At 44.3% G+C, this 57,671-nt stretch carries 46 protein-coding genes and 1 pseudogene (1 of these 47 running past the window's edge); 35 read left to right on the forward strand and 12 right to left on the reverse strand.

The window, feature by feature from the left end:
- Window positions 1–493 precede the first annotated feature (493 nt).
- From HNP82_RS15715 to HNP82_RS15740, 6 genes are all read left to right on the forward strand, one after another.
- Window positions 494–2,191 (forward strand): ABC transporter substrate-binding protein, encoded by a 1,698-nt coding sequence (locus tag HNP82_RS15715; protein ID WP_183776257.1) that lies wholly within the window; start codon window positions 494–496, stop codon window positions 2,189–2,191.
- Between the two features lie 123 nt (window positions 2,192–2,314).
- Window positions 2,315–3,295 (forward strand): ABC transporter permease, encoded by a 981-nt coding sequence (locus HNP82_RS15720; protein ID WP_183776259.1) that lies wholly within the window; start codon window positions 2,315–2,317, stop codon window positions 3,293–3,295.
- Window positions 3,295–4,185 (forward strand): ABC transporter permease, encoded by an 891-nt coding sequence (locus tag HNP82_RS15725; RefSeq protein WP_183776261.1) that lies wholly within the window; start codon window positions 3,295–3,297, stop codon window positions 4,183–4,185. Before HNP82_RS15720 ends, HNP82_RS15725 begins: the two co-directional genes overlap by 1 nt.
- Window positions 4,186–4,200: 15 nt before the next feature.
- A complete protein-coding gene (locus tag HNP82_RS15730; RefSeq protein ID WP_183776263.1) occupies window positions 4,201–5,181 on the forward strand; it encodes an ABC transporter ATP-binding protein in 981 nt (326 codons plus the stop codon).
- Between the two features lie 2 nt (window positions 5,182–5,183).
- On the forward strand, window positions 5,184–6,167 hold the full coding sequence (locus tag HNP82_RS15735; protein WP_207720653.1) for an ABC transporter ATP-binding protein: 984 nt from the start codon (window positions 5,184–5,186) through the stop codon (window positions 6,165–6,167).
- Complete coding sequence (locus HNP82_RS15740) at window positions 6,164–7,042, forward strand: ThuA domain-containing protein (protein ID WP_183776265.1); 879 nt, start codon at window positions 6,164–6,166, stop codon at window positions 7,040–7,042. The genes HNP82_RS15735 and HNP82_RS15740 overlap by 4 nt, the downstream gene beginning before the upstream one ends.
- Before the next feature lie 106 nt (window positions 7,043–7,148).
- On the opposite strand, the gene HNP82_RS15745 is transcribed toward HNP82_RS15740, so the two are convergent.
- From HNP82_RS15745 to HNP82_RS15755, 3 genes are all read right to left on the reverse strand, one after another.
- A complete protein-coding gene (locus tag HNP82_RS15745; protein WP_183776266.1) occupies window positions 7,149–8,255 on the reverse strand; it encodes an ROK family transcriptional regulator in 1,107 nt (368 codons plus the stop codon).
- A 427-nt stretch (window positions 8,256–8,682) separates the two neighbouring features.
- Complete coding sequence (locus tag HNP82_RS15750; RefSeq protein ID WP_183776267.1) at window positions 8,683–9,606, reverse strand: sugar phosphate isomerase/epimerase family protein; 924 nt, start codon at window positions 9,604–9,606, stop codon at window positions 8,683–8,685.
- 18 nt (window positions 9,607–9,624) lie between these two features.
- Window positions 9,625–10,602 (reverse strand): sugar phosphate isomerase/epimerase family protein, encoded by a 978-nt coding sequence (locus HNP82_RS15755; RefSeq protein WP_183776268.1) that lies wholly within the window; start codon window positions 10,600–10,602, stop codon window positions 9,625–9,627.
- A 252-nt stretch (window positions 10,603–10,854) separates the two neighbouring features.
- Between HNP82_RS15755 and HNP82_RS15760 the strand changes: the two genes are divergently transcribed.
- The 15 genes and pseudogenes from HNP82_RS15760 to HNP82_RS15830 all read left to right on the forward strand — a co-directional run bounded on the left by HNP82_RS15760 (window position 10,855) and on the right by HNP82_RS15830 (window position 28,892).
- Complete coding sequence (locus tag HNP82_RS15760; RefSeq protein WP_183776269.1) at window positions 10,855–12,036, forward strand: Gfo/Idh/MocA family protein; 1,182 nt, start codon at window positions 10,855–10,857, stop codon at window positions 12,034–12,036.
- A 229-nt stretch (window positions 12,037–12,265) separates the two neighbouring features.
- Window positions 12,266–13,375 (forward strand): ROK family transcriptional regulator, encoded by a 1,110-nt coding sequence (locus tag HNP82_RS15765; RefSeq protein WP_183776270.1) that lies wholly within the window; start codon window positions 12,266–12,268, stop codon window positions 13,373–13,375.
- A gap of 16 nt (window positions 13,376–13,391) precedes the next feature.
- Entirely contained in the window at window positions 13,392–14,390 is a 999-nt protein-coding gene (locus HNP82_RS15770) for a sugar phosphate isomerase/epimerase family protein (protein ID WP_183775576.1), read from the forward strand.
- 22 nt (window positions 14,391–14,412) lie between these two features.
- Window positions 14,413–15,561: a Gfo/Idh/MocA family protein gene (locus HNP82_RS15775; RefSeq protein ID WP_183775578.1), complete on the forward strand. Its 1,149-nt coding sequence runs from the start codon at window positions 14,413–14,415 to the stop codon at window positions 15,559–15,561.
- Between the two features lie 415 nt (window positions 15,562–15,976).
- Window positions 15,977–16,678, forward strand: coding sequence for an ABC transporter substrate-binding protein (locus HNP82_RS15780; protein WP_183776274.1), 702 nt, complete (start codon window positions 15,977–15,979; stop codon window positions 16,676–16,678).
- Window positions 16,679–16,834: 156 nt separating this feature from the next.
- Window positions 16,835–18,319 carry a hypothetical protein gene (locus HNP82_RS15785; protein ID WP_183776275.1) on the forward strand — a complete coding sequence of 495 codons (1,485 nt, stop codon included), beginning with the start codon at window positions 16,835–16,837 and terminating at the stop codon, window positions 18,317–18,319.
- Between the two features lie 140 nt (window positions 18,320–18,459).
- Window positions 18,460–18,762 (forward strand): chromate transporter, encoded by a 303-nt coding sequence (locus HNP82_RS15790; protein WP_330599671.1) that lies wholly within the window; start codon window positions 18,460–18,462, stop codon window positions 18,760–18,762.
- Complete coding sequence (locus HNP82_RS15795; protein WP_183776276.1) at window positions 18,759–19,331, forward strand: chromate transporter; 573 nt, start codon at window positions 18,759–18,761, stop codon at window positions 19,329–19,331. The genes HNP82_RS15790 and HNP82_RS15795 overlap by 4 nt, the downstream gene beginning before the upstream one ends.
- Complete coding sequence (locus HNP82_RS15800) at window positions 19,328–19,816, forward strand: hypothetical protein (protein ID WP_183776277.1); 489 nt, start codon at window positions 19,328–19,330, stop codon at window positions 19,814–19,816. The genes HNP82_RS15795 and HNP82_RS15800 overlap by 4 nt, the downstream gene beginning before the upstream one ends.
- 159 nt (window positions 19,817–19,975) lie before the next feature.
- On the forward strand, window positions 19,976–21,685 hold the full coding sequence (locus HNP82_RS15805) for a sensor histidine kinase (RefSeq protein ID WP_183776278.1): 1,710 nt from the start codon (window positions 19,976–19,978) through the stop codon (window positions 21,683–21,685).
- A gap of 14 nt (window positions 21,686–21,699) precedes the next feature.
- Window positions 21,700–23,232 (forward strand): response regulator transcription factor, encoded by a 1,533-nt coding sequence (locus HNP82_RS15810; protein WP_183776280.1) that lies wholly within the window; start codon window positions 21,700–21,702, stop codon window positions 23,230–23,232.
- A 221-nt stretch (window positions 23,233–23,453) separates the two neighbouring features.
- Window positions 23,454–24,377, forward strand: coding sequence for an ABC transporter permease (locus tag HNP82_RS15815; RefSeq protein ID WP_183776281.1), 924 nt, complete (start codon window positions 23,454–23,456; stop codon window positions 24,375–24,377).
- 15 nt (window positions 24,378–24,392) lie between these two features.
- Window positions 24,393–25,274: a carbohydrate ABC transporter permease gene (locus HNP82_RS15820; protein ID WP_183776282.1), complete on the forward strand. Its 882-nt coding sequence runs from the start codon at window positions 24,393–24,395 to the stop codon at window positions 25,272–25,274.
- 281 nt (window positions 25,275–25,555) lie between these two features.
- Entirely contained in the window at window positions 25,556–26,917 is a 1,362-nt protein-coding gene (locus HNP82_RS15825; RefSeq protein ID WP_183776283.1) for an ABC transporter substrate-binding protein, read from the forward strand.
- A gap of 225 nt (window positions 26,918–27,142) precedes the next feature.
- Window positions 27,143–28,892, forward strand: a pseudogene (locus HNP82_RS15830) (IS1182 family transposase).
- 187 nt (window positions 28,893–29,079) lie between these two features.
- On the opposite strand, the gene HNP82_RS15835 reads toward HNP82_RS15830, so the two are convergent.
- The gene (locus tag HNP82_RS15835) at window positions 29,080–31,086 is read right to left on the reverse strand and encodes a TIM-barrel domain-containing protein (RefSeq protein WP_183776284.1); all 2,007 of its coding nucleotides are present in this window, start codon (window positions 31,084–31,086) and stop codon (window positions 29,080–29,082) included.
- A 100-nt stretch (window positions 31,087–31,186) separates the two neighbouring features.
- Between HNP82_RS15835 and HNP82_RS15840 the strand changes: the two genes are divergently transcribed.
- The 12 genes from HNP82_RS15840 (at window position 31,187) to HNP82_RS15895 (ending at window position 50,654) form a co-directional block, all read left to right on the forward strand.
- Window positions 31,187–33,700 carry a GH39 family glycosyl hydrolase gene (locus HNP82_RS15840; protein WP_183776285.1) on the forward strand — a complete coding sequence of 838 codons (2,514 nt, stop codon included), beginning with the start codon at window positions 31,187–31,189 and terminating at the stop codon, window positions 33,698–33,700.
- 176 nt (window positions 33,701–33,876) lie between these two features.
- The gene (locus HNP82_RS15845; RefSeq protein ID WP_183776287.1) at window positions 33,877–35,514 is read left to right on the forward strand and encodes an ABC transporter substrate-binding protein; all 1,638 of its coding nucleotides are present in this window, start codon (window positions 33,877–33,879) and stop codon (window positions 35,512–35,514) included.
- Window positions 35,511–37,109, forward strand: coding sequence for a glycoside hydrolase family 43 protein (locus HNP82_RS15850; RefSeq protein WP_183776289.1), 1,599 nt, complete (start codon window positions 35,511–35,513; stop codon window positions 37,107–37,109). The genes HNP82_RS15845 and HNP82_RS15850 overlap by 4 nt, the downstream gene beginning before the upstream one ends.
- An 18-nt stretch (window positions 37,110–37,127) precedes the next feature.
- On the forward strand, window positions 37,128–37,919 hold the full coding sequence (locus HNP82_RS15855) for an alpha/beta hydrolase (RefSeq protein ID WP_183776291.1): 792 nt from the start codon (window positions 37,128–37,130) through the stop codon (window positions 37,917–37,919).
- 66 nt (window positions 37,920–37,985) lie between these two features.
- Entirely contained in the window at window positions 37,986–38,126 is a 141-nt protein-coding gene (locus HNP82_RS15860) for a hypothetical protein (RefSeq protein WP_183776293.1), read from the forward strand.
- Window positions 38,123–39,454, forward strand: coding sequence for a glycoside hydrolase family 30 protein (locus HNP82_RS15865; RefSeq protein WP_183776295.1), 1,332 nt, complete (start codon window positions 38,123–38,125; stop codon window positions 39,452–39,454). Before HNP82_RS15860 ends, HNP82_RS15865 begins: the two co-directional genes overlap by 4 nt.
- A gap of 135 nt (window positions 39,455–39,589) precedes the next feature.
- Window positions 39,590–41,932, forward strand: a complete 2,343-nt coding sequence (locus tag HNP82_RS15870; RefSeq protein WP_183776297.1) for a GH39 family glycosyl hydrolase — start codon at window positions 39,590–39,592, stop codon at window positions 41,930–41,932.
- A 170-nt stretch (window positions 41,933–42,102) separates the two neighbouring features.
- Window positions 42,103–44,760, forward strand: coding sequence for a hypothetical protein (locus HNP82_RS15875; protein ID WP_183776299.1), 2,658 nt, complete (start codon window positions 42,103–42,105; stop codon window positions 44,758–44,760).
- Between the two features lie 5 nt (window positions 44,761–44,765).
- Window positions 44,766–46,394: an ABC transporter substrate-binding protein gene (locus tag HNP82_RS15880; RefSeq protein ID WP_183776301.1), complete on the forward strand. Its 1,629-nt coding sequence runs from the start codon at window positions 44,766–44,768 to the stop codon at window positions 46,392–46,394.
- 198 nt (window positions 46,395–46,592) lie between these two features.
- Window positions 46,593–47,606 (forward strand): alpha/beta hydrolase, encoded by a 1,014-nt coding sequence (locus HNP82_RS15885; protein ID WP_183776303.1) that lies wholly within the window; start codon window positions 46,593–46,595, stop codon window positions 47,604–47,606.
- Window positions 47,607–47,690: 84 nt separating this feature from the next.
- Window positions 47,691–49,199, forward strand: coding sequence for an arabinosylfuranosidase ArfA (gene arfA / locus HNP82_RS18525; protein ID WP_183776305.1), 1,509 nt, complete (start codon window positions 47,691–47,693; stop codon window positions 49,197–49,199).
- 162 nt (window positions 49,200–49,361) lie between these two features.
- A complete protein-coding gene (locus HNP82_RS15895) occupies window positions 49,362–50,654 on the forward strand; it encodes an ATP-binding protein (protein ID WP_183776307.1) in 1,293 nt (430 codons plus the stop codon).
- A gap of 94 nt (window positions 50,655–50,748) precedes the next feature.
- Here HNP82_RS15895 and HNP82_RS18530 read toward each other — a convergent pair whose 3' ends face one another.
- Window positions 50,749–51,012 (reverse strand): DUF3502 domain-containing protein, encoded by a 264-nt coding sequence (locus HNP82_RS18530; RefSeq protein WP_330599669.1) that lies wholly within the window; start codon window positions 51,010–51,012, stop codon window positions 50,749–50,751.
- A 94-nt stretch (window positions 51,013–51,106) separates the two neighbouring features.
- Window positions 51,107–51,433: an extracellular solute-binding protein gene (locus HNP82_RS15905; protein WP_183776310.1), complete on the reverse strand. Its 327-nt coding sequence runs from the start codon at window positions 51,431–51,433 to the stop codon at window positions 51,107–51,109.
- Window position 51,434: 1 nt separating this feature from the next.
- On the opposite strand from HNP82_RS15905, the gene HNP82_RS15910 reads away from it, so the two are divergent.
- Window positions 51,435–51,608, forward strand: coding sequence for a hypothetical protein (locus tag HNP82_RS15910; RefSeq protein WP_183776311.1), 174 nt, complete (start codon window positions 51,435–51,437; stop codon window positions 51,606–51,608).
- A gap of 95 nt (window positions 51,609–51,703) precedes the next feature.
- On the opposite strand, the gene HNP82_RS15915 is transcribed toward HNP82_RS15910, so the two are convergent.
- The 6 genes from HNP82_RS15915 to HNP82_RS15940 all read right to left on the reverse strand — a co-directional run bounded on the left by HNP82_RS15915 (window position 51,704) and on the right by HNP82_RS15940 (window position 57,231).
- Entirely contained in the window at window positions 51,704–53,380 is a 1,677-nt protein-coding gene (locus HNP82_RS15915) for a CocE/NonD family hydrolase (protein WP_183776312.1), read from the reverse strand.
- 4 nt (window positions 53,381–53,384) lie between these two features.
- Window positions 53,385–53,684, reverse strand: coding sequence for an AtuA-related protein (locus HNP82_RS15920; protein ID WP_183776313.1), 300 nt, complete (start codon window positions 53,682–53,684; stop codon window positions 53,385–53,387).
- 5 nt (window positions 53,685–53,689) lie between these two features.
- Complete coding sequence (locus HNP82_RS15925; RefSeq protein ID WP_183776314.1) at window positions 53,690–55,039, reverse strand: acyclic terpene utilization AtuA family protein; 1,350 nt, start codon at window positions 55,037–55,039, stop codon at window positions 53,690–53,692.
- Window positions 55,040–55,594: 555 nt separating this feature from the next.
- The gene (locus tag HNP82_RS15930) at window positions 55,595–56,221 is read right to left on the reverse strand and encodes a TlpA family protein disulfide reductase (RefSeq protein WP_243164820.1); all 627 of its coding nucleotides are present in this window, start codon (window positions 56,219–56,221) and stop codon (window positions 55,595–55,597) included.
- Window positions 56,211–57,098 (reverse strand): 4Fe-4S binding protein, encoded by an 888-nt coding sequence (locus tag HNP82_RS15935; RefSeq protein WP_183776318.1) that lies wholly within the window; start codon window positions 57,096–57,098, stop codon window positions 56,211–56,213. The genes HNP82_RS15930 and HNP82_RS15935 overlap by 11 nt, the downstream gene beginning before the upstream one ends.
- Window positions 57,091–57,231 carry a CD1871A family CXXC motif-containing protein gene (locus HNP82_RS15940; RefSeq protein WP_183776320.1) on the reverse strand — a complete coding sequence of 47 codons (141 nt, stop codon included), beginning with the start codon at window positions 57,229–57,231 and terminating at the stop codon, window positions 57,091–57,093. Before HNP82_RS15940 ends, HNP82_RS15935 begins: the two co-directional genes overlap by 8 nt.
- Window positions 57,232–57,379: 148 nt before the next feature.
- Between HNP82_RS15940 and HNP82_RS15945 the strand changes: the two genes are divergently transcribed.
- Window positions 57,380–57,671, forward strand: partial view of a CatA-like O-acetyltransferase gene (locus HNP82_RS15945; protein WP_183776322.1) — the 5' portion only. 398 nt of this gene lie beyond the right edge of the window; the window shows 292 of its 690 coding nt (coding positions 1–292); its start codon is at window positions 57,380–57,382; its stop codon lies beyond the right edge, outside the window.

The raw sequence follows: 57,671 nt of genomic DNA on the forward strand, positions 1-57,671 counted from the left end.
TATTATACAGCAAGAGAAGCATTTCGGCTTGTATTTACTACAAAATATATGAACTTTTCAAGGTGCTATAGACAGGCTTTTGACCCCAATATCATAACGATAAATTTATAATACTTTTTGCCCCTATAGAAATTTGCACACTCTCACATGTTTTGTCTGATTTTTAAAAAAACATGTGAGAGTGTGCATTGTTTTTGTGCATTTTTTTGCGTTTTGTACAATTTTGAGAAGGCCAAAAACTTGACTTTGAGTTTTTTTGGGCATAAAATGTCAAATTCCACAATAAAATCTGTTCTTGATATCATTTCTTAAAGCAAAAATTCCATTTAATTAACAGATTATCAAAAAATAATTATTAAAAGTGTTGCAAAAAGTATTGACAAAAGTCGATGACGAAGGTATTATGTTACTAACAATCAATGTGAGTGGAGGAACTGATGAAAAAGTTCTGCCGCTTAGTTAGGATTCCAAAACATGGGTAAAGGAGAAAGGTATGAAAAGAAGAAAATTAACAAGATTTTTATCAGGTGTTATGGCAGTCGCCATGATTGGAAGCTTGGCTGCCTGCGGCGGCGGTGATTCAGGTACAACAACTGATACCGGCGCGGCAGCAGAAAGCACCGGAGATTCCACTGCTGATAACGGTGCTTCCACAGCTCCCGTCAGCGCGTTAAGCGAGATTCCTATTAACGAGCCGGGAACAGACGCTACAGGCCATGAAGGCGAGCAGGCTCCGGAAGGTATCCAGGAAGGCACAACCTTCACATACTGGACCAACTACGAAATTCCTCTTTATGCGCCATGGATGGACAACAGAGCTGCTGTTTTGTCCTACCAGATTTATGCTAACCTTTTAGTTAAGTATAAAGGCAACGGCGAAGATATCCGCTGCGATATCGCAGAGGATTATGAAGTATCTGAGGATGGTCTTACATGGACTTTCCACATCCGTGACGACGCTAAGTTCTCCGACGGATGTGCTGTAGAGGCTTCCGACTTTGTTGCAACATGGGATGTTATGCAGACATATCAGCCCCGTCCGTTCTCTTCTGTTGAAAGTTATGAAGCAGTAGACGAACATACACTGGTTGTACACTTATCTGCACCGAACCCAACATTCATCTATGAGCTGCCAACCCAGAGAATTTATGGTGTTGTATGCCAGGATGAACTTGCTAAATATGGTCCTGAAGACAACCGTTCCGCTGTTGGCTGCGGCCCATACACTGTAGAAGAGTATGTCAGCGGTGAAAGATATGTCCTTAAAGCTGTTCCGGATTACTGGAATGCAGATCACCAGGCACACATTGAGACTGTAGAGCTTGAAATCATCTCCGATGAAAATACAGCACTCATGGGTCTGATGGATGGATCTATCGACTGTATGAACACCGTAGATATTGAGATTATGAATAATGCCGTTGATAACGGTATGACACTGGCTCTTATTGAAGACCGTATCAACCCATACTGGCTCAATGCTCAGCAGGTTGAAGTTTTAAGAGATCCTGTTGTTCGTGAGGCTCTCTGCCATATGATCAACTGGGAAGAAGTTTCAGCTCTTGTATATGATGGCCTGTATCCGGTTGGAAACAGCTACTTCACAGGACCTGAGGCACCTGAGTTCTCTGACAAACATACATATGATCCGGATCTTGGTATCCAGATGTTAGAGGATGCGGGCTACGCGCTTGAAGATATTCAGTTTGTAATTCTTGGTGACCCTGACTTTACAAACATGAACGTAGCAATCACATCTCAGTTAAATAATCTTGGTCTGACAGGTATTACAACAGAAACCTACGATGGCGCTACCTGCTATGGTATGCTTAAATCCGGTACATATGACTGCTTCCCAGTTCATAACGGATATGATCCAGAGTCTCCTCTGACTCCGTTTACCATGGGTCTGATCGAAGGCGGCACACAGCCATGTATGTTCCTTAAAGCCTGCGATGAAGAAGCATATAATGAAGCTGTAGAGATCTACAACGCAGCGGTAGCATCTGCTACCCTGGAAGAGTTCCAGGCAAATATGACTGAACTTGAAAACATTGTTCAGGAACAGTGCCTTGCTCTTGGCGGACTTCAGGTAATCCGTGGATATATCTTCGCAGATAATATTCGTGGCGCTTATATCTCCAAGACATCCGCTGAGATTCAGATGTCCTTCTTATACGTTGCAGAATAATTCATAGCGAATAAATGAATCCTGACCTATTGATTGATTTGGGGAACTGACTGACCCCTTGCAGTCGGTTCCCCTTTCATATTTAACATTCAGAGCTTATGCCAACTTTCAGGAGGGTGTAATATGTTAAAATTCGTCATTAAAAGAATCATAATGGTTCCGTTTTTACTTTTAGCCATTGCCGCTCTGATCTTTTTCCTGCTGAACCTTTCAGAAGCCGATCCGGTTTTGATGATGATGCCGGCGGAGTATACACAGGAAGATTATGACGCGATGGCCGAACGTTTCGGTTTGGATAAGCCATTGCCGGAACAGTTTGTCAACTGGGTTGTTGACGCGGTTCAGTTAGACTTTGGTACTTCTTACAAATCAAAAGCGCCGGTAGCTGACGAAATTCTTTTCCGAGTGCCTATCAGTTTGCAGCTAGCCGTTGTCACGACAGTGATTATGATCGTTGTAGGTGTCCCCCTGGGCGTTATGTGCGCCGTGAAGCAATATTCAGTCTTTGACCAGATTGTCAATGTCCTATCGAAATTCCTAGCCGCGATCCCCGGTTTCTGGCTGGGGCTTATGCTGATTCTGGTATTTTCTGTAAAGCTCCGATGGCTGCCGTCCCATGGTATGGAAACATGGAAGAGCTGGGTTCTTCCTGTATTTACATTCCTTCTGCCTTATCTTGGAAACTATGTCCGTCAGGTACGAAGCGCTATGCTTGACTGTATCCGTCAGGATTATGTAAGAACTTCAAGAGCAAAAGGAAAGAAAGAGTGGAAGGTTGTTTTCATTGACACATTGAAAAACGCCCTTCTTCCAATTATTACTTTGACCGGCGGTACATTTGCTACTATGATCGGCGGCGCGGTTATGATTGAACAGGTATTCGCATTCCCAGGCATCGGTCTGAAGGTACTGGAAGGTATCAACAACCGCGACATGCCTGTTATCCTGGCCTGCTCAATTATACTTGCCATATTCACCATCGGCGCTCAGTTGATCATTGATATTTTATATGGATTTATTGATCCCAGAGTTCGCAGTACCTTTGTTAGTGGGAAGAAGAAAAATAAGGTTGCCAAGCCTGCGGCTGAAGGAGGAGTACAATAATGAGCAAAGAGAAAAGTATAAAAAAACAATACAAAAAACGTGGCCAGATGGCAGAAACTTGGTCCCGTCTGAAACAGCAGCCATTAGCCGTTGTTTCACTGATTGTTGTGGCATTTGTATTATTTTTGGCAATTTTTGCCGACCTGCTCGTACCTTACAGCGCAGCAATTACGCAGAATGGTATGGAGAAGCTGCTGCCTCCTTTTTCACCGGGACATCTTTTAGGAACAGATAACTTTGGCCGTGATATTTTAGCCAGAATTATCCATGGCGCCCGTACTGCTATGGAGATCGGTCTTATTTCTGCCGGCTTATCCATCGTTGTTTCTACGATTCTGGCCTGTCTGTGTGCCACAGTAGGCGGATGGCTGGATAACATTATCATGCGTATTGTCGATGTTATCAGTTGTATTCCTCAGCTTGTATTAGCACTTGCTATTTGCTCCGCTTTGGGAAATGGTATTCCTCAGCTTGTATTCGCTCTGTTCTTTACAGGTATTCCGATGCATACAAAGATGGTACGAAGCGTTTCCCTTACCGTAGCCAACATGGACTATGTTGAATCTGCCAGAGCCCTTGGCGGAAAGAAAGGATATATTATTTACAGACATATTGTTCCAAACCTTGCGTCTGTTATTATCATTAACGGTACAGCTCAGGTGTCCATGAACATTATGATGGGTGCTACTTTAGGTTTCGTTGGTCTGGGTGTTAAAGCGCCTACACCGGAATGGGGAACTATGCTTTCCGAAGGTATGAACTATATGCTGCGTAACCAGCATATGGTAATTATCCCAGGTCTTGTACTGGCAATTGTAGCTCTGTTTATCAACTCTCTTGGAGACTGTCTGCGTGACGCGATGGATCCACAGTTAAAAGGAAGAGCATAGGAGGTACGATTCACTATGGGAGAAAATTTACTTGAAATTAAAGATTACTGTGTAACCTATACTGTTGATAAGATCAACTCTTACGCCGTAAACCATATTAATCTCTCTCTTGGTAAGGGCGAGACACTGGGGCTTGTTGGCGAAACCGGCGCCGGGAAAACAACAACAGCTCTTTCCATTATGGGCCTTTTGCCGAAATATGGCGTGAAAACTTCCGGTGAAATCTGGTTTGACGGACAGCAGCTTACGGGTATGAAAGAAAAGGATTATCGTAAGATTCGTGGTAAACGTATCTCTATGATTTTCCAGGATCCGATGACCGCTCTTAATCCGGTATTCCGCGTTGGAGATCAGATCGCTGACGTTATTAAGATTCACAATCCGAAGCTGAGTCATGGCGAAGTCGGAGAAAAAGTGGATGAAATCATGAAGATGGTAGGTATTCCCCCTGAAAGAAAGGTAGAATACCCTCATCAGTTCTCCGGTGGTATGCGCCAGCGTATCGTTATCGCTATCGCTATCGCATGTAACCCGGATCTTCTGTTGGCTGATGAGCCTACAACCGCTCTGGACGTAACGATCCAGGCGCAGGTTATTAAGATGATGAAAAATCTTCAAAAAGAATTAAACTCATCAGTTATCCTGATTACTCATGATTTGGGAATTGTCGCTAATTTTTGTGATAAAGTTGCAATTATGTATGGCGGTGAAATTGTTGAAAGTGGTACTTTAGAGGATATTTTTGACAAGAGTCTGCCGCATCATCCGTATACGATAGGATTGTTTGATTCTCTTCCAAATATTACGGAAAAGACAGACCGTCTGAAACCGATTAAAGGTCTTACGCCTCATCCATCAGAACTTCCTGACGGATGTAAGTTCCATCCGCGCTGCCCGCAGTGTATGGATAAATGTAAATCTGGTGACAATCCTGAATTATACATTGATGGTACCCACTGTATTCAGTGTCATTTGTATAGTAAGGGGGATAAATAATCATGGCAGAAGAAAAAGTATTGCTTGAAGTCAAAAATTTGATGAAGTATTTCGATACGCCAAGAGGAATGCTCCACGCTGTGGATGATGTTACTTTCAAACTGGAGCGGGGAAAAACCCTTGGTGTCGTTGGAGAATCCGGTTGTGGTAAGTCAACCTTGGGAAGAACTATTTTAAGACTGATTAATTCTACAGGCGGCCAGATTTTCTTTGACGGGGAAGATATTACCCATGTTTCTGACGCCAAGCTTTTGGAGCTTCGCAAACAGATGCAGATCATCTTCCAGGACCCCTTCTCATCTCTTGACCCTAAAATGACTGTTTCTCAGATTATTGAGGAGCCGTTAAAAATACATAAAATATATAAAGACAAAAAGGAAAGAGACAAAAGAGTTATTGAACTCATGAAAATTGTAGGTCTTGATGAAAGATATGTAAACACCTATCCCCACGAGCTGGACGGCGGCCGCCGTCAGCGTATCGGTATTGCCCGCGCCATTGCTTTAAGTCCAAAGTTTATCGTGTGCGACGAGCCGGTATCTGCCCTGGACGTATCTATCCAGGCACAGATCCTGAACCTGATGATGGATCTTAAAGACCAGCATGGATTTACCTATATGTTTATTACCCATGACCTTTCCGTTGTAAAGCATATCAGTGATGAGATCCTTGTACTTTACCTTGGAAAGATGGTTGAAAAGACAACCTCCGACCGTTTGTTTGAAAATCCGATCCATCCTTACACAAAGGCTCTCTTATCGGCGATTCCTATTCCGGATATTTCATACAAAGGAAAGGAAGCCCAGGTTATGAAGGGCGAGGTAACTTCTCCGATCGACCCGCCGGACTGCTGCCGTTTTGCGGCAAGATGCCCGCTGGCTACAGATAAATGCCGGAAAGAATGCCCGGACTTTATCGAAGTTGAGCCGAATCACTTTGTAGCTTGCCATTACTGGGATCAGCAGCCCAAGGAGGAGAAAGCATGAGTAAAGATATCTACAACATTTTGCTTGTCACAGGAATCGTTACTTCAGAGCATGATCCTAAAGTCAATGGAATGTTGAGAAGAACTTTGGAATCTACCGGTCGCTTTAAAGTAAAGATTACCGAAGAGTTTAAAGGCGCCACGGCGGAAACTCTGGAGGGCTATGACGCAGTTCTGTTCAATTATGACGGAAAAGCGGATATTCATGCGCCGTATGTTCCCCTGGGGGATACTGCCATAAAGACTTTGTGTGACTTTGTGGCGAACGGCGGCGGTATAATTATTTATCATTCCGCAGCCATTGCAGGGGAGCCGGGCTATCCCGAAGAGTTTGTTAAAATGATGGGCGGAGCCTTTAACTTTAGTAACGGCGGACGAAAAAATCCTAAACTGTCCTTCCGTGTGGATACAGTGAAAGGCGATCCGATCTGCGAGGATGTACCGGATTTCTGGTATACAGCCCAGGATGATCTGTTTGTAAACATTAAATGGCTGGAAGGAAATAACGTCCAGGTATTGTCAACCGTTTACGATGGTGTTGAAGACTATGACTTCCGCAGGATGCAGAAGCACATTGCCAGGGACTACGAGAATCTGGACATATCCTCTTTAGAAAATATTAATAAAGACCATCCGGTGATGTGGAAAAACACTTACGGCAAAGGCAGAGTCTTTGTGCCCTTTATCGGCCATGGAACAGATACTATACGCCGCCCACAGTTTGACTGTCTGTTAGTCCGGGGCTGCGAGTGGGCCTGCAGCGGCGAAGTGACCATCCCTTATCCGGATATTCAGGAAGAAAAACGATTCGCGGCCTGGCCTTATTATGACAATATTTCAATAACGAAGTTAGCCCAGTTAACTGAAGGGATGTAATCCGGTATATTTACCGGTGAACATTATATAACAAAGCTTTACCCTAAAATCCTAAGATAACAGCGGAAACTCCCATAGCCAATATGGATATGGGAGTTTCTGCTGTTTAGATATCTGAATCAAAAAAGCGGTTGATGGATACAAGAGCCGCGCCGACGGCGGAGCCATACTCGCCCAGGGAAGACACGGAGAGAATCTTGTCGGGGATCTCCTCGAAAGCATAATACTCGTGGACTTTTTCTTCAAGAAAAGCCAGATCGTCGCCAATATAAGGGCTGACAGAGCCGCCCAGGACTATGGGCCAGCCGAAAAGACAGAAGATGTCGTGGGCGAACAGGGTGAGCTGCTCCAGGTATGTGTGCCAGATAGGGGTACACACAGGGTCCTTCTCTTTTACTTTTGTGAAAAATTCAGGCAGATTTTTGCAGCCGGCTTTTTTACACAGGATTTTCCTTGAGAAAATTGAGTCCACACGCACGCTGTCACTGGGATTTAAGGTAAGCATACACCCAAGCTCACCGTTGATCCCGGAAAAATCAACAACCTTGCCGTCATAGATAATAGCGCCGCTAATTTTGGCTCCCAGGTAGATATAGATAAAGTTTTTCGCGGACTCATTACGCCTGCACTGGGCCACAGCGGCCATTTTCGTGCCATGGCGGAAGTGAACCGGCATACCGATGGACTCCCTGGCCAGATCCATGTCAAAAACATATTCCTGAACTTTCTCTTTTCTGGCTGCGACACGGTCATCCTGCATAGTTACGCCCACAGTAACGCCGATGTCCAGCAATTTATTTTTGGGAATCTTATTTTTTTTCGCAAATTCGCTGATCAGTTCGCCAAGTTTTCTCCAATAGTCCGCTGTGTTTTCCTGGGCCAGAGGATAAGATTCTCTGGCAATAATATGGGCGCCCAGATCCAGTCCCACGATCCGCACCACATCTGAGGCCGCCTCCGCGCCGATGGAATACCTGGCGTGATTTACCGGTTTGATGCAGACCGGTTTTCTCCCGCCGGTTGATCCAAGCTGTGTACCTGTGGTAAGAAGTTCGTTTTCCATAAGCTCTTTGACAAGATAGTTGACAGTGGACAGGCTCATGTTTAATTTAAGGGAGATATCCTGCTTGGACATTTCGCCGCTGGTAAAAAGAAGCCTGAGCAGCCTGCGCCGGTTATTCATCCGGACTTCGCTGTTTGTTGCCGCTTTCATAAAGTTCCTCCATTTCCGTAAATTTGCAGTAACTATTTAGCCATATATCTGAATAGTTACAATTTTTTTATTAATATCGTTCATTATGTCATATTGTTCTAATAGGTGGGGATCCGGGTATTTTGAACCCCAAAATCTGCACATTTTTCAGTAAAATGTTTATATTTTAATAGTGTATCATGGATCTTAATATTTTACAACAAATAAAAAGTATCAAAAGAAGTACGGGGGGTAATTTCCAGTGGCAGTTCAGCCATAGGGATTAGGCAGGGGAAATGGTTGTATCAGATGGGAGATGCCCCCGCCTCTATAGGCGGTGGGTAACAAAACTTCTCTGGGCGTATTACGCCAAAAACCGGGCAGCAAGGACACCGCCCGGTTTTTTAAAAAGAAAAGGAGATATACGGCAAACAAAAGGCCGTTTGGGTTATTGATAAATTTTTGCGAGAACTTCTTTGACATAGTAGCTGGACAGTGCCATGGAAGCCAGGAGATCCGGCGTTCCGTCATCCTCAATGGATACCCAGCCTTTGAAACCATATTTTTTAACAAGCTGCCACAGACCTTCAAGATCCAGAACACCCTCGCCGGGTTCCCAGAACCAGCGCCATCCATCATCGCGGATCTCCACATCCTGATCATAGCGGATGCTGTCAGGAACAGCGATGGAGGCGGTGTCTTTCAGATGGAAAGTGCAGATGCGGTCATGGTAGGTTTCATAGAATTTCAGAAGATCGTCTCCCATAATAGCAATCTGAGCGGTGTCCAGGCAGTAGAACACATACCGTGGATCAGTCATCTCGATGAACTTATGGTGGTTCTCTTTGTTGACTGCACAGAAGAATTCATTATGTAAACCAATCTGAATGCCTTTGGAAACGGCGTACTCACCGATGTCGGAGATTACCCGTGCTGCGTTTTTCAGCGCTTCATCGTCCAGAGGGCCAACACCATAGTAGTTGTTGCAGGGACATGTATTTAAATGTTTGCCGCCAAGTTCGGCGCAAAGGTCAACCGCCGCTTTTCCGGCAGCCAGGACCTCATCGTATTTGTCCGCTCTGTAGGAATCATCGGCGCCGTGGAACATACCGCTGATCTCAAGGCCGTGATCTTTGACAAAATCTGTAAAGTCTTTTGGAGTTCCAAATAACTTCAAAATGTCGGCCACATCCCAGGGAGCGATTTCGATACCGTCATAACCTGTAGCTTTGTGATAGCGCAGGATACGGTCCCAGTCAGAGTAGTAGGCAATGTTACTTTTATCTTCATAATAGAAATCACGGAAATTGTCGATCTGCTTGTAAGGAATGGTTTTCCAGTGATTCATATGGGAAAGCTTAATATTGGACATCTTGTTCACCTCCGTCAATTATTGTGCATCGGACATGGAAATGCCCAGGCAGTGTTTCATATAGTATCCGGCTCTTAAAAGTCCACGTGAGAAGTCTCTGGTCTGTTTAGCGTTGATGACAACAACTCCGTCATAACCGCATGCCTGTAATGCTTTGTAGATTTCCGGGAAGTCTACATCGCCCTGACCAAGATCCTTAAAGATCTGTGTGGCCTTATTTAAAGGAAATTCCGGGGATGGGGTAGCATAAATATCCCCGTCATCTACGAAGGCGGTATCTGAGAAATGCACAGCTCCTATAAGGGAAGCGTTGTCTTTAATAAACTGAGCGGGATTGACACCGGCAATCTGAAGATTGGCTGTATCAACATCAATGTAAACCGGAGCTTCGCTCTTCAGTGATTTTACATAATCCGCAATGGCGCTGCCGCGAAGAAGGCTCCAGAATTCATTTTTAAGACAGAGCTTAATGTTGCTGTCTGCAGCTTTTTTAGCCAGACGGGCGATGACTTCGCCGTTTTTCTCAAGGAATGCAGCGATAAAACTATCCATATCATCCCCCTGATAGAGAGCTTTAACAGTGGCCTGAGGCGGTGTTACTGTCAGACAGAATACTTTGGAACCGGCCTGGGCGCAGAAGTCAATGGCTTCGGAAGCAAAATGTTCCATTGCCCCGAAATACATCTCCATAACGCCGGAACAGAACATAGACGGATCAAGATGAACGCTGGAAATACCGTTGATGCCTGCCTCTTTAAGAACTTTCATATAATTTTCAACACTCTGGAACTTAATATTAATGGAACGCAGCGTTCTGGGGATACCGGAACGGCCGCCGAAATCCCACTTGGGTTCGTATGGAATCTCCATGTCTGTAAACCCTGCTCCGCAGATCAGTGTATAAGCTTCATCCCAGTAGAATTTACACTCTCTCTGATTACGGTTGGGAGCCTGATTATGTAAATCAATCATCTCAGTACTCACGCAGTAATGCATAAAAAAACCTCCTCATTCACTTTCGTTGCTTAATGATTATGTCTGGCTTTTGGACCGGACAACTTTTGTGTAGTTTAAGGATAAGACTTTTATCATCTAATGTCAATACTTTTTTGAAAACATTTTACAAAAGCTTTGTGAAAAAGATTGACATGAAAGAGATTATGGTGTATGGTTAAATTACCGAAAGGGGAACAGGCGCCGTTCCCCAATACATACAAAATGCATAAACAAAATGAAAGGTGAATGAAAATGGCAAAGAAAGACTATATTGGCATTGGAATTATTGGATGCGGAACCATCAGTGATGTTTATCTGACAAATATTACACAGCACTATCATAATGTTAAGGTGATTGCCTGCGCGGATATGTTTTTAGAGAAAGCTGAGGCTGCCAAAGAAAAATTTAATCTCCCAAAAGCCTGCACTGTAGATGAGCTTCTGGCGAATCCGGAAGTGGAGTTGGTTGTCAATCTGACCATCCCTGCCGCTCACTATGAGATTAATATGAAAGCATTAAATGCCGGAAAGAATGTTTATTGCGAAAAACCGCTGGCATTAAATCTTGAAGATGCTGAAGCTACTGTAAAACTTGCAAAAGAAAAGGGCCTGATTGCATGCAGCGCTCCGGACACATTCCTTGGCGCTGGCGTCCAGACTTGCCGCAAGATGATTGATGAAGGAAAGATCGGGCGTCCTGTTGGATTTACAGCAAACCTGGTTTGTCCGGGACATGAACTGTGGCATGACGCCCCTGAGTTCTATTATAAACAGGGCGGCGGCCCAATGTGGGATATGGGACCGTACTATATTACAGCGCTTGTTTCTTTACTCGGACCTGTGAAAAGAGTGTCCTGCATGGCTAAGATTTCCAGAGCGGAGAGAGATATCCACGGAACGCCGATGAAAGTGGAAGTGCCTACCCATTACGCTGGTCTTATGGAATTTGAAAACGGCGTTATCGGAAATGTCAACATGAGCTTTGATGTATGGGATTCACAGCTTCCATGTATGGAAATTTACGGTACAACCGGTATGCTTACTGTTCCCGACCCCAACCTTTTCGGCGGCACAGTGAACTATTTTGACGGAAACAAGCTGACTGATATTGTTAAAGCCGTAGAAGGCCCGGCATTTGCCAGATTAGTGACAATGGTTACAAAGACGCCGGAGTGCAGAGAGGAAGCGCCTCTGGCGTATCCTGCTGACGAAGATCCACGCTGCAATATGCGCGGCCTTGGCGTTTCCGATATCGCTCAGTCTCTTATTGAGGGCAGAGAGAGCCGTTTAAGCGGAGAGCTTTCCAGACATGTGGTAGAAATTCTCGCAGCCTTTGATAAAGCAGCCAAAGAAGGCGTGACAGTTGAAATGACAACGACTTGCCAGCGTCCGGCGCCGATGGCTGAAGGTCTTGCTTTGTGGCAGGTAGACTAAAAAAATTGCACCCTTGTGAAATTCCTTTAAATGATTTATAATAAAGCTTATTAAAAAGTGCTTAAAAGATTTTATGATGATTCAGCGGTGTCCCAATTGCTCTCGCGGCGTAGTCTGCGAAAGATTTGGCGGCATGGCTGAATCGTTATATACTATAAACCCTCCGGGGGATGCGCACGATTTGTGCAGGGAAAGATCTGCGTAAAATTTATTTAGAGGAGTAAAAAGTATGGTAACTGGAATGAGTAATATGGAGGTCCGCAACGCTAATCGAGATCACATTCTCCAGGTCATTCGGGAAAATGGCATGCTTACCAAAAAGGATATTTCGCTGAAACTCAATTTAAGTCTTGCAACGGTAACTTCTCTCATTAAAGAGTTGGTGGAGGAAGGCCTTGTCGAAGCTGGCAAAGCCTCAGACTCCACAGGAGGGAGAAAGCCCATTTTGTACCAGCCTGTGGCCGATGCCAGGATATCATTAGGCATTGCTCTTTCCAGACACCATATCCGTATGGTACTTGCCAACTGGAATCAGAAGATTTTTAAATCAGAAAGTTTCAAAATAGCCTATGAAAATACGGAAGCTTACTGGGCGGATCTGAGAAAGCTGGTTGATGAGTTTCTCGAAGTTGAATACGAGGAGGATGGCTGCTTTAAGGGCATTGGAATATGCATTCAGGGGATCATTCCTCCCGGAAATAACTGGGATGATATAATTCCGGTAGAACTTTTTGAGGGCATCCGTATGGACGAAATCAAAAAGCTTTTTCCATGTCCGGTATTCTTTTTTGAGAATATGAAAGCTGCGGCATACTCCCAGATCGGAGAGCCGGGACAGCGCCGTCGTACTGTTTATCTCCAGCTTGACCGTCTTGTGGGCGGCGCGGTGGTGGCGGATGGGACTTTCTGGGGGCTATCAGAACGCACCGGAGAGTTTGGACATATGATCATCCGGGATGACGGGGATGCGTGCTACTGCGGGCAGAGAGGCTGCCTTCAGACCTGCTGTTCCAGCGAGGTTTTGCGGGACAAGAGCGGTCTGGATCTGCCGGGATTTTTTGAAGCGCTGGAGCGGCAGGATCCGGTATGCCGCGAGTTGTGGGAGGACTATCTGAAATACCTTGTGAGAGCGATCCGCAATCTTAAAGTGATCTTTGATATTGATATCACTCTGGGCGGAGAGATGGTACCTTATTTGAAAAAATATGAGCGCCGGCTGACAAAAATGCTGGCGGAGATGGATCTGTATAAAGAACCTGTAATGTATCTCAAATTCAGTGAAGGCGGCGCCCTGGACGCAGCCATTGGCGCGGCTCACCTTATATTTGAGAGAGTTTGAAGGAGGTAATATACATATGGGCAGATTAGTAACATTAATGTCCTGCCAGTGGGCGGACATGGAGATGGAAGAACTTTTTAGCAAAGCGAAAGCCATGGGCTATGACGGTATCGAGCTGGCATGCTGGGGCAACCACCTGGATCCGAAACGTGCAGCGGAGGATGACGCTTATGTGGCGGAAGTCAAAGCGCTTCTGGCAAAATATGACCTTCAGTGCGTGGCGTTATGCTCTCACATTATCGGACAATGTGTGGGAGACTATAACGATCCGAGACTGAATAACTTCGCGCCGCCAAGCCTTGCCGACCAGCCGGACGCGATCCGGGCCTGGGCCATCGAGACGATGAAATACTGCGCCATCGCGGCAAAGAAGATGGGCTGCTATGTGGTGACAGGTTTTACCGGATCACCGATCTGGAAATACCTTTACAGCTTCCCCCAGACCACAGAAGAGATGATCGAGGCCGGTTACCAGGAGATCTATGACCTGTGGGCGCCGATCCTTGACGTGTTCAAAGAAAACGGCATCAAGTTCGCCCTGGAAGTCCATCCGGGAGAGATCGCCTTTGACTACTACTCCACGAAACGTCTCCTTGAGAAATTCAAAGACCGTCCGGAGTTTGGGTTAAACTTTGATCCGAGCCACCTGATCTGGCAGGGGATGAAACCGGAACTGTTCTTACAGGACTTCATCGACCGTGTATACCACGTCCATATGAAAGACGCGGCGGTGACCTTAGACGGCCGCAGCGGCCTGTTAGGCTCCCATATTGATTTCGGCGATCTGAGAAGGGGCTGGAACTTCCGTTCCCTTGGCCATGGGGATGTAAACTTCGAGGACATCATCCGTGTGCTGAACGCCTACGATTACCAGGGCCCGCTGTCTGTAGAGTGGGAAGATTCGGGAATGGAGAGAGAGTACGGGGCGAAAGAAGCCTGCGCGTTTGTGAAGAAAGTTGATTTTGCGCCATCGGATGTGAAGTTTGACAGCGCGATCTCCAACAGCGGGAATTAAAAAAAAGGGGGAAAAGAAAACCATGAGAAAGACATTAAGATACGGAATGGTCGGCGGAGACTTAAACGCGTTCATCGGCGGGGTACACCGGATTGCGGTGAACTTTGACGGAAGAGCCCAGTTAGTGGCGGGCTGCTTTAACCCGGATATGGCGGCCAACAAAGAGTGCGGCCAGTTCTACCGCCTGGATGAGGATCGGATCTACGCAGATTATAAAGAGATGGCCCAGAAGGAGAGCGAGAGAGAAGACGGTATCGACTTCGTGTCCATCGTAACGCCGAACTTCCTCCACTACCAGGTAGCGAAGGAGTTCTTAAACCACGGCATCAACGTACTTTGCGAAAAGCCGTTAAGCTTTGAGGTTGGGGAAGCTGAGGAGTTAAAGGCGCTGGCCGAGGAAAAAGGGCTGTACTTTGCGGTAAACTATTCGTATTCCGGCAACAACATGGTGAAAGAAGCCAGAGAGCTGGTAAAACAGGGCGTGATCGGGGACGTGATCAACGTGAACGCAGAATACCTTCAGGAATACCTTGTGGATGATATCGGCAAAGGGGACCAGAAGATGGTGAAGCTGTCCTCCTGGAGAAAAGACCCGAAGGTTGCGGGGATCTCCAACTGTGTGGGAGATATTGGAACCCATATCGAACATACAGTGTCCTACATTACCGGGCTGAAACTGAAGAAAGTGGCGGCGGTGCTGGACAACTACGGCCAGCCGCTGGATTTAAACGCCAACATCCTTGTAGAGTTTGACAATGGAGCCCATGGAGTATACTCGTCCTCCCAGGTGTGTGTAGGTCATATGAACGGCCTTGTAGTGCGGATCTTCGGAACCGAGGGAGCGATTGAGTGGGTACAGGAGAACCCCAACGTGCTGAGTGTGACATTAAAGGGACAGCCGACCCAGATCTATAACAGAGGCATGGGATATGTGAGCGAGCGTTCCAAAGAGATGAACCGCCTGCCATCGGGCCATCCGGAAGGGCTGTACGAAGCCTTTGCCAACATCTATAAGTGCTATATCAGCACGATCTTAAAGAAAGTGAACGGAGAGGAACCGGCAGAAGGGGATCTGGACTTCCCGACAGTGGACGATGGAATTGCGGGAGTGAAGTTTATCCATGCGTGTGTCGAGAGCAGCAAGAATAACGCCGTATGGGTTGAAATTTGAGGTGTTTTAGGATTGTGGAAGCACAAAGTGCGGAGCAATTTGTGTCTCATGCCCATTTGTCAGGAAACTTATAAAATATAAAAGTGGATTCGCAGCTTTTTAGATTTTGTCTAAATAGCTGCGAATTTTTTTCTTTTTGCTCTTTTATATGTGCAATAATGGTTTTGTGAAAATTAGACATTTGCATAAGTGCTGTTCAAAGTGGTGAAAAAAGATTGACAAACATGAGATTTATGTGTATGTTGTTGCCAACAATCCAATATCCCGTGGCAGGGGGGATAGCGTATGGAGATCGTTCATTCAGCAAAGCTGCGGGAGATATTTTTCTTGTGGTGCCTGTCAAAAGGATGTGATCAAGCGTCTGTCTGGCTCGCTGACACGGGAAAAACTTACATATGTAAAATGGAGGTAGGCAATGAGAACAAAACGAATTTTCGCAATTTTGATGGCATCGGCAATGGCTTTCGCGGCAGCCGCCTGCGGCGGAGGCAACAGCAGTTCTTCAACGTCCACAACTTCAACCACAGGGGCATCGGACAGCGCATCTGATACGGCGGGAGAAAGCGCGGAAGCGTCCGACACCGGCTCTGAGGATCTTGAAGATATTGCTCAGATTGAAGTAATGTTTTGGACGTTAAATACCATACCTACAGATGTAGATATGGTGGAAGAAGCTATTAATGAAATTACACGGGAAAAGATTAACACAGAAGTGAATTTGAACATTATTGAGATGGGCAGTTATGTTCAGCAGTTAAACCTGATGATCGCCGGCAATGAAAAGCTGGATCTGATGGTAACTCTGCCTGGTGATTCCGCTCACTTTAACTCGATGACCAGCCAGAATCAGTTAATGGATATTACTGATCTTTTACAAGAATACGCTTCCGATCTTCTGGAAGTCGTTCCTGAGAACTGGCTTGAGGGGACAATGGTTGACGGCAGAATCTTTTCGGTGACATCCTACGGAGATAAGGCGACTCCGCTGGCATTTGTCTGCCGCACAGACATCCTGGAGCAGACAGGAATTGATCCGGATACCTTAAAGACTGCTGATGATTTTGAGGAATTATTTGCCAAAGTTCTGGAAGTTGATTCCTCCATTACACCGGTATAACTTCTCGGAATCTTCAGCCCTGATTTTATAAGGCTTTCTGACCCCTATTTCAAAAAAATCACCCACTTTTTTGCAAAAATCGCTTGACAAATCGCTCAAAATTTGCGGCGAAGCCGATTGATTATATTTTATTTCAATCGACTGGAGGCGATTTCTTTGTTACCTACTAATCCTGGCGGTCATGCCGCCTATCAGGATACTTTCGTATCCGATTTCCTTAAGTTTTATCCGGATCCCTTTGTGCTTTCCAAAAGCACCTGGGACTATATCGTGCAGTTCTGGTATCTGGATCTTTCCCTGACAGATTCCATTATGCAGGAGTGCTACTTTGTTTTTGGTCCTGAACCCCGACTTCCTTTCTGCATGCTGCGCTCCTATCTGCTTGCTTTGAAGCTGAAGGTAACTTCCATCACGGTCTGGTGCCGCATGCTCAGGGAAACTCCTCTTTATGCCATCCTCAGCGGATTCCCTTTCGGGGATACTCCCGGTGTCGGGACTTTTTATGATTTCTTTTCCCGCATCTGGCAGGATGACTCTGACAATCTTTCCCCGAAAGATCGTTTCCCTAAAATGAAACCACCCAAGGGGAAAAAGAAGGGGGATAAAACGCCCTGTGATTCTTCCAGTATCGCTTCCAAACTTCTTCCTTTGCTGGAACGCTGGAAATTGAAACCGGAGAATCCCTTTTTTCTCATCTTTCGCCTTTATCATCAGCAGTTCCTGGATCGTTCTATTCAGAAAGGATTGATTGACCCCGAGCATCTGGCCCTTGCCGGTGACGGCACTCCTGTCCGCACCGCTGCACAGCAGCGAAAAAAACGGATCTGTGACTGCAAGGAAAATGGCGGTTCTTCCTGTCACTGCAAACGCCGTTATTCTCAGCCGGACTGCAACTGGGGATGGGATTCCCATCGGGATTGCTACTTTTTTGGTTACCACCTCTACATGTATGTGGCCTCCGATTCCTACAGCGATCTCCCTGTATTCCCGCTTTTGGAACGGGCTTCCCGGCATGACATGCTTTCTTTTCTACACTCTTTTTTCACCATGAAAGCATACCTTCCGCAGTTCCGTATTGAAAAACTTCTTCTGGATTCCGCCCACGATGCTTATGCTGTTTATGAATACTGCAGACGAGAAAATATCACGCCCTTTATCGACCTCAATCCCGGACATACCGGACATTTCACTTATAAGGACGATTTCACCATTGATGAGGATGGCGTCCCAATCTGTAAGATGGGCTTACGTATGCATAAAGATGGATATGAGGCTGCCAAGCATCGGGCCAAATACCGATGCCCAAAAGCAAACCGAAAACGTGGCTGCTTTTGTGAACATCCCTGTTCACCGGCGAAATATGGAAGGACCGTACATATCTTTACCGATGACAATCCAAGGTTATTTAACATACCGCCAAGGGACTCTAAAGCATGGGAAAAGGAATATGACGGAAGAACTTCCGTGGAACGCTCCAACAAGCGTGAGAAAGAGGACTATAAATTAGAAGACGGCAGGCACCGCTCTACGAAGATGTGGTACTGCCGCCTCTACGGCATCATGATGCTCCAACATCTTGATGCCTGGGAAATGCCATCTGTTGAGGCATTTCAAGAATCATTATTAGGATTAGCCGCCTAATAATGATATCTTAAGCGAATTCATAAGATTTTTCAAGACATAGTACCCGCTATGTCCAATGTTTATGTCCATTTCTCGTAAATTTCTTTTCCTGCACGATATTTAGTTGTCAAGTTTCGGTTGGAATCTCATTTATTGAGATTCCGAGAAGTTATATTATCTCGGTCATATCCGTCTGCTACAGCGCTTTTCGCAGTAATGTGATCATAAGCAGGATGCTGGAAGGCATGCAGGCCGGTGTTGGAGCGGTGATCGCGGCTGTTGTCTATGAGATGGCGGGAGAAATTATACATGGTAAGAACCGAATCGCTATCGTGATCATGGTTCTTTCGTTTGTGGCAGCATGTATTCTGGGCGTCAATGTGATTTACATTGTCCTTGTCTGCGGCGTGTTTGGCGGGGTGAGAACCCTTGTGAAGAAGCAAAAGGGGGGACGGAGATGATCTATCTGGAGTTATTCTGGAGTTTTCTTCAGATCGGACTGTTCAGTTTCGGAGGCGGGTATGCGGCAATGCCGCTGATCCAGGGGCAGGTTGTTACAGAACATGGCTGGCTCAGTATGAGAGAATTTACGGATCTGATCACAATATCTCAAATGACGCCGGGACCGATTGCTGTCAATTCCGCCACTTTTGTAGGAATCAAGATCGCCGGGCTCCCGGGAGCGGCAGTGGCCACAGCAGGCTGTATCCTGCCTTCCTGCATTATTGTTATGCTGATCGCCGGGCTGTATCTCAAATACCGGAAGATGGAACTGCTCCAGGGTGTCTTGAATTCCCTCAGGCCGGCAGTTGTAGCAATGATAGCATCAGCCGGGGTCTCTGTAATGATCACAGCTTTCTGGGGAAGCAATTCGGGAATTGTTCCGGCGAATACAAACTGGCTTATGGCTGTTATTTTTGCCGGCTGCATCGTATTGCTCAGAAAGTGCCATATGAATCCTATATGGGTTATGCTTCTGGCAGGAGCAGCCAATACACTGGTATCTTTGATCGGAGGTTGGGTCAAATGAGGTTCAATATAAAATACGAGATTAATAAGTATAAAATTTATGATGAAGCCAATAAACTGATCTGCATCGTCGGGAAAAAGCTGTCTTCAGAGAATAAATTGGCGGTTATCTGCCCGGATCAGGATGAGGAATATTGGGTTGTACATGGCGAAGGAGAGTTCCGGATTATTGGGAAAAAAATAAAAACAATTCACTGCATAGTCCGGTATTCGTCAGATGCCAAAGGAAAAAAGGAAGCCTATTGGCGACCGGCAATGGCAGAGGAAACAGAAGTCATAGCCGGCTGCAGGCGGCTTTCTGTCTGTCAGAAGCGGAATCGGACATTTGAGATTCTCTTAAATGGCAGAAAAGCAGGTGAGATTCGTCATATGATGTCTGCTTCAAAGGAGATGGCGTTGGAAAATGATATACCGGAATGGTATGCAGGGCTGATCTTTGCAATGGCCTTTTTTATGCTGCACGATGATGATATTGAGATTATATGATACCAGAAAAAACCATGAAGGGGCGACCCTGACGATTACAAATGGCCTATAAATATACAGAGAGTTTATTGACGTGACCTTGACAATCGTTTAGAATAAAAAAGAATTGTTTAAAAAATTGGGGGTATGGAGATAGGATGCTGAAAGTGGAGGGGGACGATGGAAATGAAGCGCAGAAAATCAATTAAGACACGGGTTTTTACTGTACTGTTGTTGACTCAGATTCCACTTATCATAATTATTATTGTCTATAATTTCTATTTTATAAACTATTTTAATCAAAGTATTTCTAAATCAAATAAGAATGCCTTGACTTCCTATTGTGATATTTTACAAGATGACCTGGAACGTATAAATAATGGATTGTTGAATTATGTAGCCTCTGATGTTTATTTTAAGATGCTTTCAACAGATACGCGTTATTTGGATGCTCACATTCATTCACTGGAAATTATCAACTATTTTCATTCGTTATTGGAAGATAATCGTATTTTATATGGATGTTATATTATTAATAACAGATATCAGATTTTCAGAGAATGTTATGCCTCACAGAAGTCTAATTATACAATGAATGAGAAACTCAGATCCTATTTTTCTTTTTATCTGAAGCAGAATGGTTCAATATTTGAAAATCTGTGGCAGCCGATTAGTCTGGGGGACGAGTCCTTTCTTTATATGATTAAGGGATTTAATGGTACCTATGGCGTATACTTGATTGATGTGACCTCAATACATGTGCCGCAGAGTGAAAGTGGGATGTCGGAAGAAAAAATTGTTTTTTTCAATGGCGATCAGATATTTAATAATGCACAGGATGTCCAGGATGACGGGATTAAGCTGCTTGGCAAGGATAACTATTATTTTACCGGAGATATGCGTAAATATCTGGTTATCGAACAAAATGTGGATTTTGCTCATATGCGCGCTGCATACATCATGCCCTATCACGGGATTATGGGGAATTTATCAATTGTTCAGAGAAGCATAATTATTTTCTCTATAGAGGTTGCCATTATTCTTATTCCTGTAAGTTTTTTCACTCTTCGAAGAGTTTTTTATAAGCCCATTGACCGTCTTGTAGAAACAATGGAGGAAATCCGTAATGGGAAAATGGAAACAAGGGCTGATGAAGATTATACGGAAGCAGAATTCCGGATAATGAATCAAACCTTTAATGCGATGATTACAGAAATTAAAGTCTTAAAAATAGAATCTTATGAAAAAGCACTGGATTTGCAGAGAACTCAGTTGGATTATTATCAAACTCAGATACGTCCGCATTTTTATGTTAACTGTTTAAAAAGTATTTATGGGCTGTTGGAGGAGGAAAGGTATGAAGATAGCAAAAATGCGGTGGTGTATTTGTCCAGACATTTAAGATATATGCTTAAAAGTCCTTCAATAGCTGTTACAATGGAAGAAGAACTTCAGTATGTGGATAATTATATACAGCTCCAGCAGATCAGCCTGGCTTATCCTCCAAGGCTGACAGTTGAGATCGATCCGGCTCTAAAGGGATATCTGATCCCGGCAATATCGATTTTATCTTTAGTGGAAAATTCTGTGAAATATGGCGGTAAATCCAATCATAATCTGGTTATTAGCATTTATATCAGTCGGATTGTTTCGGAAGAGGGTAGCTTTATGAATCTTACAGTTTCTGATAATGGTCCTGGATTTCCTGAAGATGTTCTGGAAAAACTGAACTTATGTGGAGTTGAAAATCCCAATTCTGATGAACATCATATAGGCATTTATAATGTTATACAGCGATTTATTCTGTACTATGGACGGGAGCGCGTATTGTTTGGTTTTTCCAATATTGATGGCGCCCATGCAGATATTTTTGTACGGGATAATAGTTAAGGAAGGGGATCAATATGAATATACTGATTGTAGATGATCTTATCAGCGTAGTCAACGGGATCATTAAAGGTGTAGATTGGGACAGTCTTGGTATTCTTGGTATTTATAAAGCCCATAATGTTTATGAGGCTAGAGTGCTGATTAATAATCTGAAAATTGATATTTTGCTGACAGATATTGAAATGCCCGGTGAAAGCGGCCTGGATTTGGTAGAGTGGATCCGGGAGAAGGAACTTGACATGGAATGTATTTTTATGTCATCACATGCGGATTTTGAATATGCGCAAAGGGCGCTGCATTTCGGAGGATTCAGATATGTACTGCTTCCCTGCCCGTACAGTGAAATACAGGAAGTGATCCGAGATGCAATGGAAAAACTTAAAAAAGATAGAAGTCGGAGAAAACTTTCAGAGTATGGAAAGATTATCAGTGAAGATGTCTGGATTGAGAAGATGCTTTTGGAGGAATGTCTGGATGCGCAGAAAAATGTCCGGGCAGTGGAAAAACTGGTAGAGCTGAAGCGCTTCTCACGGGACACCCAGGGATATCTCTGCTATCTGAAAATTCGGAATGAGGAAGATGTTGAGGAAAAGTGGGATTTACAATTAATGGAGTTTACTTTAAATAATGTCATTTCTGAACTTATGGCACCGTTGCAGCAGCGTTTGCTCCTGTTTCAGAAAAATATCAGAGAATACTGGTTTTTTTGTGATGGCATTGACAGTAATTACACGGCACCTGTGGAATTATTTGGAAGGCAGATTCAGATGGTTATTGAGACATTGCGTGGAATATGCCGACTGGATACTCGGATTATTTATCGATACTGTGATGATCTTATAAAAATAGCAGCGCTGAGCCGGGAGATTCTTGAAGATGTTCCGAATAATGAAGCAGATCTTCTGTTGTGTCCGGATGTTACTGAGAATCGATGGCTACAATATTATAATACGGAATGGGCGGGAAAACTGAAGGAAAATGTGGCTTTGTTCTTAGAGAAAAAAAACGGTGATGATCGGCGTAAGTTTCTCAGAATATGTATGCAGCTTCATACGGATCTGATCCAACTTCTGTATAAATACCTGAATCAGTATAATGATTCAATTTTCTCTGTATTTGAAACAAATGGGATGTTTGAACGCTATATTAATGCCTATAAAAATGTGGATGATCTTTTGTGGATGGCAGAGATGATCCAAAATTATATTATGCGCAGGAGTATTCCGCCGGGAACCAGCGAGGATCCTGTACAGGAGGTGACCCGGTATGTCCATGAGCATATCAGTCAGGACATAAAACGAAGTGATCTGGCAAATCATGTTCATCTGAACATTGACTATCTTTCAAGAATATTTAAAAGAGAGAAGGGTGTGACACTTAATGATTATATTATTCTTGAAAAGATGAATGTTGCCAGAAATCTTTTATCTACAACCCGGCTTCCGGTAAGCTTGATTGCTGTAAAGGTCGGCTACAGTAACTTTTCATATTTCTCTAAACTGTATAAAAAAATATATGGACATTCTCCGGTACAGGAGCGGAGATAACTCGTCCGGACAATAGATTTTTTGATGATGCGATCTTTGGAATATCCAATAGTAAGAAGATATTTCAGAGGTCGCTATTTTTTTAAGACGGGTCTCTATTTTAATATTAATTACATTAACAAGTCGTTTGTATTGCTCTTGGATGTCAGCCGATTTATAGAATTATTCTTTTTGGAACGTTAGAATAAAGTTCATAGAATAAAGATGAGGAGGAGTGGTTCATGAGATTAAAAAAATTTGGAAAAAGACACAGGCGATATATTCCTTTATATCTGATGATGCTTCCCGGACTGGTATATTTAATTATTAACAATTATATCCCTATGGCCGGATTGATTATCGCCTTTAAGCAGGTAAATTTCAGAAAGGGGATCCTTGCCAGCCCGTGGGCAGGACTCAGTAATTTTGAATATCTGTTTTCTTCAGATGAAGCGTTTATTATTACACGAAATACCATTTTATATAATCTTGCATTTATTGTTTTGGGAACGATCATGGCGGTATTTATTGCGATACTGCTTAACGAAATCAGAGGCAAACTCAGCAAGAAGATTTATCAGACTGTGATTCTTGTTCCATATTTGATCTCCATGGTTATTGTAAGTTATCTTGTAAATGCGTTGCTGGCAACGGAAACTGGATTTGTCAATCATACGATTGTGGGCGCTCTGGGTGGAGAGCCAATCAGCTGGTATTCGGAACCAAAGTACTGGCCTTTTATCCTGATTCTCGTTAATCTGTGGAAAAACTTCGGTTATCATTCTATTATTTTCTATGCAACAGTTGTGGGACTCGATTCTGGACTGTATGAAGCGGCAGCTATCGATGGTGCTAACAGATGGCAAAGGATATATCATGTTACACTTCCGGGCCTGCGGTCAACAATTATAACTTTGTCCCTGATGTCCATAGGAAAGATTTTTTATTCAGATTTTGGACTTTTCTATCAGGTACCGATGAACTCCGGACCATTATTTGATGTAACGAATACGATTGATACATATGTATATCGCGGTCTGATGCAAAGCAATAATATTGGGATGTCGGCAGCAGCCGGATTTTATCAGTCTGTCGTTGGCTGTCTTGTTGTACTTCTGGCTAATTTTACTGTACGGAAAATTAGTAAAGACGATGCATTATTTTAAAAGGAGACGCGCATTATGGTTGAAAAAAGTAGAAAAACTCAGATTATTTTCCATTTTATAATGATTATATTATGTATATTCTGTTTGTTCCCATTTCTCCTGTTGATCGTGTCTTCATTTACTGATGAGCATGTGCTTATTCAGGAAGGATATTCGATTATTCCACGGGCATTCAGCGTAGCAGCTTACGAATATATTTTCGCTAATTCCGCTACAATTTTCAGAGCATATGGAACAACAATTGGGGTCACTGTGGTTGGAACTGTTCTGAATATTGCACTGACTATATTATTTGCTTATCCGCTATCCAGACGTGACCTTCCGCACCGTAATATCTGGTCTTTTATTGTGTTTTTTACAATGCTCTTTAATGGAGGCCTGGTACCTTCTTATATTATGTGGACGCAATATTTTCATATACGTAATACCTACGCGGCACTGATTGTTCCATCGTTAATGATGGGCGCCTTTTATGTAATTATGATGAGAACTAATTTGGCACAGAATATCCCAGAAGAAGTTCTTGAAGCTGCACGTATTGATGGTGCCAGTGAATGGCAGATATTGTTTAAAGTTGTAATGCCAATGGCTTTACCGATAATTGCTACATTAATGCTTCTTGTAGGCATGGCGTACTGGAACGATTGGATGAATGGTCTATATTATCTCACACAAAAAAAGTATTATACCATTCAGGTATTACTGAACAATATGCTTCAGGATCTTCAGGTATTGCTGAGCAGTTCATTTTCCGCTAATGTAGATATGTCATCGATGCCTTCAACAAGTATAAAGATGGCGATTGCTGTTGTAGGTGCCTTGCCCGTATTATGTATTTATCCATTTTTTCAGAGATATTTTGTCAAAGGAATTACTATTGGCGCAGTTAAAGGATAAGAAATGTTTTATCTGTATAATAGGTAAGCCCAATAAAAAATAATAAATCCGATAACGATCGGAAGTAGAGGAGGATTACAATGAAGTTAAAAAAATGTATGGCGTTAGGAATGACAGTAGTGACTATATGTTCATTACTGGCGGGATGCACAGGAGATGGGGAGACAAAGACAGAAACAGAGTCTGTAGCAGCGTCTGGAAGTACGGAGGCGGCCGGTGAGTCGGGAGATCTTTCAGAATATTTTCATACGAAAGATCATTACACATTAAAAGTTATGGCTATGGGGGATGCAGATACTCAAATTCTTGAAGAAGTATCTGCAGCATTAAGTGAAATTACTGAAGAAAAATTAAATTGCGATGTGGAATTAACCAGAATCGGTTTTGCTTCCTATATGACGCAGCTTAATCTGATTTTATCATCCGGGGATGCGTTGGATTTGTTTATTCCAATGGCTGATCCATCGGAATATGTTCAGACAGGCCAGATTCAGCCAATTACTGATCTGGTGGAAAGGTTTGCGCCTAATCTCTGTTCTTCTCTGGAAGAAAGAGATTGGATGAGTATGATTTATGATGGAGATATTTATGGTATGCCTGTAAATGGAGAAAAAGGCCAGATTCTTGGGTTTGGTATGCGCAAAGATATTTGTGACGAACTGGGAATTGATTATGAGAATTTTCAGTCTATGGATGATCTTCATGATGCTCTGGTAAAAGTAAAAGAGGCCCATCCGGATATGTATCCCGTGGTATCCAATGCCGGAGATATGTTTGGCGGAAGTACTCCGTATATAGGGCAGGATAGCTGCGGTGATTCCAACAACCTTGCGGTACTGGAAGATCCTTTTGATGAAAATGGGAAGATTGTAAGCTTTTTTGAAACAGATCTGTTTAAAGAAACATGTGAACGTATGTATCAGTGGAGTCAGGAGGGTCTGATCATGCCGGATGCTTCAACAAACACGGATAGCTGTAATACACTTGTAGCAGCTGGTAAGGCATTTGGATATTTTCAGCATATGACTCCTGGCTGGGAGATTGAGGCAACCCAAAATAATGGCGGAATTGAAACAGTTGCATGGAAATATGGAGTACCTACGTATATTGGAGGTCGTTCAGGTTGGTTTGTACCTACAGCTTCCGGAGATCCTGAGAGAGCGGTTGCTTTTTTTGACTTGATGTACAGTGATCCAACCGTTGCAAATCTTGTAATTAACGGCATCGAAGGCAAAAACTATGTTTTTGTGGATAAAGAAAACGGGGTGATTACTTTCCCTGAAGGAAAGGATGCTACAACAAATGGATATAGTCGTCTGGAATGGGCATGGCCCAATGAACGTTTAAGTTATACCGTAGAAGGTCTTGAAACTAATTGGGAGGAAAGTGATCAATTTACAGAATCTACTCAGGTTCCGGTATGTTTTGGGTTCAAATTTGATTCTACTTCAGTCATGAATCAGATTACTGCGTGCCTGAATGTTTATGAGAAATATGTGCCGGCTCTTTTATGTGGTTCCTTAAATCCTGATGAAACAATTCCGATTTTAAACGAGGAAATGGAAAAAGCGGGAATTCAGGATATTGTTAAGGAAAAACAGGCACAATTTGATGCATGGAAAGCTGAAAGCTCGGAAAACTGAAAAATAGAGACGTGTAGTAAAAAAGAGAGCTTGAGCGGCGGATCGATTTCCGCCGCTCAAGCTCTCTTTTTTATAAAGAAGGGGTTGTCGGGAAATAGATAATCCTAAATAGGCGCCGTAGTGACTCAGATGGGTCACTACGGCGCCTGAAATTTTTTTCCTGAAAATAGAAAAAAGATGGCTAACGACAACCATCTTTTCTCCGTTCCATGTTATAATGGAACTATGCTTACCAAAGACTATTATAACGACTTTTTTGAAATTGGGCAACAGAAATTTAACTTCAGTTTCTTCGATTTGAGGTTACCCGATGACGATCCAGTCTATACCCTTAAAAAAGTGATGGAGGAATTGGACTTTTCAGGCCTGCTGGCCTGTTATTCGGACAAGGGAAGAACAGGGTTTAACCCGATCATGCTGTATTCTGTTGTTACCTATGCAAACATGCGCGGTGTCCGCTCTGTTGACCGGATTGTTGACCTGTGCCAGCGGGACCTTGCCTTTATCTGGCTTACCAAAGGCCAGAAGCCTCAGCGGGATGCTTTTTACGATTTTAAAGGGAAAAAACTGACGGGAGAAGTCCTTGATGACTTGAATTATCAGTTCATGCGGCGTTTGAAGAAGGAAGGTCTTATCACGCTGAAAGAACTTTACATTGATGGGATAAAAATCGAAGCGAACGCAAACCGATACACCTTCGTCTGGCGCGGCAGCCTCAACTATCACCTTGCAGGTCTGCTGGATACCATCGATGCCCTTTATGCGAAGTACAATGCCTTCCTGCATGAGAATGGGTATGGCCCTAAATATGATCTGGGAGATGCCCATATGTTCGTGATCGAAGGGATGGACAAAATCCGGAAGGTTATCAAAGAGAACAGGAAACGGAAACTGACAAAGCATAAAAAGATTTCCAATAACACGGTGATCGAGATTGATAACTGCTCCCCTCTTGAGATCCTGAAACTGCAGAAGAATCTGCTGCGGATTGCCGATGGGGAAGGGACTGGATTCGTTTTGGGAAAGGGGAAACATAAGCCGGAGATCCAGAAGCTCTATGAGGAACTGGAAGCATGCGGAAGGCGTCTGATGGAGTATAAGGAATGTTTTGCGGTTATGGGAAAAGACCGCAACAGCTATTCCAAGACAGACCTTGAAGCAACGTTTATGCGGATGAAAGAGGACCATATGCTGAACGGGCAGCTAAAGCCGGCTTATAACGTCCAGATCGCGGTAGAGAATTATTTCATTGTCCACAGCTATATCAGCAATGACCGGACGGATTACAATACGCTGATCCCTGTTTTGAAAAAACATCAGGAAGCATTTGAAGATACCTTGGAGGCAGTGACTGCGGACAGCGGCTACTGCAGTGAAAAGAACCTGCTGTACCTGAAAGAGAAAGGGATACAGAGCTATATCAAGCTCCAAGACCATGAGAAACGGAAAACGCGTGCATACAAGGAAGATATCGGGAAGTATTACAATATGACATACGCCGCCTTTGAGGATGAGCATTATTATATCTGCCATGACGGAAGGGAGCTGTATCCGGACAGAAAGCAAAGCGCAGGAGGGCTACATCCAGACGTTGGAGGTCTATGGCTGCGCAGACTGCAGCGGCTGTAAGCATAAAGCCAGATGTCTTTATAAATACAACGCCGAAAAGAATCCGGATCGGAATAAAGTGATGAAGATCAACGAGCGGTGGGAAGAATTAAAAGAAGAGTCCAATGCGAATATCCAGAGTGAAGAAGGCATTTTGAAGCGACAGACACGATCGATCCAGACAGAAGGACACTTTGGAGATATCAAAGAGAATGAAAGCTTCCGGCGTTTTAACTACCGCTCAAAGGAAAAAGTGTATAAAGAATTCATGCTGTATGCAATCGGCCGGAACATTTTGAAATATCACCGGTTCTTACACGGAGAGATCAAGAAATACGAAGGAAAAAAGGCGCAGGAAGCCGCTTAGCTGATGGAGCGCCCTGAAAATCCAAACAAGGGGTTATTGCGCCCTAAAATAGAGAGTTAAAAAAGGATGAGACGGTTCCGCAAGGAATTCGGGCCTAAAAAAGTCCGAATCCTGCGGGAACGTCTCATCCTTGTTTCTCAGGGATTAAAAATCGGTATTAACCGACAGCCCCTCAGTATTGCGGGAATCAGTATTGTTCGGTTTTGGAGAGTCTGCGAAGGTATTTCTGAGAATATTCATAATTTTTACTAATACCATCATCTTCATAAAGATCATAGGATGCTCCGTTATATCCAAAAAGAGTCAGGGTGGATGAATCTACATTCCCCACAGTTTCCGCAGGCATTGCTACGGGAATACAATGACCTTTGCGGATAAAAAGTACAACTTCGTTCAGGCCAATGTATATATAATGGTGTCCCGCAAAAAATTGTTGAGTGAAAATAGTGCTTTTTCCGGAAAATTTAACAAGGAGCATATCTTCAGGGAGATAGACAATGCGTCCGGGGACGTTTTGCGTGTATACAGGAGTGATCATGATTTCATTACCGATGATAAGCTGGTCTTCTGTACTTCTGGCAATATCATCATCCGGATAAAGAAAGCCCAATGGTTTAAAATAAAGATCATTATTTAATGCAGCCTTCATATATTCACTGTAGATATATGGAAGAAGTCGATAGCGGACAGAAATAATGTCTTTAAAATCTTCTGGATGCTCAAATGCGTAGCACTCCTGAGCGCGGGTTCCTCTTGTTGTATGATTCCTCATTAATGGTGTAAAAACACCGAATGCAAGCCAGCGCAGAAGAAGATCCCGGGTGGTATTTGCGCCAAAGCCGCCAAGATCGGCACCGATATAAAGAAAACCACACATATTTAATGAGGGCATCATTTTAATATTCAGCAAAAGGTGCGACCACCAGGATTTGTTATCTCCGGTCCATATTCCTCCATAGCGATGCATACCGATATAAGAAGATCGGGAGAACATCAGAATCCTCTGAGAGGGGACAATTCTTTCAAATGCTTCACTAGCAGCACGGGTCATATTGTAGCCATATAGATTATGGACTTTATCATGGCGGATACGTTGTCCGTCAACATTATGAAAAAAACGGGTGTAATCTTTTGGGTTATTCCGAAGGGTTCCGATATGTGCAAAAAGATGGTAGGTTGTAAACTGGTCTGTAGTATCGTCTAAATATTCCCGAAGAAATTGTTTGACTTCTCCAAGACCTTCGTCAGAGTGAAAGATTGCGGGTTCATTCATATCATTCCAAAATCCATCAATTCCTATATCCAGTAATTTTTTATACTGTTTTCCGAACCATTCTCTGGCATTTCGGTTGAGAAAGTCTGGAAAATGTGTTCGACCGGGCCATACAGTTGCGGCAAAAATGCTGTTGTCTTCGCGTTTACAGAAATAATCACCGGCAACGCCTTCCTCATAGACATCATATCCCTTTTCAATTTTTACGCCAGCGTCAATGATTGGTATGAGATGGATTTTTTGTTCTCTCATTTCATTAACAAAGGCTTCAAAATCCGGAAAACTCTCTGAATTAACAGTAAAATCCTTAAAGTTTTCCATATAATCAATATCCATAAAGATCATATCCAGAGGAATATGATTTTTGCGATATCCCTTTAAAACCTGGCGCAGTTCATCTTCTGTAGCATAGCCATTCCGGCTTTGGCCGAATCCAAACGCGAATTTGGGAGGAATATAGCTTTGTCCAATGATTTTCCGAAATTGTAAAACTACATCATAAGCGTTCTTACCATTGATAATATATACATTCAGGTCTGAGCTGTCACAGTGCACAGTCAGCAAATCCTGGCGGGAGTAGCCGATATCAAAAGAAATGACGGAAGGATAATCAAAAAAAAGACCCCAATGCTGTTCTCCTGATATAATAATAAAATTATGAGCAGTATATAAAGAACAGATATCCTCAGTGTGATTGGACTCATCGGTACAGTTACTGATATAAATATAGCCTCGTTTATTAATGCCCCGGTTGGCCTCACCAAGACCGTAAACAATGTCATTATCGGACATAGTGTACGTCCAGGTATAACCATTTTCAATGTCTGTTTTTCCGATCGGCGGATGTCCATTTTTGCAATCTGTGGGGACAACGACTGCGTCTGTTTCAAATGGAGTGCCGTAGACATATTTCTCTACCATATGTATAACCTCCTGATAATATTTGCCGACAAACTCTGGCCGGCTGATATATATTATAGGATACTTGTTTGCAAAATGCTTGCACTATCACGGCCTGATAATGAAAAAATACATACTAAAATTATTTATTGTCAGCGCCTTTGCGAATGGCGAGACAGACCGGATATGCTTGCTGAAATGCAGCGGATATTTACTTGACCGCCGGAAAATGTTATACTTTCTCTATGATGATTTCAGCGGGGAAAGGACTGTAGAGATGAATTTAAAGGAGAAGGATTTTGATCTGACATTTCAGATGGGGAAGGGAGAAAACATCACTACTGTTTTAAATGATATAAAACTGATCTATATTTTATCCGGATCTATGGATGTCAGTGTTGGGACTGAAAATTTTAACGCCGGTGCCGGAGATTTCTTTCTTTTAAATGTGGGACAGAGTTTTGGATGGAAAAGCAGGGAGGACTGCCTGTATGCCTGCCTGAAGATTCGGTATGGTCTGTTTACGGAAAATTTGGGTATGCCCTATCTCTATTTTATATGCAGTACAGTGCGGGGCGATATGAACGCGGATATCTACCAGAGAGTTTTTCAGGTATTGTCCCAGCTTGTACGGGAATACACAGCGGCTCCGGGGACGCCGGGATTCAGGCGGGAGACACTCTGGTACAGTCTTATGGATATTCTTGTAAGACACTGCCTGTTTCACCGGCCGGAATCTATAGAAAATATCGAAATCAGCCAGCGCATGATCCTTGTCATGCAGTATGTATGCGCCAATTATATGAAAAATCTGTCCCAGGATGAGGCGGCCAAAACAATGTATCTGTCTTCCTCTGCGTTTTCGAGATGGTTTAAAAAACAGTGCGGAGTGAATTACGGTGATTTTGTGACCCGGGTACGGCTGACCCACAGTGTGGAAGATCTGATCTTTACAAATAAAAGTATGACAGACATTGCTCTGGACAATGGGTTTTCCAACGCCTCGGTATTCACAAAGGTTTTCCGAAAACACTACGGGCAGACGCCCACGGATTACCGAAAGGGACATACATCGGTTCAGGAAGTGGGAAATGACCTTATTGCCCGGGTAAAATCCTCACCGGAGTTTTTAAAAATCCGGTCAAGGACGGCAGTTCAGAAAGTCCGGGTGGTTCAGGCGGATACGGATCAGGGGACGGTATGGGAGGACTGCTGGAATCAGGGGATTAACGCGGGAGATGCTGCGGATCTTTTATCGGCCAGGATTCAGAGTCAGATTCTTACACTGAAAGAAAATCTCGGACTGAAATATGTGAGGATCAGTAATATTTTTTCATCCCGTCTAAGGCTCCGAAAAGAACACAGTGTGGGTCCGATGAATTTTGACGGTATTGACGGGGTTATGGACTTTATTATTTCCAACGGAATGCATCCGTTTATTGATCTGTGTGACCGGGAACATGTTGTTTTTCTGGCGATGAATGAGTTTTTATATAAAGAGCAGGCAGAAGGCACATTTTTAACCGCGGATGAACTGTTTCAGGTTCTTACGGATATGTTCCGCCATTTTGTCGGCAGGTATGGCGTCAGGGAAGTGTCTTCCTGGCTCATTGAGTGCTGGTATGATGACCGGAGCCGCCGGGTTGTTGGGCTGGATGAAAATTATGGCGTGATTTTCAGAGAAATATGTTCCAGGCTGAAAGAAGCGGCGCCCGGAATCCGCGTTGGCGGCTGCGGACTGGAACTGGGGATCAGTGAGCAGCATTTTAGGGAGATTGCTGCGGATATGGTGGAAAGCGGTGGAATTCCGGATTTTATCACCATGTATATTTATCCCTACGCGGGGCTGCGCAGTCAGATTTCGGACTTTGATTATACGGTGGAAAAACTCAGGCTGTGCAGAAATATTCTGGCACAGTATCATCTGGAAGATCTGGATATTTACGTGACGGAGTGGAATCTCAGCGTTTCATCCAGAAATTATTACAATGACAGTTGTGCCAAGGCGTCCATGCTGCTGCGCCATGTATCGTCCTCTGCAGGTTGCGGCAGGATGTTTATGTACAGTGTGGTCAGTGACCTGTCATCGAATTACTATGATTCTTCGAAACTTTTATTTGGCGCCCCGGGATTAATGAGCAAAGACGGCCTCTATAAACCGGTTTATTATGCGTTGTGGTTTTTAAGGCAGCTTTCCGGAAAACTTCTCGCCTGCGGGCCGGAACACATGATTACGGTAAGCGCCTCCGGTGTTTATCAGATCCTCCTGTTTTGTCCAAAGGCGCTGAATTACAAATATTTTCTGAGAAAAGAGTATGATATTAAGCCGTCAGACCTGGAAGGCATGTTTGAAGATAATGCTCAGATTGTGCTGAATATGGAAATAAATCATGTTCCTGAAACCGATTACTATATGAAATGTTATATTCTGGATCAGACCCATGGAAGTCTTCTGGATCAGTGGATGTCCATGGGACTTCCGGAGGGGCTTAATGGAAAAGATATTGAATATTTAAAAGGTGTGACTCAGCCGGGGCTGATCTTTAGGAAAATATCGGCGGCTCAGGGAAGGCTTTTGCTGAAAGAAACCATGGAGCTCCATCAGATCAAGCTGATACAGATTTATCCTTCATAAATTTTCCTGGAGTGGGAAGAATGACATACTGTTTGGTCGTTTTTTCCACTCTTTTCTTTGGAATCTTTTATTTGCACACTATGACAAAGAATCGGTCTTTGGTGAAAAGATAAAAGGTTTTGTCTCTGCTATACTTGATTTATCAGAAAAGAAAATTTCAGGAGGAGATGTATCATATGTTAAAAAAAGGACGCAGATGGGCGGCTTTATTAATGGCTGCGGCAATGGTTTCCACAGCAGCTTTCGGATGCGGAAACAGTGAATCCGCCGGAGGGGCGGATACGGGGGGAAGCAGCGCCCAGAATAATGAAGCAAATACCGGAGCAGATACAGAAGCAGCCGGCGGCACTGAGGGGGCTGCAGCCGCATCTCAGGAAGATATTGCAACAATAGAGATGGCTTTCTACAATACGTTTATTCCCAATGATGAAAATCTGACACGCATTGAAGATGCGATCAATGCCATTACAGTTCCGGAGATTAATACGGAAGTAAATATTACAGTCATTAATATGGGCCAGTGGGATCAGCAGATCAATCTGATGATTTCTTCAGGAGAACAACTGGATCTGATGCCTACATTCTTTTCAGGAGCTACAGCATTTTCCACACTGGCATCGTCCAATCAGCTAACGCCGTTAAATGATCTTCTGGAGGACTATGGCCAGGGCATTCTGGAAACCATACCGGAAAATTATCTGAACACGACAACGATAGATGGCAATATTGTTGCTGTGCCGATCTATAAAGATAACGTCGGCAAATTATATTACGCAATGCGTACCGATATCCTTGAAGAACTGGGACTGACCGAACAGGCTCAGAATATCCGTTCCATGCAGGATGTAGAGGAAATTCTCCGTATTGTTAAGGAAAAGACAGATCTGATCCCTATTGGCGAAACAGCGGCCAATGGCGTCATTGCCTTCCAGGGCGTTATGGTTACAGGAGACTTTGAAGATGCCTTTTTCTATGACCGGCTGATCAATGACTATATTGTTTCCGCAAATGATGATCCGGAAACGGTCGTAAGCCTTTACGATCTGGAAGAGTATAAAGAGGCAACATCTTTATTTAATTCCTGGTTTAAGGACGGTCTTGTCAATCAGGACGCTACGACAGCAGAGCAGCATGCGGAATATCATATTGCCGAAGGAAATACATTCAGTACATTTTTTGCCGCTGAGACATCAACGAAAAATGCGTTTGTTACAAAAGCCCAGTATCCGGTGACTATTATTGAAGTGTGCGATACACCTTTATCAACAAGTACGATCAATACATTAACATGGACAATCCCGGTAACATCTAAAGAACCGGAAGCTGCCATGGAGTTCCTTAACCTGATGTATACCGATGAACGTATTGTCAATCTTTTAAACTACGGGCAGGAAGATGTGGATTACGTTGTTAAAGAGGATGGTACTTTTGCTTTCCCAGAAGGTGTTGATATAAGCAGTTCCGGATATCATTTTGAAACATCCTGGCTCTTTGGCAATCAGTTCCTTGCCGGTGTATGGGAAGGGGACGAACCGACATTGCGTGAGGAAGCCCTCACAATCAATGAAAATGCTACATACAGCCCGATTTTTGGCTTTGCCGCTTCCAGCGCGGGCATGGACACTCAGCTTGCGGGAATTTTAAGTGCCTTTAATGAATATGCCAACAGTCTTCAGTGCGGCGCCATGGATGTTGAAACCAATCTCCCGGCATTCCAGGAAAAACTTAAAGCCGCAGGTATTGACGATGTTGTGGCCAACGTTCAGGGACAGCTTGACGCATGGCTGGCAGAGAATGGAGGAGAAGGACAATGATTCAGTATACAAACCCGGTGATCCGGGGATTTAATCCGGACCCAAGTGTGTGCCGTCGGGGCGATGATTTTTACATGACGGTCAGTTCTTTTGAATATCTGCCCGGACTGCCCATATACCACAGTAAGGATATGATCCACTGGGAAATGATCGGCCATGCTCTTTCCCGGCCGGAACAGATGGATTTTGAAGGCTCGATGGATAACGGGGGCATTTTTGCTCCCACCATCCGTTATCATAATGGCTGGTTTTATATCAGTACGACGAATGTAAGCCGTCCTGGAGGCATGGCACCCGGCGGTACGGCGAACTTTATTATCCGGGCAAAAGACCCTGCCGGAGAATGGTCGGAGCCTGTTTGGATCATGCAGAACGGTATTGATCCGGATCTGTTTTTCGATGATGACGGCAGAGTTTATTTTACAAGTACTGCGGATATTTCTGAAAACGGTGTTAATAAATCCGCAACGCAGATGTGCGAAATTGACATTGAAACCGGCGAAAAAAAGACAGAGAGCCGGATCATCCATTATGGCTGCGGCGGCCGTTTCCCGGAAGCGCCTCATATTCTGAAAAAAGACGGGTGGTATTATATTATGCAGGCCGAGGGCGGAACGGAAAGCGGTCATATGGAAACTATTTCCCGGTCAAAAAATGTGTGGGGACCTTATGAAGGCTGCCCCCACAATCCGATCCTTACTGCCCGGGACGCCAACGTAGCTCCCCTTTTTGGCATTGGACACGGTGATCTTGTGGATGATAAAAATGGTCAGTGGTGGATCGCATTTCTATGCTGCCGGTTAAGCGCTCAGTATTATCATCATCTTGGCCGGGAGACGGCGGTGGCTCCTGTAGAATGGATAGATGGCTGGCCGGTTGTGAATAGGGGTAAAATGCCTGTGGATAAAATGGTCATTGACCGTGAACCGCTGTGGATAAATGATGAAAGTTTTTCTGACGTGGCCATTCCAAGTCCCCACACAGATTTTTCCCGTGGACTTCCCGGGGAGTGGGTCAGCATTCGCACTTATTTTAAAGATTATGAGATCAGTCCAAAAGGGCTGAAGCTGCGGGGCAATGCGTATGCCTTTAAAGATAAAAAAACTCCGGCGTTTTTGGGGCGGCGGCAGCAGGATTTTGAATGCCGCATGGAAGTATGTATGGATTTTGATCCTGCCGGTGAAAACGAGGAGGCGGGTATTGCCCTGATGCACCGCCACGACGGCCATATGGAGCTTGTAAAGACGGTGCGAAACGGCCGGAAGGTTCTTCTTCTCCGCCGCTGCTGCGGGGATATGACAACAGAAACTTTTGTCGGCCTTCCGGAAAATCTTTCCGGCAATCTTTGCCTGCGCATTGTGGCGGACCGTTATGACTATGAATTTTCCTACAAAGGGGAAGACGGTCAATATGCAAAGGTCAGTACGGCCCAGACGAAAATGCTGTCCTCAGAAGTTGTGGGCGGCTGTATGGGGACATGGGTTGGTATCTATGCCTCCGGGAATGGCCGGACCTGTAAATCCCCGGCCGTCTTTCAATGGTTTGAGTATGAAATCTTGCCGGAAAAACCTTTGCGTCCCCTTTATGGCGATTAATTATGGGAGGAATTAAAAATGGCAGTTTTAACAACACGTTTTTCTTCAACGGCGCTGATCGGAAAAGTAACCCTTACTGCAGTCATTCCGTTTGAAAATTATGGGGATTTCCCAAACTTTAATGAACATCCCTATGATCTGAAAAAACCTATGCGTACCCTCTATCTTCTTCATGGGATCGCATGTGATGAATATGAGTGGCTCTGGTACTCCCAGATTGCCAAGTTTGCCGAAGAACACAGGATTGCCGTAATTATGCCCTACGGTAAAAATAATTTTTATATTGATAATGATCCGGTGGAACGGTGGAGTAAATTTGTGGGACAGGAACTTGTAGAAATGACACGGGGGCTCTTTCCTTTATCCCACCGCCGGGAAGATACATACATCGGCGGCTTTTCCATGGGAGGCTATGGCGCTATCTGCAACGGCCTGAAATATAATGATACATTCAGTCGTATTATCGCTCTCTCCAGTTTCCTTGATCTGGATACGGTGATCAACTCTACGGATGACACGCCTATAGAAACATCAAAGAGGAGTCATTTTAACCGGCTTTTTAAAGGCGATGTGTCAAAAATTCCCGGAAGCGACATGGACCCGCGGCAGTTATATCTTGACTGTAAGCTTCCGGTAAAGATCTATATGGCCTGCGGCCTGCAGGACGGTCTCCTTCTGGGCAACCGGGATTACCGCAATTTCCTCCAGGAACATGACGCCGATCTTCACTATGTGGAATCTCCCGGCGCTCATGACTGGGATTTCTGGAATCCGGCCATAAAAGACGCCATAGAATGGCTGGATCAATAGACGATAATTTAATACAGGCGTCCTCCAAAAACCCCCTCTGCAAGCTGCGGCAGAGGGGGTTTTTCATTGATTCGTTCTGAAAACTTCGGCTTTGCGGCGGATGTATCCCAATTTGGAACAGAGACAGCGTTCAGCAGCAGTTGGATGAATGGAAAGCATCCAGATGAGAGATATAAAATTAGGGAAAAAGGGGTGGATGAAAAATGAAATGGATATCAACAACCCGGAAGGAGTATTGGAAGGAGAGAATAATTGGCCCGGAAAACGTACTGGATGAAAATAAAATGACGTTGACGGGAGAAAAGGGACAGACAATCAAGGGCTTTGGCGGGTGTTTTAATGAATTAGGAGCTATTGCTCTTGAAAAAACAGATGATAAAGGCAGGGAACAGATTTTCCAACAACTATTTTCAACAGAAGAGGACAGTTGTCATTTTAACTTCTGTCGAGTACCCATTGGCGCCAGTGATTATGGGGCAGAGTGGTATAGTCTGAACGAATATGATGAAGACTATGCAATGGAACATTTTTCTATAGATCGTGACAGAAGGTATCTTATACCTTATATTCATAAGGCTATGGAAAAACAGCCTGATCTGACTTTATTTGCTTCGCCGTGGAGTCCCCCCACATGGATGAAAGCACCAAAGGCTTATAATTTTGGACAGATAAGGATGGAGGACAGAGTTTTAAAAGCCTATGCTCTTTATTTTAAAAAATTTGTGGAAGCATATAAGCAGGAAGGGATCAATGTAGAACAAGTCTATGTCCAAAATGAAGTTTTTGCGGATATGAAGTACCCATCCTGTAAATGGACAGCTCAACAATTAAAAATTTTTATCAGAGATTATATAGGCCCATTATTTAAGCAGTCAAATATGAATACACAGATTTGGCTGGGAACGCTTAATGGCCCGGAAGATTCTCTGTATATACCGGGAGCGGGAATCCAGGTGGATAATTATAATCGCTATGTGGATGCTATTTTGTTTGATAAAGATACCCGGAAATATATTTCCGGTATAGGTTATCAGTGGTCCGGGCGCAATGTGATTTCCAGGACATATGAGAGCTGGCCTGAGATCCCTCTTGTACAGACGGAAAATGAGTGTGGTACCGGAGAAAATTCATGGGAATACGCGGAGTATGTTTTTGGATTAATGCACCGCTATTTTCACGAAGGAGTCATTGCCTATACTTATTGGAATATGGTACTGGAAACCGGCGGATCAAGTACATGGGGATGGCGGCAGAATAGTATGGTTACTATTGATCCGAAGAATGGACAGGTAATATTTAATCCTGAATTTTACGCAATGAAGCATTTCAGCGCATTTGTACAGCCGGGAGCTGTCTTGCTGAAGACCCGCGGTCATTGGAACAGTGTCACAACTGTATTTCAAAATCCAGATCATTCTTGTGTCGTTGTTGTACAGAATGCGCTGGATCAGGAAATGCCGTTTACTTTTTCGGGGTGTGACAAGAGTTTCACTGCTGTTCTTCCTCCAAATTCTATGAATACATTTGTCTTTTGATCTTGGTTTATAATGATGTTATTTTATAAGGAGCCGACATAGTCTTTTCAGATTATGCCGGCTCCTTCTTGACGGGAAATCTGCCTGTGTTTTAAAATAATTTTAATAAAAAATTTCAGGGTGGGGGCCAGTCAGATGATCGATATAAAGATACTCAGTCATTTTCCTTCGGATGAAAAAATTCATACGGACGTAGTACTGATTTTTGTGTTTCGGGGGGCCGTAGCCCTTACGACACCGGAACAATGCAGACTTTTGAAAAAGGGAGAAATCTATATTGTTAATTCCAATACGCCATATAGTATAGATATCAGAGATGAAGGCATTCTCTGTCTGCTATATATCCAGTATAAAAGGCTTTGCCGCATATTGGGAGTTTCGGATATATGTTTTGAGAACAAAATGTCAGGATGGTCGCGGATAGAGATCAAAGAATTTGATGATTTACTCAATGGGATCATCAGTATTTATGTCCACCATATTGGAAAAGAAAGATGCCTGTTTGAGGCGGCCAAGTGGAAGCTGCTGGATTTCCTTATTGAACACTGCGCAAAAGAACAGGAAGGAGATAGGGAGAAATCCACACAGTCTTTTTTAGTACAATATGTACAGAAAAATTATATGAACGAAGTGACGGTTCAACAGGCAGCGGAAGCTGTACATATGTCCGAGTCTGCTTTTTATCGATACTTTAAAAAAACTTTCGGCGTTTCCTTTATGCAGTATGTCAATCAGACGCGTATGGAAGCAGCCGCTGAAATGCTGGTGAAAACAGGAAAATCTGCCCTGGAGATTGCCCTGGACTGTGGTTTTGCAAATGCCTCTGTATTGGGACGGAATTTTAAAAATCATTTTGGCTGTACGCCAAAGGAGTATCGAAGAAAATATATGGAATCCGGGCAATATCCGGAGGAAGAGGAGATGTCCTGGAATTATGTGAAGGATTTCATGGAGAAGGAGGGCATTGACGGAAGAAAGGCGCTTGCAGTAAAAGCCCGGGCAGATGTGAGAGAAAAAAGAGTCTTTGTCAATGTATGGAACCAGGCTGTTAATATCGGTCCGGCAAGATATGTACTTCTTACAAAAGTTCAGGAACATATATTAATGCTTCACAAAGAATTGAAGTTTAAATATATTCGTCTGTGGAATATATTTTCGACCCGGATGTTTTTCAGAAAATCCCATCAGACCACACAGTTAAATTATCAATATGTGGATGACGTCCTGGATTTCTGCGTGAAAAATCATATTTATCCACTGATTGATCTGGGGAACCGTCCGGAGACAGTTCCCGGGTCAGAAAAGGATCTTTATAAAGATGTCCGGCAGGATATGGGAAGCAGTCATGTGATTTTTCAAAGTCTGGAGGAATGGTATGCTATTGTGGGAGGTTTTGTGGAGCATATTGTTACACGATACGGGAACAGTGAGGTTGCCCATTGGATTTTTGAACTGTGGCAGGATATGAGCGGAAATGATTTTTATGGAATACAGGGCTATTTTACAGTGTTGGATTCGGTCATTCGTCTCATCAAAGATAAAATTCCTGAAGCCAAAGTCGGCGGAGGCGGCTGGGGTGGAGAGAAACAGTTTGTGGAAGGCTGTCAGGGAATTTTAAAAATGAAAAACAGGCCGGATTTTATTTCTCTGTATCTTTATCTGATCCACCGGGACGATATGCAGGATACGAATGTCAGGCAATACTACGAAAAGGATTATATGAAAAATATTCTTGAAAATTGGACCGGGATTATGAAAAGTATGGGGCTTGAAAAGATTAAACTGTATGTGACAGAGTGGAATCTGAGTATTGAAAATCATAATTATTTTAATGACAGTTGTGGAAAAGCGGCGATGATGCTGAATGTGATGATCGAGTGTATGTTCAGCCTGGATATGGGCTGTTATTTTTCCGGGACAGACCGGACGCTGTCAGATTATGATTCGATTGGGATTCTGGATGGAAATCTGGGGCTTATAAGCAAAGCCGGATTGAAAAAGCCATCCTGGTATGCTCTGAAATTTATGGGAAAGATGGGGAATTTCCTTATTGACAGAAACAAAAATTACCTGATTACGGCAGACGAAGATGGAAATTACCAGATTCTGATTACAAATTTCAAAAATTTCAGTCTGGATTACAGCGCCGGATTCAGTGAAAATCTTTCAGTCCGGGAAATGGATTATATTTATGATAATGATGATGCTATGAATCTGGTATTGACACTTACCCATCTGCCGGAAAGTCAGTATATCCTGAAAAAATACAGCTTTGGAAAAGAAGCAAGGCAATGCCTCAGTACCTATGATATTCTAAAGAAAAAAACAATCCTGGATCAGGATGATATAGAACTTCTGAAATATATACTGACTCCCCAGGTATCTGTAGATATTCAAAAATGCTCAGAAGGAATACTTTCTCTCCATGAAACAATGGAGGCCAATAGTTTTTGTTTTGTGGAAATTGCTAAAATTTGAGATTAAAAAAAGATAAAAATATAGTTTTTAACTAAAAAGTCGTCTGAAACAGGCGGCTTTTTGTTATAGGTCTCAAAAGCAGCGTAAATCAGTAAATAAACTGACAGTACAGGATGAGACGATAAAAAGATAATTTTCTATAATGATAAAAAACGAAAGGGAGGGATTTTTTGGATCGAATATTAAAAGAACTGGATTCAGGCAGCGGAGAAAAATATTTGATGCCCTTTTTTGACTTTGCGGAGGGGACGGATAGGGCGACTGTTCGAAAAAGGCTGGAAATGCTGAAAAGTATGGGAATCGAGAGCATGCTTGGCAGTCCCCGAAGCGCAGAATACATGGGATGGGCCTTTTGGCAGGATATGGATATTATGGTTGAAGAATTACAGAGGCTGGATATGACTTTCTGGATTCAGGATGAGCAGACATATCCTACAGGACAGGCCAACGGCTGGATACTTCGCCGATATCCTCAGCACAGAAAATTGCTTGTTGACCGCAGGTATGTTGACGCGGTGGGGCCGTTGCCGGGAGCCTCTTTTCCGGTGGCATGCTGGATGAATCCCAATAATATTAAAGATCTTGTGACTTTAATCTGCAATGAACCGGATGATGGGGAATATGGAGGGGCAGCGGGGAACACGGTCCGTATGAAAAGTTTTATTCAGAATATTCCGGATAATGAGCTTCTTCATGTAGTTGCCTGGAGAAAAGACGGTTCCACAGGAGAATTGCTGGGAGACGGTGTTGATCTGACGGAGAATGTGAAAGACGGCTGGCTGTACTGGGATGTGCCGGAGGGAATATGGAGCATATTTATTATTTTCCGCACCTATCGCTGCCGCAGAAACCGGGATTATTTTAATATTATGGACAGGGATTCGGTAAAAGTTCTGATCGAAGCCTTGTATGAACCTATGTATGACAGATATCATGATATTTTCGGAACGACTTTCAGAGGATTTTTCAGTGATGAAACAGAATTTGGCAATATGCCTGGCTTTAATCTCCACAGAAATGAAAGCAGCGCTATTGGAAAAGTGAAGGATCCTCTGCCATGGTGCCGGGAACTGGAACAGCGGCTGGATCAGACTATGGATGGAGCATGGAAAAATCTCCTGCCCCTTTTATGGGAAAAAGGACCTGAAAAGCCGATGTCTCTCATTCGGTTTACCTATATGGATCTTGCGACTCAGCTTGTGCAGAAAAATTTTTCCCAGCAGATCGGAACATGGTGTCGGGAACATGGCTGTATGTATATCGGACATTTTGTAGAGGATGCGGGAAATCATGCCCGTCTGGGCGCCGGCGCCGGACATTTTTTCAGAGCTGAGTATGGAATGGACATGGCAGGAATCGATGTGGTAGAAAATCAGATCCTTCCCGGCCATGATTATCATGTATATAACTGGGGACATGGCGAATACAGCGGAACAGAGTTTACCTATGCCCTTGCCAAATTGGGAGCCTCAGCGTCTCATATTGATCCCAAAAAGAAGGGAAGAACCATGTGCGAGGCCTTTGCCGCCTATGACAGCGGACATGGGTTGAGAGATTTTAAATGTGTTGTGGATAATTTAATGAGTCGGGGTGTTAATTATATTATGCCTAATTTCGGACTGGCTCCCGATGCCTTTGGACCTTTGATGGAACATCGGATTTTTCCGCAAATGACAAAATATATGACCCGCATATGCCGTCTGCATCAGGAGGGCATACATATTGCCCCTGTAGCTGTTTTGTATCACGGTGAAGCGGAATGGGCCGGGAACTATATGCCCATGCACGAACCGCTGAAAGTGCTGGCTCAGTCCCAGATCGACTGTGATATTTTGCCTATGGATGTCTTTTGTTATCCTGAAAGATATGAAACACAGGTCAGAGGCCGTAAATTATATGTTAATAAAGAAGAGTATCACGCATTAGTGATTCCGACAGTTGAATTTATGACGTCAGCCTATGTCCGCACTCTGGCAGCACTGGATTTACCGATATATTTTATTGATAAACTTCCGGAGCATATCATTGATGCTGATGACAGTGAACTGGATACATTATCAGATTGTTCTGTTGTTTCTCTGGATGGCCTGGGATATGCCCTTGAGCAATGGGCGGATATTTCTTTATCCTCTCCGGTTCCTGGATTAAGATATTATCATTACCGCCGCCGGGAATTGGACAGCTATATGTTTTTTCAGGAAGATCCCTGGCATGAGGCAGAAACGGACATTTTCTTTAAAGATCACAGACCTTGCGTGCTTTATGATGCTTTAGAGGGAAAATATTACAGAGCAGAACCGTTAAAAACAGAAAGGGGGACACAGATTCATTTAAAATTAAGGCCTCTGCAGACGCTATTTGTGTTTTTTGGCGATGTGGATGATATAGAAACTGTGCCGCCGATTGAGATTGAAGCGACGGTGGAACCGGAGTTATTCTGGACGGTGGCTGTTGCCGAGGGAAGCCGGTACCCGGAATTTGGTCCCGCAAAACCTCTGGATACACTGAAAAATATGGGGGCAGCCGATGGACTTCAGGAATTTAACGGAACGCTGAGATACGAAACAGAATTTTTATGGGATGGAAAACCTGCGCTGATTGATCTGGGGCACGCGGATGAAATGGCAGAGATTTGGCTGAACGGACAGTTTATAGGCAGAAAGTTTCTGTCACCCTATATTTTTGATTTGTCAGATGCCCTGGTCAAAGGCAAGAATCATTTAATTGTGGATATTTCAGCGCCTCCCAGAAATCAGGACAGTCAGAATACTGTATATACGCCGTATGGATTAATGGGGCCGGTAAAATTTTTATATACAAGGGGGTAAATAATATGTTAAAACAGGGACGTAAATGGATTGCTGCGGCGTTGGCCGTTTCATTATTATCAGCAGCCGCATTGGGATGCGGGAGTGGCGAAGGCCAGAGTTCATCGTCCGCAGGTTCCGGACAGACTTCTGGAAATGAGGAAAATGGGACAGCAGCATCATCGGAAATGGATTCTGCGCCAGATGAGTCTGAGGAAAATGCCGCGGCGGAAGATACAGCGGAAGTAACTATGGCTTTTTTTACGGCTGTAGAACCCAGCCAGGATGAATTGCAGGCTGTTGAGGATGCAATCAACGCAATTTCTGAAAGCCAGATTAATGTTCATGTGGATATGCTCCCGATCGCTATTGGAAACTATGACCAGCAGATTAATCTGATGGTTGCCGGCGGTGAAAAACTGGATCTGATGGCGACCTTCTTTGCCGGTTCATCGTCTTTTACATCTATGCAGGCACAGAACCAGTGTATGCCTCTCAATGACCTTATGGATGAGTATGGTCAGGATATCGCTGCGCTCTTTGATGAGGATATTTTTGATGCCTGTTCTAAAGATGGGGAACTCCTTGGAGTACCTATGTATAAAGATAATGTGAGCAATGTTTATTTGTCCATGCGCACGGATATTCTTGAGGAACTGGGATTGACAGAAAAAGCTCAGGAGATCAAATCCATGGCGGATCTTGAGGAGATATACACGGCAGTTGTGGAAAATACCGATTTGATTCCCATAGCGTCATCGAGAGCAGCAGGACCGCTCCATGCCTTTAACGTGTTGTTTACAGGAAACTTTGAGGACGGCATTGTTTTTTCAAAGATGGCCAATGACTATATTGGAACATTATCTACCGATCCGGATAAGGTTGTGAATCTTTACAGTACACCGGAATATAAGGCTTCCGTAGAATTAGTAAAAGACTGGTATGATAAAGGTTTTGTATATAAAGATTCAGAGACAAGCACAGACAGCAACTATACACAGATTGCCAGCGGCAAGTTTTTCAGTACATTCTTTGCGGCAGAGAATGCCACAAAAATTTCAACCATCGCCAGCTGCGAGTATGATATGACGACTATAGAACTTTTTTCAAAACCCCTGGAATCGTCATCTTATAATACGAACACATGGGTTATTCCTGTGACAGCCCGGGAGCCGGAGGCGGCTATGGAGTTTTTAAATCTGATGTATACCAACAAAGAGATTGTAGATCTTTTAAACTACGGGATCGAAGGGACTGATTACGTGGTCAAAGAGGATGGCACCTATGGCTATCCGGAAGGTCTGGATTCAACAACGGTTAAGTATCATATAGACATGACATGGCTTTTCGGTAATCAATATCTGGCAGGCGTGTGGGAAGGGGATGCGCCGGATACCCGGGAGATCAGCAAAGAGATCAATGAAAAAGCGGTCCGTTCCGAGAATTTTGGCTTTGCTTCGGATGTGTCCCAGTTTGGCACAGAAATTGCCGGAATCACCAGCGCGGTTAATGAATTTGTAGGCGGACTTCAGAACGGAACAGCCGATGTGGACGCTTCACTGGAAGCATTAAATGAAAAGCTGACCGCTGCAGGTATGGATACTGTTGTGGAAAGCGTTCAGCAGCAATTTGACCAGTGGAAAGCAGGAAAATAAAAATTGTAAACAGGAAAATAAAAATCATAAAGAATAGAAATGGTCAGTCACATATAAAGGAGACTGACCACTTTCTATGTAACAAGCCCTTCTTAATTTTAGGAAAATTTACCGATAGCTGTTTTTAAGTACGCGAGTGTTGATAATCATTCCTTTAACGAATATAATAAAACAAAGGTATACTTGGAGGTGTAAGAAATGCGTTTAAGTGATTCTGTAAAGATTTTGCCTGTTTGGGGAAAGGTGATTCCCGGAAATACCGGAGATCCTAAAAAGAACGTGATGCCGGTAGATGAAAGTCTGATCATGGAGGATATATTTAAAAAGTATCCCGGTGTCTGGGATAAAAGTTGTGACGAACTGGGAGATATGAAGGGAAATGCCACCATGGTATGGCGTCAGGAAGTTTTAGACGGGTACGCCAAAGAAACGATGTCGGACGTGCCCTTTCTTGTACCCTATATTGTACCGGACAGTGATAAATGTGTTATTGCCTGCCCGGGAGGCGCATATTTGTTCAAATCCATGGATTCAGAAGGAGAAGATATTGCCGCGTTTTTGAACGAGGCAGGCATCAGCTGCTTTGTTTTGTGGTACAGGACTTATCCTTACCATGCGCCGTTGATGTATCTTGACTGCCAGAGGGCTGTGCGTTATGTACGCCATCATGCGGCCGAATATCATATTGACCCGGACAAGATTGCCACAGTGGGTTTTTCTGCGGGGGGAAATCTGTGCGGCGTCGAGGCTCTTTGTTTTGGCAATGATCCTGTAAAATATCCGGGATATGTGCCGGACGATATTGATCATGAGAAAGGGCTGCCCAACGCTGTCGCTATGTGTTATCCCGCTGTGTCCTTGGAGGACGATAAGGCCACGGCATGTATTGCCGGGGAAGATGTGTACCGGGATAAGTCACGCCGCCAGGCTTTTGCGGCCCGGTATGACATGCGTACCCATCTGTCACCGGATACGCCGCCTATGTTTTTATGTAATTGTATGGATGATGACGTCCTTCCCCCGATGCGTCTGGCAGAGCTGGCCGGAAAATGCCGGGAACAGGGAATCGATTGTGAACTGCACATTTTTCCTAAAGGCGGACATGGCTTTGGCGGCTGCGTGGAACGGCCAAATCCTTTTATGAATCCGGATTATTCGTCTGTGTCCCAGTGGAAAGAATTATTCATTCATTGGCTGAATCGGGTGTTGTAAATTTCCGGGAGCGCGAAGCGCGGAGCAATCCGTGTCTCATGCCCATTTGTCGGGCAACTCATAATATACAGGAGGGTTTTCAATATGAAAAAAGCAAAACTAACCGTGGACAGAGATTTTTCAAAAGCAAAACTTGATGAAAGAATTTACGGCTCTTTTATTGAACATCTGGGGCGGGCGGTGTATGGTGGGATTTATCAGCCGGGACATCCGTCTGCCGATGAAGAAGGTTTCCGGAAGGATGTCATAAATCTTGTCAAAGCCTTAAATGTTTCTGTGGTGCGTTATCCCGGAGGAAACTTTGTTTCATCTTATCGCTGGGAGGATGGGATCGGTCCGGTGAGCCAGCGTCCGAAGCGTCTGGATTTGGCCTGGAAAAGCCTTGAAACCAATGAGGTGGGCGTCCATGAATTTGCCCACTGGTGCAAAAAGGCGGGGACACAGGCCATGATGTCGCTGAATCTGGGAACCCGGGGGGTTGCTGAGGCATGTGACCTGCTGGAATACTGCAATCATCCTTCGGGTACATATTTGAGTGATTTGCGGATAAAAAATGGAGAAAAAGAACCCTTTGGCTTCAGATTATGGTGCCTTGGGAATGAAATGGACGGGCCATGGCAGATTGGCCACAAAACCATGGATGAGTATGGGCGTCTGGCCTCTGAAACCGGGAGGGCTATGAAAGTCATTGATCCGTCCATTGAGCTGGTTGCCTGCGGAAGTTCAAATCTCCTGATGCCCACATTTCCTCAGTGGGAAGCCACAGTTCTGGAACATGCCTATGACGAAGTGGATTATATTTCCCTTCATCAATACTATGGCAACAAAGACAATGACAGTGAAGACTTTCTCGCCCTTTCTGATGATATGGATCAGTTTATCCGCTCTGTCATCGCTGCCTGCGATTTTGTCAAGGCGAAGAAGCGGAGTCGGAAGTATATAAATCTAAGTTTTGATGAATGGAATGTATGGTTTCATTCCGGGGAGCAGGATAAGGATACGATAGAAAATCACCCATGGCAGCAGGCGCCAGCCCTTCTTGAGGACATTTACACCTTTGAAGACGCTCTTCTTGTAGGGCTTATGCTGATCACATTGATGAAACACGGTGATCGGGTAAAAATTGCCTGTATGGCCCAGTTGGTCAATGTTATTGCGCCGATCATGGCCGAAAAAGATGGAGGAGCATGGTGCCAGACAATTTTTTATCCTTTTATGCACGCCTCCGTTTTCGGCCGGGGGACTGTTCTTGAACCGGTACTTGTTTCAGACTGCCACGATACATCCCATCATGAAGATGTCACTGATGTGGAGGCTGTAGCTTTATATCATGAGGAAGCCGGGGAAATCACTGTTTTTGCCGTCAACAGAAATCTCAGTGATGATGTGGAATTTACCATGGATCTGAGGGGCTTTAGCCCGGTGATCTTTCTGGAGCATATTGTTATGGAGAATGAAAACCTGAAAGCTGTCAACGGGCCGGACAATCCTCAGGTGACGCCTGCAGTTCGCAGGGATGTAGATAATGACCATGGCAAAGCCGTATGCCTGCTTAAAAGGGCTTCCTGGAATGTATTCCGTTTTCAGGTGTAAAAAGGCCAATTTAAGCAGTGGCTGCATTCTTTTTGGAAAAATGTGATTTTTCGGCTGAATTTTTTAGGAAAAATGTGCGTAAATAGCTTCTGAAAACCCGGAAAAATGTGTTATACTTTTTAAGACAGAAAATGTGAACTTATTATATGAGGGGATGATCCAATGAAGCGAAATGCAATTTCAGATTTAGTTCAGTGGAAAAATAATCCGGAGCATAAACCTCTCGTGATCAGAGGTGCCCGTCAGGTGGGAAAAACATGGCTGATGAAGGAATTTGGCAAAAACTTCTATAAAAATTTTGTTTATTTCAATTTTGATGAGGAAGATGATCTGAAATCTGTTTTTGAGACAAATAAAAATCCTCAGCGGATTATAGAACTCCTTTCACTGATCGCCGGGGAGAAGATTTTTCCGGAGGAAACACTGATCGTTTTTGATGAAATTCAGGAATGTCCTCAAGCCTTGAATACGCTTAAATATTTTAAGGAAAAAGCCCATGAGTATCATGTCATGGCGGCGGGAAGCCTTTTAGGGACACTTCTGGCGCAGCCGAAATCCTATCCGGTGGGAATGGTTAATCTGCTGGATCTGTATCCTGTGTGCTTTGACGAGTTTCTTGAAGCTGTTGATCCCGGGCTTTTTGCTTATTATGAGAGTATACAAAAGGATCAGCAGATTGAAGAAATTTTCCATAACCGCTTAATGGAAAACTATAATAATTATCTGATTATTGGCGGTATGCCGGAATGTGTGGTCTCATGGGTCAATTATAAAGATCCGTCAAAAGTTTCCCAGATACAGCGGGAACTTATTGAAATTTATGAAAATGATTTTTCCAAGCACAATGGAAAAGTCAACAGCGGACGCATTTTGATGGTTTTTCGCAGTATTGTTTCCCAGCTTGCCAAAGCAAATGAGAAATTCATTTATGGTGCTGTCCGGCAAGGCGGCAGAGCAAGGGACTTTGAAGAAGCCATTGAATGGCTTGTGTCGGCGGGGATGCTTAATCGCGTCTATAATGTCTCCAGAATGGAACATCCATTGTCTGCCTTTGATAAGCTCGATCAGTTTAAGCTCTTTCTATTTGATACAGGATTACTTAAACATATGGCCGGCATTGACAACAGCGCGATCCTTTTGAAAAGTGATTATCAATTTAAAGGGCCCCTGACTGAAAATTATGTTTTGCAGCAGCTTCGCGGACAATTTGAAGTCGCTCCCCATTATTTTTCGGATAAACACGGGGAGATTGATTTTGTGCTGCAAAACGGCACGGAGATTATTCCTGTCGAAGTAAAGGGCGGTGAAGATAAGTCCGCGCCGACTTTTAAGCGATATATTGCTGAGAAGCATCCAAAACATGCCATTCGTTTTTCAAAGAGGGGATACCGCAGGGATGGAGAGATAACGAATATCCCCCTTTATCTTGCGGGAAAACTTAAAGAATTACTGTGAAAAAAGGAGTGGCCCGGGCAGGAAGATTTGATTCTTCCCGTCCGGGCCGTTCCAAAATATAAGGTAATTGAGAAAGATAAAGAAGTAAGCTTTTTTAGTTCTGCTGGGCCAGCCATTCATCTAACTGGCGCTGAGCCTGGTCAATAATCTTCTGAGCGCCGGATTCATCCAGCCTTTCAATAAATTTTGGGAGTTCAGTCCCGGGGTCTATTGTTCCATATTCTAATGCGAATTTATACTCTGCTATAACATTGGATACTGCGGTGATTTCATTTTGAACCGTTGTCGTATCCAGAGCGAAACCGAGATAAGGAGAAATTTCTGAATTGTTCATAGCTTCTAACTGACGTTCTCTCATATCCGGGGATGTTCCAACCCAGGGGTAAATCGCGAAATTGTCGCCATAGAGGAAGTCCACAGCATGGTACTGGCAGGATGTGGCGTCCTGGCCTTCAACATATGATGGTGGTTGCGTTGACCAGGTCGCCAAGTTTATCTTTAATGTCTGTTCCGTACTCGTCCAGAAGATCATCCAGTGGTAGTAACTGATTCTGGGAACTCATAGCGCTGAATGTTGCGGAACCGCCGGGAAAAGTGGCAACCACATCAAGCTGCTCATTGCTGGTGATCATAAGATTGAGCTGCTGCGCATAGCTTCCGATTTCAATAGGGTTTAATGAAACGTGGACGCCGATTTCCGGCTCGGTGATGGCATTGATGGCGTCCTCTACCCCCTGGGCGCCAGTCTGGGTTATCGTACCCATAATGGGATACATCATAATGATTTCTTCGATTTCCCCATCTGCTGCAGACGCTGATTCGGAACTGTTATCGGAAGCTGCTGTACTGCTGTCAGAGTTTGTGTCAGATGCCGTACTCGCGGAAGAACTGTTGCTTTCGTTATTCCCGCACCCCGTGACTGCTGCAGCAATCATGCTTAAAGATAATAAATAAGCTGCGATTCTTTTTACTTTTATTTGGTAAACCTCCCATAGAATAAATGGTTTGACCGGGCCTGGGAAAGCCATTTTCTAAGTCCCGGAGTTATATTATTGATCGCACACCGGTATATTTAACACCGACGGCATATCTTTTCCGCTGTAAATGGTCTGAACCGCTTTTTTCGTCTTGTCCTGGAGCGCCCAAACACCCGGATAATTACTGTGGGCACAGTACTGTGGAAAATCAGACGAGGAAATATCCAGACGGATGCGGGAACCTTTCTTCACTTCCCAGGCAATATCCCACGTCTCAATATTTACTTTGACGATTTCGTCCGGCGTGTAGGTCTGACGGTGGCCGGAGTGGCCGCGGTAGGCCAGGGTAGTAATGCCGGAGCGGATATTGTAGGCGTCCCCGTTCTCAAAAACCTCCATAACTTTCATGGAAAACGCTGTATCTTCCGCGTCGGAGCTGACATAAAGATCCGCGCTGATCTTACCAAGAATCAGAGTGTTTTCCTCAAAAGGCTCAGAGATAAAGGAAAGGACATCTTCCCGGTATCTGGGTTTTGGCTGCTTTAAGCTGCCAACAGCGTTATGGCTGGCAAAACAGGATTCTGCGCCGTGGGACGGCACCGGATTCTCAGGATCGTAAACAAAGGAAGACGTGTGAGTCTCCGGCGCGTTTTTGGAAAGAGCGTTGAGGGCCGTATCCAGGTAGAATTTTTCGCAGCGGTCTGCCTGGGGCCATTGATCGGCGTTAAGCCATTGATCTCTTCCCACGATATATAAGGATACACCGCCTTTGGGGTGTTTTTTCTCTTTTAGTAAGTTTTGGGCCCATTCAAGAACCGGGCGGATGATCTCACCCTTGTCATTGTGGCAGGTATGTCCCTCAAGAGCGCAGAACATACCGTGATTCCACGGGCCAATGCGCACCATGGTGTTGGCTTTAATATCCTCCGGCATATCAAAATAGCCGGAAAGGGCGCTGCCAAGGTGGTGATCATACCAGCCGTCCTCAATGACTACAGGAACTTTCACCTTTGTGGGATTTGTCCTAAGGATGCTCCAGAAGCCTTTCTGCCAGTAATCATCTGTAAAATCTGTGTGGGAGATCATATCTTGGTACCAGGGAAGAGATACTCCCCAAAGATCTTCATCCACATGGATTTGCGGGCGGTACTTACAGGATTCAATGAGATCCGCGTGGAGTTCTTTTCCCGTATTTCCCATGGACCAGGCGGTGAGGATGTCTTGGCGGAAAAGGCCGTCGTTATAGGCAGAGGCGAAGCGGTTAGTGCCATAGACGGACAGGTACATTCCCTTCACCTTTTCAGGGAGCTGGTCAATAATGGCCCAGCCGGTCAGGGCCAGGTAAGACGCCCCGAAAAATCCTATGCTTTCCACCCAGGGCTGCTCATTGAGCCAGTGGATGGCGTCAATGCCGTCGCTGCGTTCGTTGACGTTGGGCTCCCATACGCCTTCAGAACCGCCGGTGCCTCGTGAATACTGAACCACATAGCCATATCCCCGGCGGGCAAGTTCCCTGCCGTAATATTCATAAAATACCTGATCGCCAGGATAACAGCTTCGCTGGAAAAGTACAGGCAGCGGTTCCACACCGTGGGGTCTGTAAATACAGGTTTTCATCCTTACGCCGTCACGGACAGGAACCATGATCTCTTCATAGTCGATCTGAGATTCCTCAAACAGGGCCGGAATCTGGGAAAATTCATCTCTGTATTTTGCTAAACGGCTCTGTACATAATCTTCTGGTCCCACAGATTTATACCTCCATTTCTAAAAGGGCAAAGCCCAAAGCCTTTCCGTGCATATCAACCGCCAGAGAGCGGGTGACGCCGCCGCCGAGAGCGTCCTCCATGACAAAATTTAAAGCGTGGATGTTGGGAAGTTCATAGCGGGTCACTTTTCCATGGACAATCTCTTTAAAATAGTCTTTCACGGCCTGGGCGGTGACCTTTTCCTTAATCATGGGAAAATCTTCCGGCTTGTAGGCGATAACGGAGATGACGGATATGTTTCCCTTATCACCGGTTCTTGAGTGAGCGATTTCTCTCAGTTTCATATGATTTACACCTCCATAAAATCCACATGAACATGGATGTCGTCTCTTGGAACAAGGATTGACGCAATAGATATAATCTTTCGCACGGATTTTGTGGCGCCGCCGCCGCCGGCAGGTCCGTTGGTGTAGAGTGCTTCCACCTCATCTCCGATAATGTGGGCATTTTTTTCATCTTTAGTCCGGGCTGCTACTCTCAGCCGCACCTCTGCGGGAGGAGCCGCAGTGATGTGATTGCTGATCTGCTGACGGTATAAGGAATTGACGCCCATTTCATCAATACGGAGTTCCTCATATTGACAGGTATCTATTTCAAGACGCCGGCGTATGATCTCGCCGGCCAGGCGGGCCCGTATCAGAGCGGTGCTTCCGCCGTAACTTATCTGGCCTTCACCGATATAGCAGTCCTGATAGCCGATGCTGACTTTATACATGCCATTATGCTCTTTCCCGGTAACGCCGTGGATGCTGACCCGGTCCGGACCTTCCTGGCGGACGCTGACCTGAGAAAAATCGGCAGTGCAGTCGGGAGTGAAATAGTTGGCCGGGTCCTGAAGCTCATAGACGATCTGTTCTTTGCAGGTCATCTCGCTGACGATGCCGCCGGTGCCGTCCAACTTGGTAATGACCAGGCTGCCGTCCTGAGAAAATTCCGCGATTGGAAAGCCCAGATTCCACAGGTCAGGAACGTCTTTCACGCCGGGGTCACAGAAGTAACCGCCGGTGACCTGGCCGGCGCACTCCAGAAGATGGCCTGCGATAGTTGCCTTCCCCAACATATCATAGTTGTCGAAGGAGTACCCAAATTCATAGATCAGAGGGCCTACAACAAGGGCAGGATCAGCCACACGCCCGGTAATAATAATATCTGCTCCGCCTTCCAGAGCCTTGACAATTCCTTCGGCGCCGATATAGGCGTTGGCTGAAATTTTGGCACCGTCCAGATCTTTCAGGGGACGGCCAGTCTCAATAACTGTGCAGTTTTCGTATTGATCCAGCCGGTCAAAAATATCATCCCCGGTCACCGCAGCGAGCTTCAGTGAGCGAAGACCTTTCTGCCGGGCCATGTCCGCCGCTTTTTTCATGGCGGATAGTGGATTGGCTGCGCCCATGTTGGTAATGACTTTGACCGGATGATTTTTCAGGGCGTCTAAGACATGGTCCATGCGAAGTTCAAAAAGATCATTATATCCTTTATCCGGATCCTTCATCTTCCTGAGCTGGGCCAGAGCAATGGTTCGCTCCGCCAGACATTCAAAAATAATATAATCCAGATTCCCCCGCTCTATCAGATCAATAGCTGGTTCAATCCGGTCGCCGCCGTAGCCAGCGCCGGAACCGATACGGATGGTTTTCATAAGATTCCCCTTTTCTTATAATATAATGTAACTATTCAGCCATGCATCTTGGATTCCCGCAGCTAACGCTGCTTTACCGCCGCTTGTGCGGCTGAATCCTCGATGATGGCTAAACGCCATATGTCTGGTTTAATAAAAATCCTCTGCAAGTAAACTTGCGCCGTATTTTTATTAAACCAGCCGCATGGCTGAATAGTTACTAATAAATAATGATAACTGTGAGAGCGCGGCGGCACATATTACAGATGGCCGTGACGAACTCAGTCTCTTTTTCATGCTCTGTCAGCTTATTATTGGCACCTGATCAAGTAGAACGTTATACTTGATTTCTGAATAAAGTATAACGTTCTACTTAACAAAAGTCAATGATAATTAAAAAGATTTTCTTTTTTTGGAAATTTTGTATGATTAGGACTGGGAAAAATTGGTGAAGATGCCTATCAGGAAGTAATCGTTAGGATTCTTGAGGGTAAATTCCTGATGTCAGGTAAAAATCCTGGGTTTTGAAAAAAGAAAAATCGTCACCTGGCAATCAAGTGACGATTTCCGTTTGAGTTATAGCCCCAACTCTTCTTTATAATGTTCGTACATAGTATCCGCGTCGGAAGCGCCGTAAGAACCATAGACAATATAGCCCTCCTCATCGACGATGAGGGTGAGGGGAATGGAATATGTGGGATAGAGGCTGGAAGCGGCAAGGTCTTCATCAATAGCGATGTTAAATGTGTAGTCATTTTCTTCCGCAAAATCCCGGACGTCTGCTTCGCTGTCGCCGCAGTTTACGGCAAGAATGACAAAATCATCGGGATATTCTTCGTAAAGGCGCTGGAAGGCGGGCATCTCCTGAACGCAGGGACCGCACCAGGTGGCCCAGAAATTCAGAAGAACTTTCTTGCCCTGAAAATCTGATAATTTTACAGTTTCACCGCTGATCAGGGTGACTTCAAAGTCTGTAGCCAGGACTTTTTCTTCGCTTTCTTCTGTATCCCCGCCGCTGTCCACGCCGGAGGTGCTGTCTGAGGCTTCGGAATCTGAGAGGTTATCGGAAGGACTTGTATCCCCGGTACTCTCAGAAGTCTGGGTGGCGGTATCGCTCAAAGCCCGGTCATTGCCGCAGGCGGACAGGAGGAATGCTGTCAGGACGGCAAAAATAAACAAATACTTTAAACACTTATTTTTCATTGTATTTCCTTTCTTGTTTAAGATGTTGAGGTTTTCTTTCCCGGCGAATATGTTTCCAATGAATGGCATCAAAGCTGCAGACATTCCGACAGGAACCGCATTGGATACATTCTTTATCGCCGACGGTTTTTATATCCATGAGACAATGGCGGACGCATTGTCCGCAGTGGGTACATTTATTCTCATCGACGGTTATGCCGAAAATGGATATTTTGGCAAAAAGAGAATAAATGGCGCCCAGAGGGCAGAGAAAGCGGCAAAAACTGCGGTAAATAAAGCAGGCACTTCCTATAATAAAGATGAGGACCAGAACCTTCCATGAGAAAAGGAATCCGGCCGCAGATCTCAATGAAGGATTGGCGATGACCAGAGTTAATCCGCCTTCCAGTGTGCCTGCCGGGCATATGTATTTACAGAATGCAGGCAGGGGATAGCCGCTTGTAAAAGCAAAATACAGGGGAATATAGATGACAAATAGTACCCCAATAATATATTTTAAATAAGATAGAATATGCGTGATTTTATTCTTTTTTATCTTTGGCAGAGGAATTTTATGGAGCAATTCCTGAATCAATCCGAAGGGACACAAAAAACCGCAGATCAGACGTCCTAAAAACAGTCCGGCAAGGATCAGGAAACCAAGGATGTAAAAAGGAAAACGGCTGGGAGCGTTGTTCAATGCGTTTTGCAGCGTTCCGAGGGGACAGGCGGCAATAGCTCCTGGACAAGAATAGCAGTTTAATCCCGGAACACATAATCCCTTGGCTTTTCCCTGATAAATGGAGCCCTTGCCAAATCCTTTTAAATTAGCGTTATAAATGAGCGCGCTGGCAAGCTGGATCAGTTTTCGTTTTGTAGGAAAAGATAGCCTACCCAATACCGATACACTCCAGACAAATGCGGATCGCTTTCAGCCATGTGGTGTGCAGATCCCCCTGGATCACGCCAGCGCAAAGAAAAACCACAGCTATAAGGCTCAAAACAATCCTTCCTATATTTTTTTTCATCATAAGCCCTCCAAAATCGTTGTGAAGCAGTGACAGTTCAACACCATCCCCCGGATATCTGAACTGTTATCCATTATAATAATTCGGCGTTGTAAAGTCCAGAAGAATCGTGTAAAATGATACGTGTTTAGAAAAAAGAGGTGGATTTTAATTGCAATACATTGACTTGGAAACATGGCCGAGAAAAAGTCTGGTGGAAAAATATTCAACTTATGTTTTTCCTTATATAAATATAGGCGCTCAGATCGACGTGACAAAGCTTTATGATTACGCGAAACGGAATCATATTTCTTTTTACTGTGCCATGATTTACGGCGCTACCAAAATTGCCTTGGAAATAGAAAATTTTAAATACCGTCTTGTGGACGGCAAGCCGGTCATTTGTGATTCTCTGACGCCGGTATTCACATATCTTCCCAAAGGTGAAGAACAATTTTATGTAG

The organism is Catenibacillus scindens, from assembly GCF_014202115.1.
Taxonomy (GTDB): domain Bacteria; phylum Bacillota; class Clostridia; order Lachnospirales; family Lachnospiraceae; genus Catenibacillus; species Catenibacillus scindens.

Coding starts and splice junctions, on each gene's coding strand:
- HNP82_RS15715 (WP_183776257.1), top strand. CDS start 494: ATGAAAAGAAGAAAATTAACAAGATTTTTATCAGGTGTTATGGCAGTC.
- HNP82_RS15720 (WP_183776259.1), top strand. CDS start 2,315: ATGTTAAAATTCGTCATTAAAAGAATCATAATGGTTCCGTTTTTACTT.
- HNP82_RS15725 (WP_183776261.1), top strand. CDS start 3,295: ATGAGCAAAGAGAAAAGTATAAAAAAACAATACAAAAAACGTGGCCAG.
- HNP82_RS15730 (WP_183776263.1), top strand. CDS start 4,201: ATGGGAGAAAATTTACTTGAAATTAAAGATTACTGTGTAACCTATACT.
- HNP82_RS15735 (WP_207720653.1), top strand. CDS start 5,184: ATGGCAGAAGAAAAAGTATTGCTTGAAGTCAAAAATTTGATGAAGTAT.
- HNP82_RS15740 (WP_183776265.1), top strand. CDS start 6,164: ATGAGTAAAGATATCTACAACATTTTGCTTGTCACAGGAATCGTTACT.
- HNP82_RS15745 (WP_183776266.1), bottom strand. CDS start 8,255: ATGAAAGCGGCAACAAACAGCGAAGTCCGGATGAATAACCGGCGCAGG.
- HNP82_RS15750 (WP_183776267.1), bottom strand. CDS start 9,606: ATGTCCAATATTAAGCTTTCCCATATGAATCACTGGAAAACCATTCCT.
- HNP82_RS15755 (WP_183776268.1), bottom strand. CDS start 10,602: ATGCATTACTGCGTGAGTACTGAGATGATTGATTTACATAATCAGGCT.
- HNP82_RS15760 (WP_183776269.1), top strand. CDS start 10,855: ATGGCAAAGAAAGACTATATTGGCATTGGAATTATTGGATGCGGAACC.
- HNP82_RS15765 (WP_183776270.1), top strand. CDS start 12,266: ATGGTAACTGGAATGAGTAATATGGAGGTCCGCAACGCTAATCGAGAT.
- HNP82_RS15770 (WP_183775576.1), top strand. CDS start 13,392: ATGGGCAGATTAGTAACATTAATGTCCTGCCAGTGGGCGGACATGGAG.
- HNP82_RS15775 (WP_183775578.1), top strand. CDS start 14,413: ATGAGAAAGACATTAAGATACGGAATGGTCGGCGGAGACTTAAACGCG.
- HNP82_RS15780 (WP_183776274.1), top strand. CDS start 15,977: ATGAGAACAAAACGAATTTTCGCAATTTTGATGGCATCGGCAATGGCT.
- HNP82_RS15795 (WP_183776276.1), top strand. CDS start 18,759: ATGATCTATCTGGAGTTATTCTGGAGTTTTCTTCAGATCGGACTGTTC.
- HNP82_RS15800 (WP_183776277.1), top strand. CDS start 19,328: ATGAGGTTCAATATAAAATACGAGATTAATAAGTATAAAATTTATGAT.
- HNP82_RS15805 (WP_183776278.1), top strand. CDS start 19,976: ATGGAAATGAAGCGCAGAAAATCAATTAAGACACGGGTTTTTACTGTA.
- HNP82_RS15810 (WP_183776280.1), top strand. CDS start 21,700: ATGAATATACTGATTGTAGATGATCTTATCAGCGTAGTCAACGGGATC.
- HNP82_RS15815 (WP_183776281.1), top strand. CDS start 23,454: ATGAGATTAAAAAAATTTGGAAAAAGACACAGGCGATATATTCCTTTA.
- HNP82_RS15820 (WP_183776282.1), top strand. CDS start 24,393: ATGGTTGAAAAAAGTAGAAAAACTCAGATTATTTTCCATTTTATAATG.
- HNP82_RS15825 (WP_183776283.1), top strand. CDS start 25,556: ATGGGGGATGCAGATACTCAAATTCTTGAAGAAGTATCTGCAGCATTA.
- HNP82_RS15835 (WP_183776284.1), bottom strand. CDS start 31,086: ATGGTAGAGAAATATGTCTACGGCACTCCATTTGAAACAGACGCAGTC.
- HNP82_RS15840 (WP_183776285.1), top strand. CDS start 31,187: ATGAAAAAATACATACTAAAATTATTTATTGTCAGCGCCTTTGCGAAT.
- HNP82_RS15845 (WP_183776287.1), top strand. CDS start 33,877: ATGTTAAAAAAAGGACGCAGATGGGCGGCTTTATTAATGGCTGCGGCA.
- HNP82_RS15850 (WP_183776289.1), top strand. CDS start 35,511: ATGATTCAGTATACAAACCCGGTGATCCGGGGATTTAATCCGGACCCA.
- HNP82_RS15855 (WP_183776291.1), top strand. CDS start 37,128: ATGGCAGTTTTAACAACACGTTTTTCTTCAACGGCGCTGATCGGAAAA.
- HNP82_RS15865 (WP_183776295.1), top strand. CDS start 38,123: ATGAAATGGATATCAACAACCCGGAAGGAGTATTGGAAGGAGAGAATA.
- HNP82_RS15870 (WP_183776297.1), top strand. CDS start 39,590: ATGATCGATATAAAGATACTCAGTCATTTTCCTTCGGATGAAAAAATT.
- HNP82_RS15880 (WP_183776301.1), top strand. CDS start 44,766: ATGTTAAAACAGGGACGTAAATGGATTGCTGCGGCGTTGGCCGTTTCA.
- HNP82_RS15885 (WP_183776303.1), top strand. CDS start 46,593: ATGCGTTTAAGTGATTCTGTAAAGATTTTGCCTGTTTGGGGAAAGGTG.
- arfA (WP_183776305.1), top strand. CDS start 47,691: ATGAAAAAAGCAAAACTAACCGTGGACAGAGATTTTTCAAAAGCAAAA.
- HNP82_RS15895 (WP_183776307.1), top strand. CDS start 49,362: ATGAAGCGAAATGCAATTTCAGATTTAGTTCAGTGGAAAAATAATCCG.
- HNP82_RS18530 (WP_330599669.1), bottom strand. CDS start 51,012: ATGAGAGAACGTCAGTTAGAAGCTATGAACAATTCAGAAATTTCTCCT.
- HNP82_RS15905 (WP_183776310.1), bottom strand. CDS start 51,433: ATGATGTATCCCATTATGGGTACGATAACCCAGACTGGCGCCCAGGGG.
- HNP82_RS15910 (WP_183776311.1), top strand. CDS start 51,435: ATGATTTCTTCGATTTCCCCATCTGCTGCAGACGCTGATTCGGAACTG.
- HNP82_RS15920 (WP_183776313.1), bottom strand. CDS start 53,684: ATGAAACTGAGAGAAATCGCTCACTCAAGAACCGGTGATAAGGGAAAC.
- HNP82_RS15925 (WP_183776314.1), bottom strand. CDS start 55,039: ATGAAAACCATCCGTATCGGTTCCGGCGCTGGCTACGGCGGCGACCGG.
- HNP82_RS15930 (WP_243164820.1), bottom strand. CDS start 56,221: ATGAAAAATAAGTGTTTAAAGTATTTGTTTATTTTTGCCGTCCTGACA.
- HNP82_RS15940 (WP_183776320.1), bottom strand. CDS start 57,231: ATGATGAAAAAAAATATAGGAAGGATTGTTTTGAGCCTTATAGCTGTG.